This window comes from Candidatus Krumholzibacteriia bacterium (assembly GCA_029865265.1).
In the GTDB taxonomy this organism is placed as follows: domain Bacteria; phylum Krumholzibacteriota; class Krumholzibacteriia; order WVZY01; family JAKEHA01; genus JAKEHA01.
This window is the reverse complement of record JAOUHG010000005.1, coordinates 57,672-115,342: the sequence shown is the minus strand read 5'-3', so window position 1 is coordinate 115,342 and position 57,671 is coordinate 57,672. Positions and strand designations below refer to the sequence as shown.

At 66.3% G+C, this 57,671-nt stretch carries 51 protein-coding genes, 4 tRNA genes and 1 other RNA gene (2 of these 56 cut by a window edge); 15 read left to right on the top strand and 41 right to left on the bottom strand.

All coding sequences use genetic code 11. The annotated features are described in order from the left end of the window. The 17 genes from xseA to OEX18_04070 all read right to left on the bottom strand — a co-directional run. On the bottom strand, window positions 1-371 hold the beginning of the coding sequence (gene xseA / locus OEX18_04150; GenBank protein ID MDH4336450.1) for an exodeoxyribonuclease VII large subunit. 850 nt of this gene lie to the left of the window's left edge; 371 of the gene's 1,221 nt are visible here — the first part of the coding sequence; its start codon is at window positions 369-371; its stop codon lies beyond the left edge, outside the window. A 1-nt stretch (window position 372) separates the two neighbouring features. After that, the gene (gene folD / locus OEX18_04145) at window positions 373-1,245 is read right to left on the bottom strand and encodes a bifunctional methylenetetrahydrofolate dehydrogenase/methenyltetrahydrofolate cyclohydrolase FolD (GenBank protein MDH4336449.1); all 873 of its coding nucleotides are present in this window, start codon (window positions 1,243-1,245) and stop codon (window positions 373-375) included. 3 nt (window positions 1,246-1,248) lie between these two features. Then, complete coding sequence (locus tag OEX18_04140; GenBank protein ID MDH4336448.1) at window positions 1,249-2,031, bottom strand: YmdB family metallophosphoesterase; 783 nt, start codon at window positions 2,029-2,031, stop codon at window positions 1,249-1,251. 115 nt (window positions 2,032-2,146) lie between these two features. After that, window positions 2,147-2,326: non-coding RNA, 6S RNA (gene ssrS, locus OEX18_04135), on the bottom strand. Window positions 2,327-2,401: 75 nt separating this feature from the next. Continuing rightward, complete coding sequence (locus tag OEX18_04130) at window positions 2,402-2,701, bottom strand: cell division protein ZapA (GenBank protein ID MDH4336447.1); 300 nt, start codon at window positions 2,699-2,701, stop codon at window positions 2,402-2,404. Window positions 2,702-2,711: 10 nt separating this feature from the next. Beyond that, window positions 2,712-2,996 (bottom strand): hypothetical protein, encoded by a 285-nt coding sequence (locus tag OEX18_04125; protein ID MDH4336446.1) that lies wholly within the window; start codon window positions 2,994-2,996, stop codon window positions 2,712-2,714. 21 nt (window positions 2,997-3,017) lie between these two features. Continuing rightward, window positions 3,018-5,414, bottom strand: a complete 2,397-nt coding sequence (gene pheT, locus OEX18_04120; protein ID MDH4336445.1) for a phenylalanine--tRNA ligase subunit beta — start codon at window positions 5,412-5,414, stop codon at window positions 3,018-3,020. Next, complete coding sequence (pheS, locus tag OEX18_04115; GenBank protein ID MDH4336444.1) at window positions 5,411-6,436, bottom strand: phenylalanine--tRNA ligase subunit alpha; 1,026 nt, start codon at window positions 6,434-6,436, stop codon at window positions 5,411-5,413. The genes pheT and pheS overlap by 4 nt, the downstream gene beginning before the upstream one ends. Before the next feature lie 16 nt (window positions 6,437-6,452). Further along, a complete protein-coding gene (gene rplT, locus OEX18_04110) occupies window positions 6,453-6,821 on the bottom strand; it encodes a 50S ribosomal protein L20 (GenBank protein ID MDH4336443.1) in 369 nt (122 codons plus the stop codon). 85 nt (window positions 6,822-6,906) lie between these two features. Then, complete coding sequence (gene rpmI, locus OEX18_04105; protein MDH4336442.1) at window positions 6,907-7,101, bottom strand: 50S ribosomal protein L35; 195 nt, start codon at window positions 7,099-7,101, stop codon at window positions 6,907-6,909. Continuing rightward, the gene (gene infC, locus OEX18_04100; GenBank protein MDH4336441.1) at window positions 7,055-7,690 is read right to left on the bottom strand and encodes a translation initiation factor IF-3; all 636 of its coding nucleotides are present in this window, start codon (window positions 7,688-7,690) and stop codon (window positions 7,055-7,057) included. The genes rpmI and infC overlap by 47 nt, the downstream gene beginning before the upstream one ends. 211 nt (window positions 7,691-7,901) lie before the next feature. After that, window positions 7,902-9,824 (bottom strand): threonine--tRNA ligase, encoded by a 1,923-nt coding sequence (thrS, locus tag OEX18_04095; protein ID MDH4336440.1) that lies wholly within the window; start codon window positions 9,822-9,824, stop codon window positions 7,902-7,904. 63 nt (window positions 9,825-9,887) lie between these two features. After that, window positions 9,888-9,964: transfer RNA gene (locus tag OEX18_04090), tRNA-Val, on the bottom strand. Between the two features lie 115 nt (window positions 9,965-10,079). Continuing rightward, window positions 10,080-12,008, bottom strand: coding sequence for a molecular chaperone DnaK (gene dnaK / locus OEX18_04085; protein MDH4336439.1), 1,929 nt, complete (start codon window positions 12,006-12,008; stop codon window positions 10,080-10,082). A 206-nt stretch (window positions 12,009-12,214) separates the two neighbouring features. Next, window positions 12,215-12,535: a hypothetical protein gene (locus OEX18_04080; protein MDH4336438.1), complete on the bottom strand. Its 321-nt coding sequence runs from the start codon at window positions 12,533-12,535 to the stop codon at window positions 12,215-12,217. Window positions 12,536-12,748: 213 nt separating this feature from the next. Beyond that, the gene (locus tag OEX18_04075) at window positions 12,749-14,125 is read right to left on the bottom strand and encodes an HD domain-containing protein (protein ID MDH4336437.1); all 1,377 of its coding nucleotides are present in this window, start codon (window positions 14,123-14,125) and stop codon (window positions 12,749-12,751) included. Next, the gene (locus OEX18_04070; protein ID MDH4336436.1) at window positions 14,122-15,111 is read right to left on the bottom strand and encodes a flippase-like domain-containing protein; all 990 of its coding nucleotides are present in this window, start codon (window positions 15,109-15,111) and stop codon (window positions 14,122-14,124) included. The genes OEX18_04075 and OEX18_04070 overlap by 4 nt, the downstream gene beginning before the upstream one ends. Before the next feature lie 89 nt (window positions 15,112-15,200). On the opposite strand from OEX18_04070, the gene OEX18_04065 reads away from it, so the two are divergent. From OEX18_04065 to OEX18_04025, 9 genes are read left to right on the top strand one after another with little or no spacing between them, the layout of a single operon-like run. Continuing rightward, window positions 15,201-15,419, top strand: a complete 219-nt coding sequence (locus OEX18_04065) for a ribbon-helix-helix domain-containing protein (protein ID MDH4336435.1) — start codon at window positions 15,201-15,203, stop codon at window positions 15,417-15,419. Window positions 15,420-15,470: 51 nt separating this feature from the next. Then, the gene (gene sat / locus OEX18_04060) at window positions 15,471-16,631 is read left to right on the top strand and encodes a sulfate adenylyltransferase (GenBank protein MDH4336434.1); all 1,161 of its coding nucleotides are present in this window, start codon (window positions 15,471-15,473) and stop codon (window positions 16,629-16,631) included. Between the two features lie 2 nt (window positions 16,632-16,633). Continuing rightward, the gene (locus tag OEX18_04055; protein MDH4336433.1) at window positions 16,634-18,013 is read left to right on the top strand and encodes an alkaline phosphatase family protein; all 1,380 of its coding nucleotides are present in this window, start codon (window positions 16,634-16,636) and stop codon (window positions 18,011-18,013) included. Window positions 18,014-18,034: 21 nt separating this feature from the next. Next, window positions 18,035-18,634 carry an adenylyl-sulfate kinase gene (cysC, locus tag OEX18_04050; GenBank protein ID MDH4336432.1) on the top strand — a complete coding sequence of 200 codons (600 nt, stop codon included), beginning with the start codon at window positions 18,035-18,037 and terminating at the stop codon, window positions 18,632-18,634. A 13-nt stretch (window positions 18,635-18,647) separates the two neighbouring features. Beyond that, window positions 18,648-19,973, top strand: a complete 1,326-nt coding sequence (locus OEX18_04045) for an alkaline phosphatase family protein (GenBank protein MDH4336431.1) — start codon at window positions 18,648-18,650, stop codon at window positions 19,971-19,973. After that, complete coding sequence (locus OEX18_04040; GenBank protein MDH4336430.1) at window positions 19,966-22,047, top strand: alkaline phosphatase family protein; 2,082 nt, start codon at window positions 19,966-19,968, stop codon at window positions 22,045-22,047. Before OEX18_04045 ends, OEX18_04040 begins: the two co-directional genes overlap by 8 nt. Beyond that, window positions 22,044-24,011 (top strand): alkaline phosphatase family protein, encoded by a 1,968-nt coding sequence (locus OEX18_04035; protein MDH4336429.1) that lies wholly within the window; start codon window positions 22,044-22,046, stop codon window positions 24,009-24,011. Before OEX18_04040 ends, OEX18_04035 begins: the two co-directional genes overlap by 4 nt. 15 nt (window positions 24,012-24,026) lie before the next feature. Then, window positions 24,027-24,224 carry a hypothetical protein gene (locus OEX18_04030; GenBank protein ID MDH4336428.1) on the top strand — a complete coding sequence of 66 codons (198 nt, stop codon included), beginning with the start codon at window positions 24,027-24,029 and terminating at the stop codon, window positions 24,222-24,224. A 5-nt stretch (window positions 24,225-24,229) separates the two neighbouring features. Further along, complete coding sequence (locus OEX18_04025; GenBank protein ID MDH4336427.1) at window positions 24,230-25,051, top strand: hypothetical protein; 822 nt, start codon at window positions 24,230-24,232, stop codon at window positions 25,049-25,051. Between the two features lie 12 nt (window positions 25,052-25,063). On the opposite strand, the gene OEX18_04020 is transcribed toward OEX18_04025, so the two are convergent. The 4 genes from OEX18_04020 to OEX18_04005 all read right to left on the bottom strand — a co-directional run bounded on the left by OEX18_04020 (window position 25,064) and on the right by OEX18_04005 (window position 29,206). Then, window positions 25,064-25,152 (bottom strand) — tRNA-Leu (locus OEX18_04020). A 76-nt stretch (window positions 25,153-25,228) separates the two neighbouring features. After that, window positions 25,229-27,376, bottom strand: coding sequence for a YCF48-related protein (locus tag OEX18_04015; protein ID MDH4336426.1), 2,148 nt, complete (start codon window positions 27,374-27,376; stop codon window positions 25,229-25,231). A gap of 87 nt (window positions 27,377-27,463) precedes the next feature. After that, the gene (locus OEX18_04010; protein ID MDH4336425.1) at window positions 27,464-27,919 is read right to left on the bottom strand and encodes a hypothetical protein; all 456 of its coding nucleotides are present in this window, start codon (window positions 27,917-27,919) and stop codon (window positions 27,464-27,466) included. Window positions 27,920-28,045: 126 nt separating this feature from the next. Further along, the gene (locus OEX18_04005) at window positions 28,046-29,206 is read right to left on the bottom strand and encodes a right-handed parallel beta-helix repeat-containing protein (protein ID MDH4336424.1); all 1,161 of its coding nucleotides are present in this window, start codon (window positions 29,204-29,206) and stop codon (window positions 28,046-28,048) included. A 137-nt stretch (window positions 29,207-29,343) separates the two neighbouring features. On the opposite strand from OEX18_04005, the gene OEX18_04000 reads away from it, so the two are divergent. After that, window positions 29,344-31,095, top strand: coding sequence for a M14 family metallopeptidase (locus OEX18_04000; GenBank protein MDH4336423.1), 1,752 nt, complete (start codon window positions 29,344-29,346; stop codon window positions 31,093-31,095). Here OEX18_04000 and OEX18_03995 read toward each other — a convergent pair. From OEX18_03995 to OEX18_03985, 3 genes are all read right to left on the bottom strand, one after another. Continuing rightward, complete coding sequence (locus OEX18_03995; GenBank protein MDH4336422.1) at window positions 31,092-32,771, bottom strand: amidohydrolase; 1,680 nt, start codon at window positions 32,769-32,771, stop codon at window positions 31,092-31,094. The two genes, OEX18_04000 and OEX18_03995, sit on opposite strands and share 4 nt — an antisense overlap. Continuing rightward, window positions 32,768-35,656 (bottom strand): protein kinase, encoded by a 2,889-nt coding sequence (locus OEX18_03990; protein MDH4336421.1) that lies wholly within the window; start codon window positions 35,654-35,656, stop codon window positions 32,768-32,770. Before OEX18_03990 ends, OEX18_03995 begins: the two co-directional genes overlap by 4 nt. 120 nt (window positions 35,657-35,776) lie before the next feature. Further along, window positions 35,777-37,108: a SpoIIE family protein phosphatase gene (locus OEX18_03985; GenBank protein ID MDH4336420.1), complete on the bottom strand. Its 1,332-nt coding sequence runs from the start codon at window positions 37,106-37,108 to the stop codon at window positions 35,777-35,779. Window positions 37,109-37,251: 143 nt separating this feature from the next. Here OEX18_03985 and OEX18_03980 point away from each other — a divergent pair, with 143 nt between their 5' ends. The 5 genes from OEX18_03980 to OEX18_03960 all read left to right on the top strand — a co-directional run bounded on the left by OEX18_03980 (window position 37,252) and on the right by OEX18_03960 (window position 41,967). Next, the gene (locus OEX18_03980; protein ID MDH4336419.1) at window positions 37,252-37,677 is read left to right on the top strand and encodes a YjbQ family protein; all 426 of its coding nucleotides are present in this window, start codon (window positions 37,252-37,254) and stop codon (window positions 37,675-37,677) included. A 166-nt stretch (window positions 37,678-37,843) separates the two neighbouring features. Then, complete coding sequence (locus OEX18_03975; GenBank protein ID MDH4336418.1) at window positions 37,844-39,889, top strand: hypothetical protein; 2,046 nt, start codon at window positions 37,844-37,846, stop codon at window positions 39,887-39,889. A gap of 42 nt (window positions 39,890-39,931) precedes the next feature. Next, on the top strand, window positions 39,932-40,621 hold the full coding sequence (locus tag OEX18_03970) for a glycosyltransferase family 2 protein (protein ID MDH4336417.1): 690 nt from the start codon (window positions 39,932-39,934) through the stop codon (window positions 40,619-40,621). Continuing rightward, window positions 40,618-40,977: a DUF2304 domain-containing protein gene (locus OEX18_03965; GenBank protein ID MDH4336416.1), complete on the top strand. Its 360-nt coding sequence runs from the start codon at window positions 40,618-40,620 to the stop codon at window positions 40,975-40,977. Before OEX18_03970 ends, OEX18_03965 begins: the two co-directional genes overlap by 4 nt. Before the next feature lie 15 nt (window positions 40,978-40,992). Further along, window positions 40,993-41,967: a flippase-like domain-containing protein gene (locus tag OEX18_03960; protein ID MDH4336415.1), complete on the top strand. Its 975-nt coding sequence runs from the start codon at window positions 40,993-40,995 to the stop codon at window positions 41,965-41,967. 47 nt (window positions 41,968-42,014) lie between these two features. Here the strand turns inward: OEX18_03960 and OEX18_03955 are convergent, their stop codons facing one another. The 17 genes from OEX18_03955 to OEX18_03875 form a co-directional block, all read right to left on the bottom strand. Further along, complete coding sequence (locus tag OEX18_03955; protein MDH4336414.1) at window positions 42,015-42,782, bottom strand: creatininase family protein; 768 nt, start codon at window positions 42,780-42,782, stop codon at window positions 42,015-42,017. Beyond that, window positions 42,779-44,440 carry a benzoate-CoA ligase family protein gene (locus OEX18_03950; protein ID MDH4336413.1) on the bottom strand — a complete coding sequence of 554 codons (1,662 nt, stop codon included), beginning with the start codon at window positions 44,438-44,440 and terminating at the stop codon, window positions 42,779-42,781. Before OEX18_03950 ends, OEX18_03955 begins: the two co-directional genes overlap by 4 nt. Continuing rightward, window positions 44,437-44,847: a RidA family protein gene (locus OEX18_03945; protein ID MDH4336412.1), complete on the bottom strand. Its 411-nt coding sequence runs from the start codon at window positions 44,845-44,847 to the stop codon at window positions 44,437-44,439. The genes OEX18_03950 and OEX18_03945 overlap by 4 nt, the downstream gene beginning before the upstream one ends. After that, window positions 44,844-46,007 (bottom strand): acyl-CoA dehydrogenase family protein, encoded by a 1,164-nt coding sequence (locus OEX18_03940; GenBank protein ID MDH4336411.1) that lies wholly within the window; start codon window positions 46,005-46,007, stop codon window positions 44,844-44,846. The genes OEX18_03945 and OEX18_03940 overlap by 4 nt, the downstream gene beginning before the upstream one ends. Beyond that, window positions 46,008-46,817, bottom strand: coding sequence for an enoyl-CoA hydratase family protein (locus OEX18_03935; protein MDH4336410.1), 810 nt, complete (start codon window positions 46,815-46,817; stop codon window positions 46,008-46,010). 12 nt (window positions 46,818-46,829) lie between these two features. Continuing rightward, window positions 46,830-47,627, bottom strand: a complete 798-nt coding sequence (locus OEX18_03930) for an SDR family oxidoreductase (GenBank protein ID MDH4336409.1) — start codon at window positions 47,625-47,627, stop codon at window positions 46,830-46,832. A gap of 23 nt (window positions 47,628-47,650) precedes the next feature. Further along, the gene (locus OEX18_03925; GenBank protein ID MDH4336408.1) at window positions 47,651-49,945 is read right to left on the bottom strand and encodes a bifunctional salicylyl-CoA 5-hydroxylase/oxidoreductase; all 2,295 of its coding nucleotides are present in this window, start codon (window positions 49,943-49,945) and stop codon (window positions 47,651-47,653) included. Between the two features lie 57 nt (window positions 49,946-50,002). Beyond that, window positions 50,003-51,370 carry an alkaline phosphatase family protein gene (locus OEX18_03920; protein ID MDH4336407.1) on the bottom strand — a complete coding sequence of 456 codons (1,368 nt, stop codon included), beginning with the start codon at window positions 51,368-51,370 and terminating at the stop codon, window positions 50,003-50,005. 23 nt (window positions 51,371-51,393) lie between these two features. Further along, a tRNA-Cys gene (locus tag OEX18_03915) sits at window positions 51,394-51,468 on the bottom strand. A 55-nt stretch (window positions 51,469-51,523) separates the two neighbouring features. Further along, window positions 51,524-51,598 (bottom strand) — tRNA-Gly (locus OEX18_03910). A gap of 86 nt (window positions 51,599-51,684) precedes the next feature. Further along, complete coding sequence (locus tag OEX18_03905) at window positions 51,685-52,215, bottom strand: SPOR domain-containing protein (protein MDH4336406.1); 531 nt, start codon at window positions 52,213-52,215, stop codon at window positions 51,685-51,687. 52 nt (window positions 52,216-52,267) lie between these two features. Next, the gene (locus OEX18_03900; protein MDH4336405.1) at window positions 52,268-53,413 is read right to left on the bottom strand and encodes a glycosyltransferase family 4 protein; all 1,146 of its coding nucleotides are present in this window, start codon (window positions 53,411-53,413) and stop codon (window positions 52,268-52,270) included. 86 nt (window positions 53,414-53,499) lie between these two features. Next, entirely contained in the window at window positions 53,500-54,519 is a 1,020-nt protein-coding gene (locus OEX18_03895; GenBank protein ID MDH4336404.1) for a radical SAM protein, read from the bottom strand. Between the two features lies 1 nt (window position 54,520). Further along, a complete protein-coding gene (locus OEX18_03890; GenBank protein MDH4336403.1) occupies window positions 54,521-55,651 on the bottom strand; it encodes a glycosyltransferase in 1,131 nt (376 codons plus the stop codon). 11 nt (window positions 55,652-55,662) lie between these two features. Further along, the gene (locus OEX18_03885) at window positions 55,663-56,709 is read right to left on the bottom strand and encodes a Gfo/Idh/MocA family oxidoreductase (protein MDH4336402.1); all 1,047 of its coding nucleotides are present in this window, start codon (window positions 56,707-56,709) and stop codon (window positions 55,663-55,665) included. A gap of 27 nt (window positions 56,710-56,736) precedes the next feature. Next, complete coding sequence (locus OEX18_03880) at window positions 56,737-57,483, bottom strand: sugar transferase (protein ID MDH4336401.1); 747 nt, start codon at window positions 57,481-57,483, stop codon at window positions 56,737-56,739. A gap of 32 nt (window positions 57,484-57,515) precedes the next feature. Further along, a protein-coding gene (locus OEX18_03875) for a DegT/DnrJ/EryC1/StrS family aminotransferase (GenBank protein MDH4336400.1) crosses the window boundary here: on the bottom strand, window positions 57,516-57,671 show its end. It continues 963 nt past the right edge of the window; only the last 156 of its 1,119 coding nucleotides appear in the window; the start codon falls outside the window, past its right edge; its stop codon occupies window positions 57,516-57,518.

Genomic DNA, 57,671 nt, shown 5'->3' with positions numbered 1-57,671 from the left:
CCCTCCGCGTCGAGGCGGGCCACCAGCAGGCGGTAGGCGCGCTCCAGCTCGCCCCTCCCGGCGGGTTCGATGCCGCGGGCGACCAGCTGATAGGTACCCTGCGGTTCATAGACGGTGAGGCGCCCACGCGCCAGCACCTGCACGCCATCCTGCAGTTCGAAATCGATCCCGCGCGCGTCGCCGCGAAAACACACCGCGGCCAGCTGCGCGCCCGCATCCTTGAGACGGAAGTAGACGTGCCCGGAAGCGTGCACGCGCACGTTGGAGAGTTCCCCGCTGACGATCACGTCGCGAAACTCGCCCTCGAGGAGCTCGCGAACGACGCCGTTGATCTCAGCGACGGAGAATACCGGTGGCTCCGTGCGAGCCATATCACCGGGTCCGCATGCGGTACGCGGTGAACGTATTGGACATCAGCATCGCGACCGTCATCGGTCCCACCCCGCCGGGTACCGGCGTGATGAACGAGGTGCGCGGCGCGACGGCTTCGAAGTCGACGTCGCCCACCAGGGTGTAGCCCTTCGTGGCACTGGCGTCTTCCACACGGTTGATGCCCACGTCCACAACCACCGCACCCTCGCGAACCATGTCCGCCTTGAGAAAGCGCGGCACGCCCATGGCGGCGATGATGATGTCCGCGGCGCGCGTGTGCGCCGCGATGTCGCGGGTGCGGCTGTGGCACATGGTCACGGTGGCGTCGCCGCCCGCGCCCTTGAGCGTGAGCAGCAGGCCCATCGGCTTGCCCACGATCACGCTGCGCCCCAGCACCACCACGTTCGCACCCACGGTGGACACACCGTTGCGGCGCAGGAGCTCGACGATCCCCAGCGGTGTGCAGGGGACGAAGCGCGGCGCTCCCGCCGCCAGCCGCCCCAGGCTCTCGGGGTGGAAGCCGTCGACGTCCTTCTCCGGGCTGATGGCGGCAATGGCACGGTCTGCGTCCACCTGGCGCGGCAGCGGCAGCTGCAACAGGATCCCGTCGACGGACTCGTCGCGGTTGAAGTCGCGCAGAACGCCCAGTACACGGTCTTCGGGCGCGTCCTCGGGCAGGTGCAGGCCGCGCGACTCGATGCCACACTCCTCGCACGCCCTGGCCTTGGCCGACACGTATACCCTCGATGCGGGATCCTCCCCCACGCGCACCAGTGCGATGGCCGGGCGCCGCTCACTCCCCAGTGCGCTAACGGAAGCGGCGATCTCCGACTTGATGGCGGCTGCGGCGGCCTTCCCGTCGAGCAGTTGCATTGATCAACCCTCCAGCAGTAGTTGGTGGTGCGAAAAGGCGCGCGTGCGTCCGGTTTCGTCGTCGATGTCCGCCACCACATAATCGCAGCGGACATCGGTGCCGGCCACTTCGAAACGCGTGGGCCGCATGCTCAGAAAGCGCGCGATGACCTCATCCTTGCGCACACCGAGGATGGACTCGAAGGACCCCGTCATCCCCACATCCGTGACCGCGCCGGTCCCCCCGGGCAGGATGCGCGCGTCCCGCGTGGCCACGTGCGTGTGCGTTCCAAGCACCAGTGACACACGCCCGTCGAGATAATAAGCCATGGCGATCTCCTCGCTGGTCGCCTCCGCGTGGAAATCGACGATACGGATGCGCACCGTGTCAGGAAGCTCGCCCAGCAGGCGGTCGACGGTGCGGAAGGGGCAGTCCAGCGGCGGCATGAACACGCGGCCCTGTACGTTCAACACCGCCACCCGTCCGTTGCTCCCCGGCACCAGGGCGGCGCCCCGGCCGGGCGCCGGTGCGGGATAGTTGCCGGGGCGCACCAGGTCGTCGCGCGAATCCAGCAGGGCGATGCCCTCGCGCTTGTCCCACACGTGGTTGCCGGTGGTGAAGAAGTCCACACCGGCCGCCGACATCTCTTCGATCGATGCCTGGTTGATCCCGAAGCCGCCCGCGGAGTTCTCCGCGTTGGCGATGACCAGCGTGGCGCCGTGCTCGCCGCGCACGCGCACGACGGCGGCGGCAACGGCCCGCCGGCCACTCTTGCCCACCACATCTCCCAGAAATGCAACGATCACGGGTTCTTCCTCAAGCAACTGCCGGCCGCGCTTGGCGGCGGCTCTTGTGCAGGGGGGCTCACCGCCGGGGCGGCGAACCGAATGGAGCGGCGGAACGGGAGTGCGCAGTAAATGAAAATTCCCCACGCTATGCCGTGTACAAGGGAACTCATGAACCTTTGTGGTCCACGTGGATGCCCCTACGAACCGCTTTGTCGGCCACTCGCGTGGTTACACAGCACGATCCGATCGGAACTTCCCTCAATAAGGTGTTGGCTCAAAAATTACCTTATCATCACGCGCATGGTAGGGAATTTTCTAAACTATGTGCGCAGGCCTTTGTTCGTCGTTCACGCTTCCTTGTGTGTGTCTGCCCGCGGTGGGCCGGTGCTCACGTCTCGAGCGATAGTTTCTCGTCAATGAGGGAGATCAGCCCCTCGGTCCTGCGCTCGATACTCATCATCTCGTCACTGGCCGCGCGGCGCAACTGAAACAATTCGTCCGCAATATTGATAGCGGCCAACACGGCTACCCGGTCGGGCGGCTGGCCCGCCGCTCCCCGGGAGACTTCGCGCAGCCTGGCGTCGACGAAGCGGGCCACCTCGCGCACATAGTCGCCGTCGGCGCTCCCGCGGATGCGGTACTCCCGCCCCAGAATCTCAACCGTCGTCGCGCTCTTCTCTTCCATCATGGCCCCCGCTCTAGAGTTGCAACTCGCCCAGCTTCTCCAGCACGCGATCCAGCCTCTTCTTCACTTCATCCTTGTGCAACGAACTCACGATCCGATCGTGGCTCGTCTTCAGGCTACCGATCCGCTCCGTCAGCTCCTGGTTGGCACTGCGCAGCCGGTCCATTTCACGCTCCAGCGAATCCTTCTGTTCCTGCAGCGCCTGGTACTGGTCCTTGAGGTGCGCAAAGCGCTCGGTGGTCTGTGCAATCCGCTCTTCCAGAATGTTCAGTTTCTCGAGAGCCCCGGTTCCTTGCATGCAGGCGCTACCTTTCCGCGCTCACGAGCGCAGCACGACGCCGAGTTCGGCCTCGAGCTTCCCGACAATTCGCGTCACGATGGCGTCGACGTCGGAATCTTTCAGTGTTCCTTCGCTGGAGCGAAACGACAATCGCACCCCGTACGCGGTCTGCTCCGCGTCGATACTGGCGCCGCGGAACACGTCGAACACCAGTAGGGATTCTAGCAACCGTCCGCCGACCTTCGCCACATGTTTTTCGATCTGCGACCAGCTCACACCCGCGGGCGCCACCAGCGAGAGATCCCGTCGCGAACTCGGGAACTCCGAGAACGGGCGGAAAATAGCCGTGCCGCCCTCGACCTCAAAAAGCGCACTCAGATCGATCGCCGCGTACCACGCGGGCTGTTCGATGCCGAGTTCCCGTGCCGCCGCTACGGGGATGATGCCACCCTCGGCCACCATACCACCACGGTCACTGTAGCGAAACTCGCCCCGCGACGGCGCGAAGTCGTAGGACCATGCTTCCCCGGCCGCGGGTCGCATTGCGGCCAGCAGCGTTTCCACTTCGGCCTTTATTTCGAACAGGTCGGGCGGCGACTCGTCTCCGCGCCAGAATGTCGCCCCGCGCGGGCGGGTGCGTACAAGCACCACGTGGGTCGGTTCATCGGGCAGGCCCGATTCCCGTTCCGCGCGCAGGAACACACGTCCGATGCTGAACACGCTCAACTCGCGCCGGCCGTGCGAAATGTTGTGCGCCACCGCATCCAGTACTCCCGGCAACAGGTGCGTGCGCATGTAGGCGTGATTGGTGGAAAGCGGGTTCTTCAGCGGCATGGGATGGCTGCGCGGATCAGCGTCGGGCCAGTCGAACCATCGCAGTTCACGCCCGTCGGTGAAGGCGCTGGTGACGAACTCCGTGTGCCCGCGCGCTCCCAGGTGGGCCGCCACCCGTTCCAGGAAGCGGTCGAACGCATCCGGCGCGGACGGCACCGTGACACGGTACTTCCAGCCGCGGCCGATGTTGTCGTAGCCGTACATGCGCGCCACTTCCTCCACCAGGTCGGCTTCCTCGAAGATGTCCCAGCGGAACGACGGCACCGAAACCGTTATCGCGTTCTCGTCCCCCGACACCCGGTGGAACGCAAGACGCTCCAGCAAACCCGTGACGGTCTGCACAGGGAGATCCTCGCCCAGCAGGCGGCGCACCGTCGACCGCCGGATGGTGACGTTGCGTATCTCGCGCGGGGCGGGAAACACGTCCACTTCACGGCCGGCCGTCCCGCCCGCGGTCTCCAGGATGATCTCCAGCGCGCGCCGCGAGGCGGCGGCACAGATGTCGCGATCGCTTCCCCGCTCGAAACGGTACGACGCGTCCGTGCTGATGTTGAGGGCGCGGCGCGTTGCGCGCACCACACGCGGTGCGAAGGCGGCGCACTCCAGCAGAATGTCGGTGGTTTCATCGTCGATCGCGGTCGGCATGCCGCCGATCACGCCCGCGACACCCACCGCATCGTCGGAGCACGTAATGATGAGGTGCTCCGGCCCCAGCTCGCGGGTGGTGCCGTCCAGCACTTCGAGCCGCTCGCCCCGGCGACCGCGGCGGACACCCATCGACGTCGAGCGCAGCTTCTTCAGGTCGTAGGCGTGCAGGGGCTGGCCGATTTCGAGCATCACGTAGTTGGTGGCGTCGACCACGTTGTTGATGCTGTTGACGCCCACCTTCTCCAGCGCGCCCTGCAGCCACGCTGGCGACGGACCCACCTTGACACCCCGTACCACGCGGGCCACGAAGCGAAAGCACTCTTCGGGCGACTCGATGTCGATGCTCACGCCATCGTCGCTGTCGGATGCGGACGGCGCCGGCTGCGGAACCCGCAACGGCACGTCGTACAACGCCGCCACCTCGCGCGCCACACCCACGTGGCCCAACTGGTCGGGGCGGTTGGGCGTGATCTCGAGTTCCATGGTCGCGTCCGACGCGCCCAGGACGTCGGCCAGGACCGCGCCGATCTGCGTCTCCGCGGGCAGTACGATGATGCCGCCGGACTCCGTGCCCAGTCCCAGTTCGATCTGCGAGCAGATCATGCCCTGCGACGCGACGCCGCGGATCTTGCTCTTGCGGATCTTCACACCGTTGGGGAGGCGTGCTCCCACCAGCGCCACCGGCACGCGCTGCCCCGCCGCCACGTTGGGGGCCCCGCAAACGATTTCCAGGGGCGAGGCCGCACCCACATCCACCGAACACACGTGCAGGCGGTCGGCGCCCGGATGCGGCGCGACAGAAAGGACGTGCCCCACCACCACCAGCCGCTCGGTGAGACCACTGCTGAGCAGGCGCTCGACCTTGATTCCATGCATGGTGAGGTCGTCGGCAAGCGCGCGTGCATCGACCGCGATGTCCACGTACTTGCGCAACCATGAGAGAGAAACGATCACGGTTCCCGCTCCGGAAACTGTTCGAGGAAGCGCATGTCGTTGGCCAGAAACATGCGGATGTCGGTGATACCGTGTTTGATCATGGCGATCCGGTCCACGCCGATACCAAAGGCGAAGCCGGAGTAACGATCGGGGTCGTAGCCCACCGCGCGCAGCACGTTGGGGTGCACCATGCCCGCCCCCAGAATCTCGATCCAACCGGTTTGTCCGCAGATCGTGCAGCCGTGCCCCTCACACCCGAAGCAGGTCATGTCCACGTCGACGCTCGGCTCCGTGAAGGGAAAGAAGTGCGGCTTGAAACGCACCTGCGTGGAAGCACCGAAGAGTTCGCGCAGGAAGAACAAGAGGTCGCCACGCAGGTCCGCCATGGATACGTCCGTATCAATGTAGAGGCCCTCCACCTGGTGGAACTCCGCCGCGTGCGACGGATCGATGGCCTCGTTGCGGTAGACACGCCCCGGCGCGTAGATCTTCAGCGGCGGCTGGTGCTCCTGCATGAAGCGCACCTGGATGGGCGAGGTGTGCGTGCGCAGCAGGATGTCGTCGGTGATGTAGAAGGTGTCCTGCAGGTCCCGCGAGGGGTGTTCCTCGGGAAAATTGAGCGCCTGGAAGTTGTAGTACTCGAGTTCCATTTCGGGCCCGCGCGCCAGGCGGTAGCCCATGCCCTCGAGGATGGCCTTCATGCGGCGCATGGTCTGGGGGATGACGTGGCGCCGCCCCACCTGGCCCGTGCTCGCGGGGAGTGTTCCGTCCACCGGCGGCTGGTAGAACTCGTTGCGGTCGCCACCGCCCAGTTCATCGCGGCGCGCGGCCAGCATCGAGGACACCAGTTCCTTGAGGCGGTTCGCCTCCACACCCAGGCGCGGCCGTTCCGCGGGGTCGGCGTCGCCAATGCCGCGCAGGAAGGCGGTCACCACACCCTTGCGGCCCAGGTAGCGGACGCGCACCGCTTCCAGATCATCCGGGGTGGCACACGCCGCAACGTCGGCGCGAATGCCGGACTCGATTGACTGCGGGTCCATCGGGTTCAACCCGACGCTAGCGGCTTCCGCCGGTCCACGCCGCCCTGGCGACGTCGGCCAGCTTCTTGAATCCGTCGGAGTCGTTCACCGCCATCTCGGCCAGCATCTTGCGGTCGATGTCCACCTCGGCGCGCTTGAGGCCGTTGATGAAGCGGCTGTACGACATTCCGTTGATGCGCGCGGCGGCGTTGATGCGGGAGATCCACAGCGAGCGGAAGTGACGCTTCCGCTGCTTGCGGTCGCGGTAGGCATAGACGAGGGCGCGGTCGACCGTCTCGCGTGCGGTGCGGTACAGGGTACCGCGGCCACCGCGGAAACCCTTGGCCGCCTTCAGGACCTTTTTCCTGCGCTCGCGGCCGGCGACGGTATTCTTTGTGCGTGGCATGGTGAAAACCTCCTTGGAGGCGCCGTTCTTCCTGCGGGTGGCGCCACCCCGACTGATGTTGCGGTGACTGGACGCTGCGCGGCTGCTAGATCAGCAGCATCCGCCGCACGCGCTTCATGTCCGTCGGGTGCACGAGCGTCGCCTTGCGCAGCCCGCGCTTCCGCTTGGTTGTCTTCTTGGTCAGAATGTGGCTCTTGAACGCCTTGTTGCGCCGCACCTTGCCGGTTCCGGTCTTACGAAACCGTTTCATCGCCGCGCGGTTGCTCTTCAGCTTGGGCATGCGTCTCTTCCTTTTCCGGTTTGGGCTCGGGCTTCGCCTCGGGCTTGGGCGGCGCCGGTGCGGCCGCCTTCTTCTTCTGCTGGCCCGGCTTGATCGGGTGCGGGGCCAGGTACATCACCATCAGCCGCCCTTCGAACTCGGGCTGGCGGTCGACGGTTCCCACGGGGGCAAGATCCTTCACCAGCCGATCGAGAATCTTGTAACCCATCTCGCGATGGTCCATCTCACGGCCACGGAACATCACCGTGATTTTCACCTTGAAGTGCTTCTCCAGAAACTCTTCCGCGTGCCGCCGCTTGAACTGGTAATCGTGTTCCTCGGTCTTGGGCCGGAACTTGACCTCTTTGACCTGGAACGTGTGCTGCTTCCTCTTCGACTGCTTCTGCTTCTTGCTCTGCTCGTACTTGAACTTCCCGAAGTCCATGATGCGACAAACGGGCGGACGTGACGTGGGAGAGATCTCGACCAGGTCGAGCCCCTGCTCCTGCGCCAGCTGCAACGCCTGATGGGTGGGAAGAACACCGAGCTGATTGCCTTCCGCGTCTATCACCCGGATCTCGGGCACCCGGATTTGTTCGTTGGCGCGAATTCGCGGCGCTCTCTTGCGATCGAAGCTGATTGTTCGCCTCCCGCTACAAAAAAAAACGGACGCCAGGCGTCCGCGGAATCCACCACGCAACCGCGCGGCGGACCTCTATGCGAACCTGGCCGATCATCATGATGGATGGCAGGTGAGGGACTCCCGTCCCTGCTTCCTTGCGCCGGCGGCCACGCGGCCCCCGGCTATGTGGAGACGAATACTACCGGTCCGGATTCGCCTCGTCAACGATTTCCTCAACGAAGGCCGCCAGCGCTTTCTGCCCCTGGTCCCCCCGGCCGTGGGCGCGCACCGCGACCACCCCGGCCTCCGCCTCCCGCATCCCCACCACCGCCATGTAGGGCACCTTCTGGACCTCGGCTTCGCGGATGCGGTAGCCGATCTTCTCGTCGCGGGCGTCCATGCCCGCCCGCACACCCGCCTCGCGCAGGGCGGCACGCACCTTCTCCGCGTATGGGACCGCGTCCGCGGTGATGGGCAGTACCACCACCTGCACCGGCGCCAGCCACAGCGGGAAGGCCCCCGCGTAGTGTTCGGTGAGAATGCCCATGAAACGCTCGATGGAGCCGAACAGCGCCCGGTGCACCATGAACACGAACTTGCGCTCGCCCCCGCTGGCCACATAGGTCACGTCCAGCCGGCGCGGCAGGTTGAAGTCGAACTGGATGGTGGAAAGCTGCCACGGACGCCCGATGGCGTCGATCACCTTGATGTCGATCTTTGGGCCGTAGAAGACCGCCTCCCCCTCCATGCGCTTGTAGGGCAGGCCGCGGCGCTGCACCGCCTCCTCGAGCGCCGACTCCGCCATGGCCCATTCGTCGTCGGTGCCGGCGTACTTCGATGGGTTGTTGGGGTCGCGGACGCTCAATTCGACGTTGAACCGGTCGAAGCCGAAGCGCCCCAGCACGGTAAGCGCGAAATCGATGGTCGCGTCCACCTCGCCGGGCAGCTGCTCCGGCGTGCAGAAGATGTGGCCGTCGTCCTGGGTGAAGCCTCGCACACGCAGCAGCCCGTGCAGCGCACCCGACAACTCATGCCGGTACACGGTGCCCATCTCGGCGATGCGCACCGGCAGTTCCCGGAAGCTGTGCAGCTTGCGCTTGTACACCAGGATGTGGCCCGGGCAGTTCATCGGCTTGACCACGTACTCCTGGCCGTCCACGTCCATGGTGTACATGTTCTCGCGGTAGTAGGTGAGGTGTCCGGACTTGGCCCACAGATCCGACTTGGCGATATGGGGCGTGCACACGAGATCGTATCCGCGCTTGCGGTATTCCGCCTTGAGGTACTGCTCCATGACCTCGCGCACCACCGCACCGTGCGGGTGCCAGAACACCAGCCCGCCGCCCGCCTCTTCCTTGATTTCGAACAGATCCAACGCCTTGCCCAGGCGGCGATGGTCGCGCTTCTCCGCCTCTTCGAGCTGCTTGAGGTATCCCTCCAGTTCGCTCTTCTTGAAGAAGGCGGTCGCGTAGATGCGCTGCAGCATGGTCTTGTTGGAGTCGCCGCGCCAGTAGGCACCCGCGGTGGAAAGCACCTTCACGTAACGGATGCGCTTGGTGGAGTCGATGTGTGGTCCCCCGCACAGGTCCACGAAACGGCCCACGGTATAAATGGAGACCGACTCACCGGGGATGTCGTCGATGAGTTCGAGCTTGTAGCGCTGTCCGAGTTTTCCGAAGTGTTCGCGCGCACGCGCCTTGTCCCAGTCCTCGCGGGAGATTTCAAGCTTCTCCTTGAGCAGCTCATTCATGCGTTTCTCGATGCGTTCCAGGTCCTCGGGCGTGAACGGCTTCTCCACCTCGAAGTCATAGTAGAACCCGTTGTCGATGGGAGGGCCGATGGCGAACTTCGCGTCCGGGAACAACTCCATGACGGCGTGCGCCAGCACGTGCGACGCGGTATGCCGCAACAGGTACAGGCTCTGCTCGTCGGAGTCGCGCAGTGTGCGCAGCGTCCCCTCACCAGTGATCGACTGATACATGTCGCGCAACTGGCCGCCGAACAGCACGCCCACCACACCGCCGCGCGCGCGATCGTCGAGCGTCTGCATGACGTCCGCCACCGGAACTTCGGCGGCGTCAAAGGATTGTGTCGACCCGTTGGGCAGAGTCACGCGAACCATGGTCGTTTCCTGTCGTGCGGGTTCCCGGTACCGATTCCGTGGGGCCTGGGCCCCGGCCTGAAGTGGTGGGCGATAGTGGACTCGAACCACTGACCTCCTGCGTGTCGAGCAGGCGCTCTAACCAACTGAGCTAATCGCCCGAATCGTTTGATCTTAGCGAGAGTCGGAAGAGCCTACTTCCCGGCATGGGCGCGGTCAAGCGAAAAGGCGGCCGGGGGACACCCGGCCGCCTCGTCTCCGCAATCCTCGGGCGCGTTACGCGTTCTTGTCGCCGTCGAGCACCTCGTACTCCGCGTCCGCCACACCGTCGGGTCCCTGAGCGTCCGAGGACGGCTCCCCGCCGCCCGCTTCGGCCCCGGCACCCGCTGCACCCGCCTGGGTGGCGGAGGCCTGCTGGTACATCTTCTGCGCCACCTCCTGCCAGGTGGCGTTGAGCCGCTCGGTCGCCGACTTGATGTCGGCGGTGTTGGTGCCCTTGAGCGCAACCCGCACCGACTCCAGATCGCCTTCCAGTCGGCTCGCGTCCGCCGCGTCGATCTTGTCCTTGTACTCCTTCACCTGCTTCTCGGTCTGGTAGACCAGGGCGTCGGCGGAGTTGCGGACGTCGATCTCCTCGCGCTTGCGCTTGTCGTCGTCCTTGAACCGGTCCGCGTCCTTCACCATGCGTTCGATCTCGGACTCGCTCAGCCCGCTCGACGCCTTGATGACGATCTTCTGCTCCTTGCCGGTGGCCTTGTCCCTGGCCGCGACGTGGAGAATGCCGTCAGCGTCGATGTCGAAGGTCACCTCGATCTGCGGCATGCCGCGCGGCGCCGGCGGGATCCCCGCCAGCTGGAAGCGTCCGATGGTCTTGTTGTCCATTGCCATCTCGCGCTCACCCTGCAGAACATGGATGTCCACCGCCGTCTGTCCGTCCGCCGCGGTCGAGAAAACCTCGCTCTTGCGCGTCGGGATGGTGGTGTTGCGGTCGATGAGGCGGGTCATGACCCCGCCCAGCGTCTCGATGCCGAGCGACAGCGGCGTCACGTCCAGCAGGAGCACGTCGCGCACGTCGCCCCCCAGCACACCGGCCTGGATGGCGGCGCCAATGGCAACCACCTCGTCGGGGTTGATTCCCTTGTGCGGCTCCCTGCCGAACAGTTCCTTCACCCGCTGTTGCACCATCGGTATGCGCGTGGAACCACCGACCAGGATGACCTCGTCGATGTCCCCGGGCTTGAGCCCGGCGTCCGCGAGCGCCTTCTTGCACGGCTCCACCGTCCGCTGCACGAGGTCTTCGATCAGCTGCTCGAGCTTGGCGCGCGTCAGCTTCACGTTCATGTGCTTGGGACCGGACGCGTCCGCGGTAATGAACGGCAGGTTGATTTCCGTCTGCATGGAACTGGACAGCTCGCACTTGGCGCGCTCCGCCGCTTCGCGCAGACGCTGCACGGCGATGGGATCCTTCGACAGATCGATCCCCTGCTCGCGCTTGAATTCCGCCACCAGCCACTCGATGATCCGGTGGTCGAAGTCGTCGCCTCCCAGGTGGGTGTCGCCGTTGGTGGCCTTCACCTCGAACACACCTTCGCCGATGTCGAGCACCGAAACGTCGAACGTGCCGCCGCCGAGGTCGTACACGACCACCGTCTCGTCCTTCTTCTTGTCGAGGCCGTAGGCCAGCGAAGCCGCCGTGGGCTCGTTGATGATGCGCTTCACGTTGAGACCGGCGATCTTACCCGCGTCCTTGGTGGCCTGGCGCTGGCTGTCGTTGAAGTACGCCGGCACGGTGATCACCGCGTCGGTAACCGGCTCGCCCAGATAGGCTTCGGCCGCATTCTTCAGGTACTGCAGGACCATTGCCGAAATCTCCGGCGGCGAGTACTTCTGCCCCCCGATCTCCACCGACACACCGCCCCCGTTGGCCTCGGTGACCTTATAAGGAATGATGCGCTTCTCGCTGCTCACCTCGCTGAACTTGCGTCCCATGAAGCGCTTGATCGAGAACACGGTGTTCTCCGGGTTGGTAACCGCCTGGCGCTTGGCCAACTGACCGACCAGGCGCTCACCATCCTTGGTGATCGCCACGACCGAAGGCGTCGTGCGAGCCCCGTCGGGGTTGGGGATGACGCGGGGCTCGTCGCCCTCGATGATGGCGACGCACGAGTTGGTCGTTCCCAGGTCGATTCCGATTGTCTTTCCCATTCTTCAGATTCCTTTCCTCATGTGATGATCATTCTCCGCGCCCCGGCAACCGCCGCCGCTTCACCCACCCTTCCCTATACAACCCCCGTGCCATTCGCGGCGGAAGTCGTAAGCCACAATAATACAGCATGTTATGGAATTTCGTCCACTCCCGCCCCAGGAGCGCAGCCCCGTTGCCACGCCATAATGGCAGCATCTCTGACGTATCAGCGGTCTTCCTTGTCGGGGTTCCTGCCGAGCATGGAGACGAGGAGTGACAGGCCCAGTGTGAAGTCGGTCTCATCCTCGCCCTCCGGCTCGGCCGAGTCCCGGTTGAGAGCGAGGGTGGGGGTACCGGCCGGTGAACGAATCTCGAGCGAGCGCCACCGCGGGTCCGCGATCGAGACCCCCCGGTCGACACACTCACGCAGGAAGACGGCCCAGGCCGCCACCACCGCCGGATCGGAGGCCGAGGCGGGCCCGGACAGGTCGAGCCCGCTCTTGCGGGCGGCCCGGTTGAGAATGGCGAGGAATCGGGAGTTTTCCATGTTCAGTGACCGGTCCCGGGTCATTAACTGACACGAAACAAAAAGGTTGACAAGGTATTTCGGCGGGGGTAACTTCCTCAGTGCAGGAAGCCTAGCGTAAGGACGATTCTTGCCCCAGTACCTACTCGACCTTTTTTGTTGGTAAGAGGTTCATTCCTCACCACCTGCCAAAAAGGATACCCCTGACACCCCTTACGCTGGCTTTCTGCATTTTTATTTCCCCCCGTTGCCACTTCCCGGTTCGTTGGCCCCGACAGCCTTGATCTCGCCGAGCAGCCGCTCGCGCTCGTTCAGCGCCGGGTCGTCGGTCACCCGTTCCAGCAGTTCCTCCAGCACCGCGCGCACCCGCGGCCCCGGCCCGATCCCCAGAACGTGCATCACATCGTCCCCGTTCACGTCCAGGTCGCCCACGCCCAGTGTTGCCGCGGCGGCGAGTTCCGCCGCGACGCGCGCGCGCAGGTCGTCCAGTGCAGCGAGCTCATCGTCCAGCGCGCGCGATCGGCAGTCGGCCTCGCGCAGCATGAACAGATCGTCCAGGTGGGCCACGCCGACACGGCGCATGAATCGCCGCAGCGTCGACGGGTTCCAGGAGCGCGAATAGCGAAACATGTGCTCCTGGACGAGGTGACGGCACGCGTTGACCAGCGCGTGCGGGTAGCGCAACCGCGTGAGCACCGCTTCAGTCAGCCGCGCGCTCACGTCCTCGTGGCCGTAGAACACCACCCGCTCTCCGTCCTCGTCACGCACCACCTGGCGTGCATCCACCTTGCCGGTGTCGTGCAGGAGCGCCGCCCAGCGCACCAGCAGATCGGGCGCCGCCGCATCCAGCGTCTTGAGCGAATGCCAGTACACATCGTCCGGATGATACTGGTTCTGCGTCACCCCCACGCAGCGCTCGAGTTCCGGCAGCAGCCGGGCCAGCGCGCCGGTGGTGCGCAACAGCTCGAAGGCGGCGGCAGGACGCTCGCACTGCGTGAGCGTCTTGCTGAACTCGTCCTGCACACGCTCCGGACTCACCGTGTCGACCAGCGGCGCCGCGCGCCGCATCAAGTCGAGCGTCCCGGCGTCCACGCGCAGGGCGAAGCGCGCCAGAAAACGGGCGCCGCGCAGGATGCGCAACGGGTCCTCCTCGAAGGCACGCGGAAAGATGGCGCGCAGCACGCCGTCGCGAAGGTCGCGCTCACCGCCGCACGGATCGAAACGCGTTCCCTCGGGAACGCGCTCGGCGATGGCGTTGATGGTGAAATCGCGGCGCCCGAGGTCGTCCTCCACCGGAAGATTCCAGTCCCAGCGCACCTCGAAGTCGCGGTGCCCCACACCGGTGGAGGTTTCCAGTCGCGGATAGGCGATGTCGATGGTCCACGGCGAGCCGGCGGGAGAGAACTTGTAGACGCCGAACGCCTTGCCCACCAGCACCACGCGGCCGTGGCGGGACAGCAGAGCCTCCAGTTCCGCGGGGGGAAGGCCACGCACGAGAAAGTCGGTCTCGTGTGTATCCGGGAGCCCCAGCAGCTTGTCACGCACCGAGCCCCCGACGCGGTATAGCTCCCCGCGCTGGATGATTTCATCCTGCCAGCTGGCAGGGGTCACGAGGCACCGCCTGCCGGCTCACCGGCCTGTTGCCAGCGGATCGGCGAGCGAAGCCAGAGGGCGAACCCGGTCAGCGCGGTCAGATACGTGCCGAGCAACACGTACGAGATGGAAAAGCCAACCGCCTCCGCGCTGCCGATACCCACCGCCGAGAAGAAGTACATCACGGTCGCGTCGCGCGTCCCCAGTCCCGAAACCGAGAACGGGATCAGTTCCACCAGCGTTACGATGGGCATGATCAATACGATGTAGGCGGGATCCACCGGAATGCGCAGCAGGCACGCCACGTAGACACCCAGGAGGAAGATCAGCGTCCAGCCCAGCAGTGTCAGCCCGGCCATGGCGAGCGCGCGCCGCCGGTCGGACCCGTAGACGCGCAACGCGTCATAGAAGGTGTGGAAGTTCGCGGAGAGCCCCTCGCGTTGGCGCTCGGGAACCAGCAACGCGAACAGGGGCTTGAGAACCGCGCGCACCACGTTGCGCCGCGTCATGACGATCGCCGCCACAGCGATCAGCACCACGCCCGCCAGCAGAAGCGGCGCCGACGGGATCGCGATGTACCGCCGGGAGAAGATGACCGCGCTCACGATGCCGGCCATCAGGATGAATCCGAGATCCCACAGCCGGTCCACGAAGACGGTCAGGAGGGCCTCGCCCATGCTGCGGCCGGTGTCGTTGCGCACATAGACGGCCCGGATGGCGTCCCCCGCCTTGGCAGGTGTCACCGCCGAACCGAAGAAGCCGATCATCCATACCGCCGTGCTGCGCCGGATACCGTAGTCGATCCCCACGCAGCGCATCACGTACCACCAGCGCAGGCCACGCGCCACCGCGATGGACGCGATGAGGAGCGGGGCCCAGACCAGCATCCCCCGGTCCATGGCGGCGAGTATGGCAAGAATGCGGTCGGGCCCGGTGCGGAGCACGATCCAGGCAAAGATCGAGAGGCCGACCAGGGGCATCAGGATGCTGAGGGCTTTCTTCATGACTCTGCGGCGTTCCAGGCCGTGGGGGCTTGACGGGCCCGGCCGGACACCCCTATAATACTCCAATCATAGTATTTTTGGAGCCCAATTTGAAGCACGACAAAGTCACCATCAAGATCCCCCGCCCGCTGTATACCAAGGTTCAGCAGCTCATCGATGAGTCGGGTTTCAACTCGCCCACCGATTTCATCGTGTATGTTCTGCGCGATGTCCTGAGCCAGCACGAAGCGGACCGGGCCGATCGATTCACGCCCGAGGAACTCACGGCCATCAAGCAGAAACTGCGCCGCCTCGGCTATCTCGACTGATCGAGCCGGCCGGACAGCCCCGGCCGGACTCGCTTGGCAGGAGGACACCCGATGATTCTTCCGCATGGCGGGACGCTTGTCTCGCGCATTGCCACCGCGGGCGAGCGCGACGCGCTCCGCGCCGCCGCCCACACCCTTCCCGTCGTCGAAATGAACGCCCGCGAGGCGTCCGACCTGCTCCTGATCGCCATCGGCGCCATGAGCCCGCTCACCGGGTTCATGCGCAGTGACGCGTACGACGCCGTCCTGGAGCGTATGCGCCTGCCCTCGGGGCTGGCCTGGTCGCTCCCGGTCACGCTGTCCGCGCCGCGCGAGTCCGTCGCCGGCATGAAGGCCCCCTTCCGGGCCGCGCTTCGTTCCCCCCAGGGCAGCATCGTCGGCGTCATGGATGTGGAGGAAGTCTACTTCCCCGACAAGGAGCGCGAGGCCCAGCAGGCGCTGGGCACCACCGACGAGAAACACCCCGGCGTGCAGTACCTGCGCACCACGGGTGAGGCCTACCTGGGCGGCCCGGTGTGGATGCTCGAGCGTCTCAAGAACGGCGAGTTCGGCGACCACGAGCTCGATCCGGCCGAGACACGCGCCCTGTTTGCCAGCAGGAAATGGGAGCGCGTATGCGCCTTCCAGACCCGCAACCCCATCCACCGTGCGCACGAGTATCTCATCAAGTGCGCCCTCGAGACCATGGATGGTTTCCTCATCCACCCGGCCATGGGCGAGACCAAATCCGACGACGTCCCCGCCAGCGCGCGCATGGAGTGTTACCTGGCGCTGATGGCGAACTACTTCTCGGCCGACCATATCGCGCTGTCGACGTTTCCCTACGCCATGCGCTACGCGGGGCCGCGCGAGGCCATCCTGCACGCCATCATCCGCAAGAACTACGGCTGCAGCCACTTCATCGTGGGGCGCGACCATGCCGGTGTGGGCAACTACTACGGCACCTACGACGCGCAGAAGATCTTCTCCACCTTCGAGGACGGCGAACTGGCCATCACCCCCATGTTCTTCGAGCATTCCTTCTACTGCACGCGCTGCGGCGGCATGGCGTCGCAGAAGACCTGCCCGCACGGGCCCGAGGACCGCGTCGCGTTGAGCGGCACCCGGGTTCGCGACCTGCTCACCCAGGGCAGCGACCTGCCGGCCGAATTCACGCGCCACGAGGTGGCCGAGATTCTCCACCGCCACTACGCCGCCGCCAAGGAGAGCTAGCCATGTCTCCCCGCCTGGTGGTCATCGGGCTCGACTGCGTAACGCCCGAGCTCTTCTTCGGCCCCTGGCTCGACGAGATGCCCAACGTGCGCCGGCTCATGCAGGGCGGCATCCACGGCCACCTCGTATCCACGGTTCCGCCGATTACCGTCCCCGCGTGGATGGCGATGATGACCTCACAGGATCCGGGTCAGCTGGGCATCTACGGCTTCCGCAACCGCGGATCGCACGTCTACGAGGACATCTTCACCGTGAACTCGACGCACGTGCAGGCCAAGACGGTGTGGAACGTGCTGTCGAGGAACCGGCTGCGTTCCATTGTAATGGGTGTTCCGCTCACCTATCCGCCCAAACCGCTCAACGGGCTGATGGTCGGTTGCTTCCTCACTCCCGACAAGAGCGCCACCTACACGCACCCGCCGGAGCTCGCGGGACGTCTCGACGAACTCGCCGGCGGCGAGTACATCATCGACGTGAAAGACTTCCGCAACGAGCGCAAGCAGGAGACGCTGGACCAGATCAAGGTCATGACCGAGCGTCGTTTCCGCGCCTTCCGGGGCCTCCTCACGCAGGAGGACTGGGACTTCGCCATGATGGTGGAGATGGGACCGGACCGGCTGCACCATGCCTTCTGGCGCTACTTCGACACGGGACACCGGCTCTACGAGCGCGGCAACCCGTTCGAGGATGTCGTGCATCGGTACTACCTCGAGATGGACCGCGAAATCGGCCGCACCCTCGAGGTGGTCCCTGCCGACGCGTCCGTCATCGTCGTGTCCGACCACGGCGCCAAGCGCATGACGGGGGCCGTGTGCATCAACGAGTTCCTCATGCGCGAGGGTTACCTGACCCTCAAGGAGAAGCCCGCCAAGCCCACCCGCCTCAAACCCGAGATGGTGGACTGGAGCCGCACCACGGCGTGGGGCGATGGCGGCTACTACGCGCGCATCTTCCTGAACATCGCCGGCCGCGAGCCGGCGGGTACCATCGCGCCCGCCGACGTGGAGCGCTTCAGCCGCGAACTCGCGGGCAAGATCGAGGCACTGGGCGACGACAGGGGGAACCCCATCGGCACCAAGGTGTACTTCCCGGACGACATCTACCGCGAACGCCGCGGCGTGTCCCCGGACATGGTGGTCTACCTCGGCGACCTCGAATGGCGCAGCGCGGGAACGGTGGGCACCGGCAGCGTGCACATCTTCGAGAACGACACCGGACCCGATGACGCCAACCACGCCCAGGAGGGTATCTTCCTGTGGCACAACCGCGGACGCGCGCCCTCGGCGCCGGTGGAGAAGGTCTCCATCTACGATGTGGCGCCTTCTATTCTCGACTACTTCTCAATTAAACCGCCGCCCGAGATGATCGGGCGCATCATCTGACAGAAACGGCCTGGAGGACGCATGAAAGGATTCACCCTGTGGTTTACCGGACTTCCCTCTTCGGGAAAGTCGACCCTCGCCCGGCAGGTCGAGGAGATTCTCCTCGAGCGGGGCATGAACGTCGAGGTGCTCGACGGTGACGAGGTTCGTGAGAACCTGAGCAAGGGGCTCGGCTTCTCCAAGGAAGACCGCGACACCAATATTCGCCGCATCGGTTTCGTGGCCAAGGTACTCTCGCGCAACGGCGCGGTGGCCGTCACCGCCGCCATCTCCCCCTACCGCGAGGTGCGCGACGAGATGCGCCGCGCGATCGGTCGCTTCGTCGAGGTGTACGTGCGCTGCCCCATCGAGGTACTGACCGAGCGCGACGTCAAAGGTCTGTACAAGAAGGCGCTGGCCGGCGAGATCAAGCACTTCACCGGTGTCGACGATCCATATGAGGAACCGCTCAAGCCGGAAATCCTGATCGACAGCGACAAGGAAACCGTCGAGGAGAGCGTGTCGAAGATCATCCGCACGCTGGAAGTGCTCGAATTCGTGCCGCGTGCTGTCGGCGCGGAGTACTCCGCGGCCGAAGAGGAAACCATCAAGAAGCGTCTGTCGGACCTGGGCTACATCTAGGCGCGTAATTCCCATGGCACTGAAGTGGTTCCAACAGCCGACCCGGCGCGTTTGCGTGGTCGGTCTCGACGGTGTACCGTGTTCCATGATCCGCCGCTTCGTCGAGGCTGGTGTGATGCCACGCCTGGGCGAGATCGCGGCGGCGGGCGCACTGCGGGACATGACGGTGTCGCTGCCGGAGATTTCCTCGGTGAGCTGGTCGACCTTCATGACCGGGCGCAATCCCGGCGAACACGGCATCTTCGGTTTCACCGACCTGCACGCCGGCACCTACACGCAGAGCTTCCCCAGTTTCCGTGACCTGAAGACCGATACCATCTGGGACCGCCTCGGTGAGCGCAAGATGCGCAGCGTGGTCATCAACCAGCCCGCCACCTACCCGGCGCGGCCCGTGCACGGCGCCCTGGTGTCGGGTTTCGTATCGGTGCACCTGGACAAGTCGGTGTTCCCCGCGCGCTATCTGCGCACGCTGCGCGACCTCGACTACGAGGTGGACCTGGACGCGTCCGCCCTGCGCGACGATCCCCCCGCCCTGTTCAAGAAGCTGCATCAGATGCTGCGCGTGCGCGAGCAGTTGATGAACATGCTGTGGGAAGAGGAGAAGTGGAACCTGATGGAAGTGGTGATCACCGGCACCGACCGGCTGCACCATTTCCTCTTCGACGCCTACGAGGATGCCAGCCATCCCCACCACGCCGACTTCCTGGACTACTACCGTGCCATCGACGCCTTCGTGGGGCGCGTGCATGACCGCTTTCAGGCCGACAAGGAAGCGGCTGGTTTCTTCGTTCTCTCCGACCACGGGTTCTGCCAGACCCGGCACGAGGTGAACGTGAACCGCGTTCTCGCCGAGCACGGGTTCCTGGTTCTCAACGACCCGGGCGCGCGCGACATCGACGCCATCTCGGAGCATGCCACCGCCTTCGCGCTCGACCCGTCGCGCATCTATGTTCATCACCGCGGGCGCTTCCCGCGCGGCAGCGTGGGCCCCGAACGGGTGGAGGGACTCCTGCAGGAAATCAGCGCGGTGTTCGATCGCCTCGAGCACGACGGCGAGAAGGTGATCCGCCGGGTGGTGCGCGGCAGCGACGTGTACAGCGGACCCGAGAGCGGGCGCGCGCCGGACCTCGTCCTCATAACCAGCAACGGCTTCGACCTCAAGGGGCGGGTGCAGGCCGACGCCGTGGTCACACCGCGGCGCCTGCAGGGCATGCACACCTGGGACGACGCCTTCCTCGCCACCTCGCGGCCCGACCTCATTCCCGGCGATCACGACTTGACGCTGGTGGATGTGCCGGGCATGATCATGCATTGCCTCGGTGCCGACAAAGATGAGTAGTTCCCGCGCACGGCATGCCGCGCATGCCTTCGTTCTCGTCGCCCTGCTCGCGCTTCCCGCGAGCGCGCACGCGTACATCGGCCCCGGCGCCGGCTTCGCGCTCATTTCTTCGTTCGTCACGCTTGCGGTGGCGTTCGCGGCCGCCTTCTTCGCCGCGTTCACGCTCCCGGTCCGCGCCGCCATCCGCGGCTGGAAGCGGCGCCGCTCGCTGCGCCGGGCCCGCGCACGCCGCGTCATCGTCCTCGGCCTGGACGGCCTCGACCCTCGCATCTGCGACGAGCTCATGGCGCGTGGCGAGCTTCCCAACCTGAGCAAGCTGCGCGACGAGGGCGCCTACCGCCGCCTGGAGACGTCGATGCCCGCGCTTTCTCCGGTGGCGTGGTCCACCTTCGCCACGTCGACCGACTGCTCCGGTCACGGGATCTACGACTTCATCGCGCGCGACCCGCGCAGCTACGCACCGCAGCTCTCCTCCAGCGAAGTCTACGGCAGCACGCGCGTGATCCGGCTGGGGCCGATTCGCATTCCGATTTCGCGCGGGGGCGTGCGCGGCCTGCGCCGCAGCCGAACCTTCTGGAGCGTCCTCAGCGACCACGGCGTGTTCAGCAGCGTGCTGCGCGTGCCCATCACCTTCCCGGTCGAGAAGATCGACGGCGTGATGGTAGCGGGCATGTGCGTGCCGGACCTGCGGGGAACGCAGGGGTCCTTCACGCTGCTGAGCAGCGAAGCGCCGGCGCGGGAGATCGGCGGCGTGCGCGTGTCCATCCCGGCCGAGGGCGGCACCGTCGAGATCCCCGGCCCGCCCAGCCCGCTCGACGGCGGCGTGGTTACCACCGCGGTCACCATCCGCCGCGCGCGCAACAAGCGCGGCGAGGAGCGCTTCGAGCTCGTCGCCGGCAGCGAGGTCATTGCGCTCGACGTGGGACGCTACACGCCCTGGGTACGGCTGCCCTTCCGCGCGGGACGGGGTGTGACCATGCACGGCATCGCGCGCTTCCTGCCGGTGTCGCTCAACGGTTCCATCGCGGTCTACATGACACCCATTCACATCGATCCGGAGAAGCCGGCGCTTCCCATCTCGCACCCGTCGGTGTTTTCGGTGTATCTCGCCAAGCTGCAGGGGGCCTTCGCAACCCTGGGCCTCGCCGAGGACACGGGTGCGCTCAACGACGACGTCATCGACGAGCAGGGGTTCCTCGACCAGGCGTACGGCATCCACGACGAACGGCGCGCCATGTGGTTCCACACCCTCGATCGCCTGCGCAACGGACTGGCCGTGTGCGTGTTCGACGTGAGCGACCGCCTGCAGCACATGTTCTACCGCTATCTCGACCCCACCCACCCCGCCAACGCGGGCCGCGACACCACGCGCCACGCCGACGCGCTGCACGACATGTACCGGCGCATGGATGTACTGGTGGGTGAGACCATGCGCTATGTCGACAAGAAGACGGCCGTGTTCGTGATTTCCGACCACGGCTTCTCCAACTTCCGCCGCGGGGTCAATCTGAACGCCTGGCTCGAGCGCGAGGGATTGCTCGCGGTCAGGGAAGGCGCGGCGCCGGGCGAGTACCTGAGCGCGGTGGACTGGTCGCGCACGCAGGCCTACGCACTCGGCCTGGGCGGCATCTACGTCAACCGCAAGGGCCGCGAGCGCCAGGGCATCGTCGAGGAGCGCGACGTGGCCGCGGTCAAGAAGCGCATCGAAGACGGACTGGTTGCGTTGCGCGACGGCGACGCCCGGCCCATCCGCCGCATGGTCGATGTCGAGCGCGACATGAAGGGCCCCTACCGCAGCGTGGGCCCGGACCTGCTGCCGGGCTACGAAGCCGGTTACCGTGTTTCGTGGGATTGCGCCAAGGGCTGCGTGCGCCCCGAACTCTTCGAGGACAATACCAGGCGCTGGAGCGGTGACCACTGCGTGGACTCGCACATCGTTCCCGGCGTGATGTTCACCAACGTGCCGCTCTCCAAGTCCGACTCGCGTCTCATCGACATGGGCCCGACCGTGCTGGATATCTTCGGCGTGCCCGTTCCCGGATACATGGCGGGAAGGAGCATGCTGCAGCGATGATGCGCCTGTTCCCGGCCCTGCTGCTGCTGTCCATGACGTCCGCCGCCGCGCCGGCGCGGGCGAGCGACAGCCCGCACGTGGTCGTCATTGGTATCGACGGCATGGATCCCGACATGCTCACCCGCTTCATGGACGCGGGCCGCATGCCGAACTTCCGCGCGCTGATCAGCGAAGGACAGCTGCTGCCGCTGGGGACCTCCATTCCCCCGCAGAGCCCGGTGGCGTGGTCCAACTTCATTACCGGGACCGACCCGGGATCGCACGGGATCTTCGACTTCATCCACCGCGATCCCGCCACGTACACCCCCATCTTTTCGGCCGCGGAGATCAAGCAACCCGAGAAGACCCTCTCGCTGGGCGACTGGATCCTGCCGCTCTCGAAGGGTGGCACGGTTCTGCTGCGCCGCGGCGAGGCATTCTGGGAGACTCTGGAACGCGCCGGTGTCCCGTGCACGGTCATCCGCGTACCGGCCAACTACCCGCCCTCCCCCACCGCGCAGAAGACGCTGTCGGGCATGGGAACGCCCGACCTGCTGGGTTCCTACGGATCCTTCACCCTCTTCACCGACGATCCCGAGTGGGAAGGTGCCATGGCCAGTGGCGGGCGCATTCGCCTGGTGAAGGCGAGCGACGGACGCGTCACCACCACCATTGAAGGGCCGCGCAATTCCCTGCGCCGCAGCCAGCCGGTGCTCGAGTGTCCTCTCACCATCGACGTCGACCCGGGGAGCGATGCGGTGCGTGTCACGGTGTCCTCGGAAGAAGCGTTCCTGCGCAGCGGCGAGTGGAGCGGCTGGCTGCCGGTTGAATTCGACCTGGTGGGACCGTTCAAGAAGCTGCACGGCATGTGCCGCTTCTATCTCAAGTCCACCGCCCCGTTGCACCTGTACGCGTCGCCCATCAACATCGACCCGCGTCGCCCGGCGCTCCCCATTTCCACGCCGGAGGATCTTGCCAGCGATCTCGCGGAGCGAACCGGCCCCTACTACACGCAGGGTATCGCTGAAGACACCAAGGCGCTGGAAGCGGGCGTCTTCGACGACGCCCAGTTCGTGACCCAGACCGACACCATCATGGCGGAGCGCGAACGCATGCACGACGTTCTGCTGCATGACTACAAGGATGGACTGCTCTTCTTCTACGTATCGACCGTCGACCAGTCCTGTCACGCCCTGTGGCGGGATACCGACCCCGCGCACCCCGCGCACGTCGAGGGCAACGGGTTTGAAGACCGCTTCGGCGAGTTGTACGAGGAGATGGACCGCATGCTGGGCGAGGTGCGTGCCCGCATCCCCGCCGACGCCACCATCATCATTCTCTCCGACCACGGCTTCGCGCCGTTCTACAAGAAGGTCAACATCAATACCTGGCTGTACCAGAACGGGTATCTCGCCCTGATACGCCCGGAGGAGATCGGACGGCACCCGCTCTTCGGCAACGTGTTCTGGCGGCGCACACGTGCCTACGCGGCGGGTCTCAACGGCCTGTACGTCAACCTGGCCGGCCGCGAGGGCAAGGGTATCGTGCCGACGGGCCCACAGTATGACGCACTGCTCGACGAACTGCGCGCGAAGCTTCTGGAACTGCGCGACCCCGATACCGGCGAGCAGATCATCACCACCGTCTACAAGGCCAGCGAGGTCTACCACGGCGACGAGGTACGCAACGCGCCCGACCTCATCGTGGGCTACAACCGCGGTTATCGTTCCAGCGACGACTCCGCGCTGGGCACGGTGTCGCCCGACCTGATCACCCTGAATTTCAACAAGTGGACGGGCGATCACTGCATCGATCACCGCTGGGTTCCCGGTGTGCTCATTTCCAACCGGCATTTCGCGGTGGCGGATCCCTCACTGATCGACGTGCCGACCACGATCATCCGCCTCTTCGGCGTCGATCCACCCGCGGCCATGAAGGGCCGCAACCTGTTCGCGGCGGGATCCACAACCGCCGCCGCGCACTGACAAGGAGGAAGAGCCATGTTTGGGAAGAACAAGGTCACCCTGGAGAAGTCGCTGTACGGGCGCGTCAAGGCCGCGTCCGAGAAGGCCGGATATGCGTCGGTGGAAGAGTTCGTCACGCACGTCCTGGAGCGCGAACTGGCCCGCGGTGAAGACGGCGGGCGCAGCGAAGCCGACGTGAAGAAGCAACTCGAAGGCCTGGGCTACATCTCCTGAACCCGGTGCACGTCTTCTCGCGCATCATCACGCTCGTGTTCGACGGGCTCCTGCTGCCGTTCGGCACCCACCGGCTGGCGGGCCTGCTGGTCGTCTCCGCCCTGTCCGGGGCAATCCTGGCCCTGCTCTTCCGCGCCACCTCGGACCAGGCGCGCATTCGCCACGCACGCGATATCTTCAAGGCGCGCGTGCTCGAGATGCGCATCTACCCGGACGACATCGTGCTCATCACACGCGCCCTGCTGGGCGCGCTCGCCGCACAGCTCACCTACCTGCGTGTCGCGCTCAAGCCCATCCTGGTGGTGCTGGTGGTCGCCATACCCATGTTTCTGCAATTGGAGGCGCGCTTCGCGGCGGCACCGTTGCGGCCCGGTGATCGCACGCTCGTTACCGCGACCCTCAAGGAAGGGCTGGACGCGCGCACCGTTCCCGCCGACCTGCAGTCCGAAGGCGGCATGCGGGTGGACCCGTCGCCGCTGCGCGTGCCCGCCACGCGCGAGATCGTGTGGCGTACCGCGCTGGCCGAATCCGGCGACGCCGCACTCACCCTCACGCTCTACGACCGTCCCTATCACTTCGACGTGCACGCGTCCAACGGCACCGGTGTCATCGGGCGCAGCCGCACCGCGCACGGATTCGCCGACCCGCTGTTGCATCCCGGTCTGCCTTCCATCCCGGCGGATTCACCCGTCGCGGCGCTGCGCGTCACCTACCCGGACGATTCCTACCACCTCTTCGGGCGCCGCATGGGCTGGTTGAGCGTATTCCTCATCGGCTCCTTCGTGGGCGCGGTGCTGCCCGCGTGGCTCCTGCGGATTCAGCTGTAGGCTGGGTAGGGTTGGTGCCGGAGCCCGGATTCGAACCGGGACGGAGCTTTCGCTCCAGCGGATTTTAAGTCCCCTGCGTCTACCAGTTTCGCCACTCCGGCATCGGTCGCGACGCGAATAGCGTAGGCCGCGGCTCCCGTGACCGCAAGACGGAACTCCGGGATCGCAAATGGCTGGTCAGCGGAGTAATAGAATGCGGACGGTCTGCGTGGCGCCGGCCGCTGAGATCCGGACGAAGTAGATTCCGGTGCGCAGGTCGATGTCGGACCGGTTTGCGTCCAGGCGATAGGATTGCCATCCCGCCCCCATCCCGGGGACGCTGTCGGCGAAGATGCGCCGGCCCGCGACGTCGAATACCTCGAGATCCACGTCGGACGTCCGCGGCAGACCGAAGCGTATGTCGGTCTCGTCGCGGAACGGGTTGGGGGCGTTGGCCAGCATGGTCAGAACGGACGGGGCCGCCGGCGTGATGCCGGGCACGAAGTTCGCCGTCTGGATCACCGGGCCGTTGATGGAGATGTTGCGCGGATTCTGCGTTCCGCTGTAGGCGCCGCTCCCGCTTCCGCTCCACGACTGGAACGAGTAGCCGGAGTCCGGCACGGCGGTCACGGTGACGATGCTGCCGGCGTCGTACCAGCCGCCCGCGGGGGCCACCGATCCCCCGCTTCCGGCCACGGTGACGAGCGTGTACTGCGCGCGGAATGTCGTGGTCAGGTTCGTGTTGGAAACGAGTGCGACGGTATGACTGGCCGCACCGCCGTCGCTCCAGCTGGAAAACAGGTAACGCGTGTCGGCCGTGACTCCCTGGGGCGAGGTGGCGTCGACGGTGTGCGAACTCCCCGGCGTCCACGTAAACTGCTGCGAGCCGCTGTACGTCGTTCCGTCCACCACGAAGGAGCGGCCGGCGGGCACGCAACTGACCACGACCGTCACCTCGGTTCCGAACGCGGCCACCTGGGTGACCGGCGCATTCATCCTCACCGTTGCGGGGTTTGCCCATCCGCTGTACGAACCGCTCCCGCTTCCCGTCCAGCCGTTGAAGGCAAAGCCCGGGGCCGGCGTGGCGGTGATCACCACGTCCGCGCCGGCGGGATACCAGGCGTCGGCGGGCGTCACCGTCCCGTTTGCCCCCGCCTGCGTGTCGAGCGCGTACTCGGTCTGAAACGACGCCGTGTACGCCGCGTCGTCCACCGGGCTCACGGTATGGCTTATCGCACCGCCATCGCTCCATCCCTGCCAGAGGTGGCGGGTACCCGCCCCCTGGGTCTGGGTGGGCGTGGTTGCGATGGTGTGCGGCGACCCGGCCTCCCAGAGAAAGGTCTGCGTGCTGGTGTAGCCAACGCCATCCACGGTGAAACTCCGCCCGGGCGGATCGGTGCCGACGGTCACGCTTGCGCCCGACGGCACGCTCGCAAAGAACACCCCGTTGAGTGCGACCGCGGCCGGGTTGGAGACGATCCACGTTTCGCCGCCATCGCTGGTTCGCAGCAGCGCACCCCCCACGCCGGCCGCCCAGCCGAAGCGATCATCGATGAAGTAGATGCTGCGCAGCTCGGTCGCCACGGGGCGCTGTTCGGACCAGTTGGTGCCACCGTCGAGCGTGCGCAGCACGCTGCCCGACAGGCCGGCGGCCCACCCGGTCTGGGCGTCGACGAAACACACCGCGTTCAGACCGCTCGTGGTCGGGTTCGAAGACGCCCATGAACTCCCGCCGTTGGCTGTCCTGAGAACGACGCCGTTTCCACCCACCACCCAGCCGTTGGAAGCATCGGTGAACCACACGTCCTTCAGTGTGGCCGTGGTTGGTGATGCGGCAATCCAGCTCACACCGCCATTCACGGTGCGCAGTACGGTGCCATTGCCGACCGCCCAGCCCGTGTCTTGATCCAGGAAGAACACGCCGCGCAGCGCGGCACTGGTCGGTGTCGAGGTTGTCCACGTCGCCCCGCCGTCAGCGGTACGCAGCACCTTTCCGCCGTCCCCGACGATCCACCCGGTGTCGACATCGACAAAATGTACATCGTTGAGATTGAGCAGCCCCGGGCTGCTCTGAAGCCAGTTCTGGCCGCCATCCACCGTGCGGATCAGCACGCCAGCGTTGCCGACGGCCCAGCCGTGGGTGTCCGATACGAAATGAACGCCGTTGAGCGTCACCGCGGCCGGATTGGAAGACGACCAGTTCTCACCATGATCGAGCGACCGGATGACCAGTCCATTGCCACCCACCGCAAAACCGCTGGCGTGGGCGTGCGGAACGCCAAGTGCCTGCAGGAAAAGAAGAAACCCCGCCGCGCAGGACGGCCCTATGAGAACTCTGGAGGACATTGCAGGGAGGGGACTGCACGCAACGTGCCGGTGGGGCCCCGGCGGGGTCCCAACCTGAGGTGTTTCTCCGGCAGCGGCGCCGTGCCGCTAGTTCTGCGGAACGGTCTTCCCGCCCACGTCGGTCGTCGTGGGCTGCGGCACCGCCGGAGACTTGTCGGCCACCCGCACCATGCCCGTGGTGAGTCGCGTGCTGTTCCAATCCTCGAGCACACCGTCACGAAACGCGAGCACGTACGTCCTGGTATCCCCCGAGGACTCGTCGATATCGACGTAGGTCCACGTCTCGTAGAGCATTCCCTCGCGCGTTCGCTTTTCGGGATATCCCCACGAGGCAAGCACCCCGAAGCGGTCCATTCCCTTCACCACCTGACCACTGTTGATACGGTCGGCGTAGGGACTGGCGGGATTCTCACTCTGGTATTGTGCGCGCAACTCGGACAGGTACGCGGGCGGCTTCTCCTGGGACAGTCGCAGCGTCGTCGAGCAGCCTGAGAGCAGGAAGACTACAGAAACCGACAAGAGCCAATGTGGGGCCCGGCGCATGACGGCCTCCTTCCCGCGAAAGACGACCGGCGATGGCCACGAGGTCCATCGCCGACGGACTTCGCTTTACACCTACAAGTATCGTCCCGCTTCTGGAGGGTGTCAACGGCACGGATTTGCCGGCCGCTACCTGGCGCCGCGGTATATGTCCTTAAGTTGGCCCCAGGTAATGGGTTTCACACTTACGCCCCCGCACACCGGTGCCAACGCGCCAATCAGCCCGCAGCCCGCGCCATCCGGATGCAAACCCGGCGCGCACGGCGAGCCACCCGAGATGGAGAACACGCCGGATCCCACCGCCCCGCAGAACTGGGGATCGGCGGAGAAATTCCCGCCCGCATCCAGCACACCGGCCGGGAACGAGTCCGGACTGTTGCCGTAGACGTCGCTGCACGAGATCGACAACACGCTGCCGTTGATCGCGGTGAATGTCGGCGACCCCGACCCGCGGGCGACAATCGAGCGGCTCACTTGCACCGAGGGGCAGGCGTTCAGGAAGATCGCCGTTGCTTCTCCGGCCATGTTCTCCGCGATCGTGCACGAGGTCACCGAACTCGGCCACACGTTGCGCGCAAAAATCGCACCCCCCTGGGACTCCGCTGAATTGAAGGCAATCAGGCACTGTTCGAGATTGAAGCCGTTGTGCACCGCGTAGAGCGCTCCCCCGCTGCCCGTGGCCCGGTTGCGGGTGAACGTGCAATTGCGAAATGTCGGTGTTTCCGAACTGTTGACCAGAAAGACCGCGCCGCCGTTGATGGCCTGGTTGTTGAAGAACTCGCAATCCACCAGTTGCGGCGAACTCACACCACCACACCAGATGGCCCCGCCGTAGTTGGCAATGTTGTCTCGGAACACGCACTCCCGGTAGATGTCGTGAGAGAGGTGCGTGGCGAGCCCCCCACCGGTCCAGTCGCCATACGCGGGCGCCATGCCCCGCCGGATGGTAAATCCCTCCACCACGATGTCGTTCCAGCCGGCCACGAACATAACGCGACCCCGGTACTCGCCGTCGAGCACCGTAGACTGGGCACCGCCCTCACCACGCAGCACGAATCCGTTCTGCCCGCGCTGAATGTAGATCATGCCGTAGTCGTTGCCGGTTCCCTGCGCGGTCCAGCCGTAGGTCCCGGCGGCGACGAGCACCGTGTCGCCGACGGCCGCGCTGTCGATACCGGCCTGGATGGTGGGAGCGTCGCCGCTATGGTCCGCCTTGACGTACCAGGTGCGAGCGACGGCCGCGGGTGCCATGGCGGCCAGAAGGAGAAACGCCGTCAGGGTGCGTCTCATGTGTGTCTCCATGGGAAGAGGGCGTGGGGTTTTTCTACGATAAGGCCGTCCACCACCTCGCGCAATGAGGAAATTTGCTGCGCCAGCGCCGGCGCTGTGTATACTCCCCGACCATGATTCACGCGTTGATATTGGCCATGGTCCTCATGGCGTCGCCCGGGACCTCCCCCATCCTGACCAGCGAATTCGATCGATCCGGCGGCACCCGCACCGGAAGCTATGACGAGGCCATCGAGATGTGCCGGCAACTGGACCGCGCCTCGTCACGGGTCCGCTTCGAGAGCTTCGGAAGCAGCGGGGAGGACCGCGCACTCCCCGTGCTCATCGTAGACGCCGACGGGCACCACGACCCGGCGCGCGTACGCCGCGACGGCAAGCTGGTGGTGATGATCCAGGCCGGGATCCACGCCGGTGAGATCGACGGCAAGGACGCTGGTTTCAGGCTCATGCAGGAGATTGCCATCGACGGCAGCCGCCGGGACCTGCTCGATCACGCCACCATCGTTTTCATTCCCATACTGAATGTCGACGGGCACGAGCGCACCAGCCCGTACAACCGCGCCAACCAGAACGGCCCCGAGAACATGGGGTTTCGCACCAACGCCACCAACCTCAACCTGAACCGGGACTACCTCAAGGCGGACACGCCGGAGATACGCGCGTGGCTGGCACTGTTCAACCGATGGCAGCCGGACCTGTTCATCGATTGCCACGTCACCGACGGCGCGGACTACCAGTACGTCGTGACGTACGCCATCGAGACGTTGCAGAGCGCGGACACCGAAGTCAGCGAGTGGATTCGCACGCGGCTGGAGCCCGGCCTGGAGGCGCGCATGGCCGCCGCCGGCTACCCGCTCGCACCCTACTGCCTCTTCCGGGTGTGGCACGATCCCGGGAGCGGTCTTCAGAAACTCGTCGCGCCGCCGCGCTTCTCCACCGGGTACGCCGCCCTGCGCAACCGCGTGGCCATCCTCATCGAGACCCACATGCTGAAGGACTACGCCACGCGTGTGCGCGGCACCCACCGGATGCTCATCGAGACTCTCGAGATCGCCAACCAGGAGGCCCGGGTCCTGCGCGACGCCGTCACCCGCGCGGATGCGCTGGTTTCCGGCGAGACGTTTCGCCGCGTTCCCCTTCCGTTGGACTGGGCGGCGTCTTTTGAGGAGAGCACGATGATCGATTTCCTGGGCTACGCCTATTCGGTCGAGAAGAGCTCCGTGACCGGCGGCGACTGGTACCGTTACAGCAAGGAACCCGTGACCGTAGGCGTGGCTTATTTTGACCGCCCCCGGGTCACCGCCGAGGCCCGCCTGCCGGAGGCATACGTGGTGCCGCCGCAATGGGTGGTGGCGATCCAGCGGGTGAGCGACCACGGGCTCGCGTCCTTCATACTCCGGGAACCGGTGACCACGCAGGTCTCGACGGTCCGCTTCCGCGACGTCACCTGGGCCGCGACTCCCTACGAGGGGCACCACCCGCTCGAGTACAAATTCGACGAAGTGCTGGAGGAGAGAACGCTCGCGCCGGGGACGGTGATCATCGATCTCGCGCAGCCGGGCGCGCGCGTTGCGGCGCACCTGTTCGAACCCGCCGGCCCCGATGCGCTCGTGCGCTGGGACTACTTCGACGCGTCCTTCGAGCAGAAGGAATACATCGAGAGCTATGTGATCGAGGAAATGGCGCACGACATGCTGGCCCGGGATGCAGCGCTGGTGCGTGAGTTCGAGGAGATGAAACAGGACTCGACTTTCGCGGGCAACCCGGACCGGATCCGCGACTGGTTCTACCGCCGCACGCCCTACTTCGATACGCGCCAGAACCTCTACCCGGTGGGCCGCATCCTCGACCGCGACACCGTCGAGCGGCTGCGCCGCATGTCCCGCTAGTCGGTCGCCTCATGGACGACTTCGCCGTGCACCACCGTCATCACGGCACGCGCGCCGAGAATGGCGGCGGGTTCGCAGGTGAGGAGGTTGGTGTCGACGACCGTGAGATCGGCGCGCATACCAACCGCGATGATTCCGGCTCGCGACTCTTCGAAGGCCGCGTACGCCGCTCCCGAGGTGAAAGCGCGCAACGACTCGTCCATTGTGACTTTCTCACCCGGCCGCCATCCCCCGGGGGGATTTCCCGCGTGATCCTGCCTGGTTACCGCTGCGTAGATTCCCCACAAGGGATCCACCGACTCCACCGGCGCGTCGGAACCGAACGCCATGTGCGCGCCCGAGTCGAGCAGCGACCGCCACGCGTACGCACCGGCCAGGCGCGCCTCGCCCACGCGCACCGCGGCCCACGGCATGTCTGAGGTGGCATGCGTGGGTTGCATCGAAGCAACCACACCCATCGGCGCGAAACGGGACAGATCATTCACGTCGATAATCTGGCAGTGCTCGACGCGCGGACGCGCGTCCTGCGGCCGCGCCTGCGCGGCCGCCCGCTCGTACACGTCGAGGATGAGTCGGTTACCCCGGTCCCCGATGGCGTGCGTCGCCGGCTGGAAACCGCTCTCGAACGCGGCCAGGGTGAGGGCGTACAGCGTTGATTCCGGCTGCACGTTGAGACCGATGTTCCCGGCATCGTCGTCGTAGGGGGCAAGCAGCGCGGCGCCACGCGATCCCAGCGCGCCATCCGCACGCAGCTTGACGCATCGTATGACCAGCCGCCCGCCGAACTCCTCGCTTGGTCCGGCATCGAAGGAACCCTCCAGCAGCGACGGATACTCCGAATCCAGCATTGCATAGACGTTCAGGGTCAGACCGCCGGCAGCGCCGATCCTGCGCAGCGACGCGAGCACATCGGGCGTGGTGCCCGCGTCATGAAAGCCCACCAGCCCGAGGTGGTTACACTCCCGGATGGCGCGGCGCAGGCGTGCATCGACTTCCTCTGGCGCCGGCTCCGGCACATGCGCAAGAACGAGATTCTCGGCGTTATCGACCAGAACTCCGGTGGGTTCTCCATCGGTGTCGCGGATGATCCGCCCGCCCGCCGGGTCCGGCGTGTCACGCGTGATGCCGCACGCATCCAGTGCCGTGCGGTTCAACCACAGCGCGTGTCCGTCGACGCGCCCCAGATACACCGGGCTTGCCTCGGTGCCGGCAAGATCCCTCCAGGTCGGGAATTCGGTGACGCTCCAGTCGTTCTGATCCCAGCCACGGCCGTGGAGCCATGACCCCGGGACGGCCTGCTGCTGCTTCTGGCGGACGCGTTCCGCGACCTCCGCCGCCGAACGCGTTCCCTCCAGCGCGACTTCGCCGAGCGCACGCCCGAGACCGTGCAGGTGCGCGTGCGCGTCCACCAGACCGGGCAGAAGCAGGCGCCCCTCCAGATCGACCACGCGGGTGCGCGCGGAGCGGAAATCCCCTCCGCCCGCGTCGTTCCCCACATAGACGATGCGGTCACCGGCCACCGCCACGCACGTAACGCCATTCGCGGACGTGCCGGTCCAGACAACACCGTTTTCAAAGAGAATGTCCGCGGTCTGCGCGGACACGATGACGGGCAGGAAGGGCAGAAAGAGACCCAGCGGCACCAGCCGCGCGCGCGCGCGGAAGCGGCGCCTCACATGGTCCCCGCCGCGGTAAGACGATCCACGTTCTCACGCGCCTCGCGCACACTGACCAGGTCGGGGTCGCCATCCTTCAACATCGCGAGCACCTTCCGGTAGCAGGACAGGGCATCAGTGACATTACCCTTCTTCTCATACGCGTTGCCCAGCCGCAACCATGCCATTCCGTAGATGGTGGCGGTGTCTGCGCTGACCAGAGGCTCGTCGACGATCTTGCGCAGGCGTGCGATGGCGGAAGCGGCGTCCCCGCTGTTGAGTTCGCACACGGCCACGCAGTACTGCAACGTGGGCATCGAACCGCTCATATAACCCTTGAGCGAGGGCAGTTCGCGCAGGATGGCGGCGGCCCGCGTGCAGTCGCCCGCGTGCACCGCCTCGAACACATCGAAGCTGCGCACATGCGCGGGGGTCATCTTCTCCTTGTGCTCTTGCATGATGGCCCGCGCCCGCGACTCGTCGCCGCTGAGCATGGCAAAGAGCGCCATCGAGCGCCGGTAGTCCTTCCCCTTGTGGTCCGCGCCGGCCACATCGAACGCATCCAGCAATGCCAGCGAGCGCCGCGGGTCCTGGTAGGCCCAGTACTCGAGCCCGGCGCGGGACAGCAACAGGCCGGTGACGTACGTCGAATCGTCCAGCGTCTGCGCCAGCAGGGTCTTGCCGTTGTCGAGTTCCGCGAACGCGTCCCGGTAGCGGCCCAGGTACGGGAAGATCACCATCGCGCGCTGCGCACCGATCTCATACAGGGTGGGAAACTGCTCGTGCTCCAGGGCCAGCTCCCCGGCCAGGTCCAGCGCCTTGAGCGCGTCGTGGGGCTTGCCGAGCGCGAACTGCACCTGGGCCATGCGCAGCGGAATCCGCGGCGACTCCGGGTAGCGCTTGCGCACCGCGTCCAGGATCTGCCCCGCGCGGGCCACGTCGTCGCGCATGAAATGAGCCGTGGCCAGGTACTCGTAGGCCTCGGCCGAGGGTGCGGCCTGCACCCAGCTTTCCGCCGTCTTGAGGGCGTCGTCCTTGCGCTCCAGGCGCATGTAGGTCCACGTCAGGTGCTGCAGCGCCCGGTCCATATTGGGATCCACCGCCAGTGCCGACGCAAAATGGACCGCCGCGGAATCGTATTGCGCGGAATGGAACTCCGCGTCACCCAGGCAGAACAGCATCTCCTTGTCGTCCGGATAGAGCCCCCGCATCTCCTTGAGGATGGGCAACTGCGCCTCGAAGCCCTTGTCCAGCGACACCTGGATGGACCGCACCAGGTAGCGTTCCTTGAGCGGGAGCCGGTCGAGATGTTCGATGGCATAGCCGATGTGCCGCTTCGTCTCCTCCGGGTGGCCGCGCGTCCACCACTCCACGTATCCCAGGCGGTAGTGCGCCAGCGCGAAGGTCGAATCGTTCTCGATGGCCCGCGCAAAGGCCTCGGCGGCGCCCGCGAAATCGAGGTCGTTGAGCAGGGTCTCCCCTTCGAAGTACGCCTGGTAGGCGTCGAGATTCGTGGTCGTCACGTCACCCACCGCCGCACTGCTCGCCACCGCCTCGCTGGTGTCGCGCAGGTCGATGCGGATGTCGCGCGCGATCTCGTCGATCATGCCGGGGATGCTCTCCTGGCCCCGCCCCTCTTTGCGCGTCGTGTAGATGTACTTGTGGGTGCGGGTGTTCATGATCTTCAGATCGATGGTGTACAGGTCGCCGAAGCGCCGGATGGTCGGAATCACCAGCGCGCCGACCCCCCCCGCGTCGCAGATGCGCTGCCCCGCCGACTCATCGATGCGCGCCACCTCGTCCCGCCCCAGCGACTCCAGGATGTCCAGCATGCGCGCGCGCGTCATCACCGAAAGCCGCCGCGATTGCTCGAGCGCGGTGATCAGCATCCCGGAGAGACCGTCTAGCGCCGCCTCGTCGGTATCGTTGTCAAAGTCGATCACCGCAATGGGGACGCGGTCTTGTCCGCCAGCCACGCGTCCGCGCAGAAAGTCGTAGCCCAGAAACCCGGCGATGATGGTGACGATCGCCGCGGTTGCAATTCCCACCAGGCTCAAGCGGCTGGGATGCCGGGCCACGCGCCCCACGCCGGTCATGCTGTCGAGCACCCGGCGCAGGGCGGCGATCAACTCGTCGAGCGACTGGTAACGGTCGGCGGGATCCTTGACCAGGCAGCGGTCCACGATCTTCAGCACCGCGGCCGGCAGGCCGGGTCGGAAGTCCGCCAGCGGGCGGTGGGACTCGTTCAGTATGGAGTACAGGACGGCCTGCTCGTAGTCCCCCCGGAAGGGCAACTGCCCGGCGAGCATCTCGTAGAGCACCACCCCCAGCGACCAGATGTCGGTGCGCTGGTCAACCGCCTCCCCACGCGCCTGCTCCGGCGACATGTACGCGGACGTGCCGCGCGACGTGAAACGCTCGTCGGTCTTGCCCTGCCCCACCGGGCGCGCGAGTCCGAAATCCATGATCACCGCGCGTCCCGTCGGCGTGATCATGATGTTGGAACTCTTCATGTCGCGGTGAACGATGTTCTTCTCGTGGGCCTGCTTGAGCCCGTCCGCGATCTGAATGAGGTAGCGCAGCGCGTCAACCGCTTCGATGCGCCCGGAGAGCACCCGGTCGCGCAGCGTGGAGCCCTCGACGAACTGCATGGCGATGAACGTCTGGCCATCGATCTCGTTGATCTCGAAGATGGTGCAGATATTCGGGTGGCCCAGCCCGGCCGCGGCGCGCGCCTCGGCCACCAGGCGCTGCTGGTCCTCGGGGCGAGCGACGATGGCCGGGTGCAGGAACTTGAGGGCAACCGTCCGGTTGAGGCGGGTATCCTCCGCGCGATACACGACACCCATGCCGCCCTCGCCGAGCTTCTCGGTGATCTGGTAGTGATGGATCTTTCGGCCGATCATCGATTCCTCATTCCGGCGGCGGCCCGGCGGACAAACGTATATGCCATGTCGAAGGCGGCGCGCCTGTCCTATCTACGCCGGAAACGGCCTCCGGTTGCAGCCGTTTCGGCCGGCCCGGCTTCACTGGGTACGTTTGACCACGATGATGGTCAGGTCGTCGATTCGCTCGGCGCCCTGCTCGTGCTCGCGGACAGCGGCCACGACGCGGCGGAGGATTTCCCCCGCCGGTTCCGCCGCGCTCTCCCGCAGGCAGGCAATCAGCCGTTCCTCCCCGAAGGGGTGCTCGAATTCGTTGACCGCATCGGGAATCCCGTCCGAATAGATCACCATGATGTCCCCGGCCTCCATTCGGGCCTCGCCCGCCTCGTAGGGGAAATCCTCCAGCACGCCGAGGGCCATACCACCCGTCGGCAGGCGGTCGACGCTGCCATCCGCGCGCAACAGGATGGGGTTTTCGTGGCCGGCGTTGCAGTAGCTCAGGTCGTGGGTCGCCGAGTCCAGCAGCGCGATGAATAGTGTCGCAAACTTCTCGGGATCGGTACTCTCGTAGATGAGGCGGTTGGATCGCGAAATCGTCTCCCCGACCGGTGAGTCCAGAGCCGTCTGTCCGCGCAGCGTTGCCTGCAGGTTGGCCATCAACAGGGACGCCGGCAGCCCCTTGCCGGACACGTCTCCCAGGCATACCGCCCAGCGATCATGGGGCACGTGGATGAAGTCGAAGTAGTCACCGCCGACCATCTGTGCGGCGTCGCTGCTGGCCGCAAGCTCGTAACCGGGCAGCTGTGGCGGATTCTTGGGCAGGAGATCCTGCTGGATCTGCGCGGCGAGCTTGATCTGCTCCTTCATACCCGCCAGCGCCTTCTCCTCCTCGTACAGGCGCGCGTTCTCGATGATCTGTGCGGACTGGCCGGCGATGATCGCGAGCAGGCGCTGGTCCTCCTCGGTGAAGCCGTCCTGGGTCTTCTTGTTGTAGCTCGTCACCACGCCGATGAGCTCGGACTTCACCATCAGCGGCACGCACAGGATGGAGTTGATGGACGCGTCCCACTTGAGCCCGCGGAAGCGGTCGTCGGAGGTGGGGTCATTGGTGCACAGGGGCTTCTTGTAGAGGTGCATCCACCCGATGAGGTTTTCATTGATATGGAAGTGGGGATGATCGGCCGAGGAGGTCATCGCCCGTACCAGGGTCTTCATCGACTGCCTCGCGTCCCGGTCGACGAGTGTCACCACCGTCTGCTCGGCCTGCACGGCACGCATGGACCGGTCCACGATCTTGTGGATGATGTCCTCGGAATCCACCGAGGCCCCGATGGCCCGGGCCAGGTCGTTGAGGATCGACAACTCCTCGACCGCGCGCCTCAGCTGGTGGTTTTCCTCTCGAAGCGCCCCGACCTCGTCGGCGGTCCCTTCGTCCTGGCGCCCGAACGGGAGGCGAAAACCCTTTTTCGTCATGCCGGCCTCTCTGGTAAGGTACGCGCAACGCCCCCGGTAAGCGGAGGGTGGCCCCAGTATCCGACGGTTCAACCGTCTATTGCAACACCCCTTTCGCCCCAGGCGCAGGCCCGCGGAGGAGGTCTCCGGCCGGAAAGACCGCCATGAAGATCGAGACGGCACGCCTTCAGTTCAACACCGACGACGGTGCGTCCCTCTCGGACGTCACCGCCGAAGTGAATGCGTTCGTGCGCGACTCCGCCTTCCAGGCCGGACTGTGCATTCTAACCGTGGCGGGCGATGGCTGCTGCCTGACGCTGGCACCCGACCTCGACGATGACATGGACGACCTGCTGCGGATCGTGCGCACCCACCTCGCCACCCCGGCGCCGTCCGCACCCACCGACGAAAACCGTGACCGCCTCGACGTGGATGACTCGGGATACCCGGCGGCCGGGGTGGTAGCCGACTCGATCACGCTGACCATTCGGGACGGCGGGATGAACCTGGGAAGCTGGGACGGCGTCATTCTTCTGGACGCGCGCGGACCGCGCCCATGCCCGGTGGACGTGACCCTGATGGGCGCATGACAATCAGAATCAACTTGAAGACAGCGCCCTATCTCATTTAAACTTATGTGTATTAGCGGATTCTCCAGATGTACCGGGACCGCTTGAACCTGCATCATCCCAGGCGATCTTGAATTACCGCGCCGTTACACCCTCTCCACGACCAGGCACGGCCGCAGCCCTTCTCGTGGCCGCCGCCACCGCGTCCCTGGCACTGGTGCCGTTCGCCCACGGGGCCCCGGCGGGACTGCCGGGCGCCGTCTACCGGCTCTCGACCTGGTTCTGGCTGATGCTCGCGCCCGGCCTGCTGATGGCCCGTCTGGCGAGCGGCGGACGCCCCCGCTTCGCCCTGCTGTCCGCGCTGGTCGCCTCTCCCGCAATCCTGTCCGTCCTTGCCGTCCTGGTCATGCTGGCCGGTTTCTCCCCGCGTGCGGCGGGAAGCACCATGCTGCTGGCGACGGCCGTTGTGGCGCTCGCCGCATGGATGCGCAGCCGTGGCGGCGCGGGTGCCTCCCGGCGTGGCGACCGGCGCGAATTGCTGATCCTCGCCGGCCTCACGCTCGTGGTGGTGGTGCTGGTCGCGTGGCTGCCAATGACGCGCGAATGGTGGCGCGTGCGCTCCGACGCGTGGTTCCACGCCGCCGTCACCGCCCAGTTGCGCGACTACGGACTCCCCCCGGAGGATCCGTACTTCCTGGGGATGCCGCTCCAGTACATGTGGGTGTACCACGCGGTGGTTCTAACGCTGTCCTGGTGCATGCAACTGGATCCGTTCCGGGTCATGGCCCTGTTCAACGCGCAGGCGCTGGCCGGGCTCACCGTCGCCGCGTGGTCGCTGGCAGGGGTGTTTCGCAAGTCGATCCCACATCGCCTGGCCGGCGCGTCGACGCTGCTGTTCGCGTTCAACGCCGCGTTCTGGGTGTTGCTCCCCGTAAAGGGGGTGCGCGCATTCATCGGCGATGTCCGCGGGTGGGACGAACTCGCGCGCACATTCACGCTCTCCCCGTTCACCTACGACACCGCGCGCGGTTTGATGGACATCTACTTCAACCAGGCCTTCTTCCTGGACAAGTTCATGGTGGCTACCGCTTTCGGTTTTGCGCTCACGTGCTACACCACCGCCTGGTTTGCAGCCACCGATTATCTCGCAACGCGCCGTCGCGGCGCGCTGGCCATCCTGGCCGCCGCCCTCATCGGCATGCTCGGCTTCCACACGCTGGTTGGGTTCGTGGCCCTGGTCGGTATCTTCGGCGGTGTCCTGCTGATGCTGCTCTTTCGCCGGCAGGTGGATCCGTTTTCCACCCGCGAGCTGCTGCTTCTGCTGGGTGTATCGCTGGCGTGCTTTCTCGCCAGCACGCCCTACCTGTACCAGGTGATGCACCTCAAGGAACGCGAGCAGATGATTCCCATCAGCTTCTCGCTGCGCAAGACGGCGAGCATCCTCATCCCGTCGTTGTTCGTCCTGGTCATGGCGGTGCGCCGGCGTGTGCTCTTCGCGGATCGCTCTCCGGCCGCGCGGACGTTTCTTTTTGGTGTGGCCGCAGTCACCGCATTCTGTCTTGCGATCCGGCTGCCCGGGCCCAACACCTACGACAAGCCGGGGTTCTTTGTTTTCATCCCGCTATCCATACTTGCCGGGTTCGCCGTCGCCGACTCCGTGCTGGCCCGGCGCGGCCGCGCCCGCATTGCCGCTGCCGCCGGGTGGTTGCTGCTCTTCTTCCTGCCGGTGAACGCGATCGCGCTCGCGGCCTGCTTCAACACCCCGCCCGAGGAGGTCGTAACTCCGGCGGAAACGCACCTCTCGGAGTGGGTTCGCGACAACACGCCGCGTTCCGCCGTCTTCATCGACGACCACGACCGCGTCTTCCTGCTGGTCACCGGCCCGCGCCGCTACTACTGGGGACGCTGGGCGTACGCCCAGCAGTGGGGTTATCCCCGTCTCGACATGGCCCGCCGATACCACGTGCGCCGCTGCCTCTACACCAGCGCACCACTCGACGCCGACGCCCTTGCATCGCTCGGCGGCATCAGCGAGGAACTCTACGTCGTCGTCCGGCCCGAACACCGCGCGTCGGGTGCCTCGGTCACCCGCCCGTCCGCACTCTTCTCGCTGGTCTTCGACGACGGGGAAATCGCCCTCTACCGGGTGGATACGGCCACGTGCCGGGACGCCGCCGGGGTCGCCCCGCCGGGCCCTTCTTCCCAGGAGTTGATCCGTGACTCGGGCCTGTAGCCGCAACGACGCGTGTGCGGACGCGAGCCGTCGGGGGGCCGCGTGACGTCCAACCGCGACGTGTACGTCGTCATTGCCGCGCACAACGAGGGGCGCGTGATTCGTACCACGGTGATCCCGCTCGTCGAACGCGGCTACTCGGTGGTGGTAGTCGACGACGCTTCCAGCGACGACACCGAGCGCCAGCTCGAGGGGCTGCCGGTCAGCGTCCTGCGCCACGGCATCAATCTCGGCCAGGGTGCGGCGTTGCAGAGCGGAATGCAGTTCGCGCTCCGCCGGGGAGCACGCTACATCGTGCATTTCGACGCCGACGGACAGCATCGCGTGAGCGACATCGACGCACTTCTCGCTCCGCTCCGCTCCGGCCAGGCCGACGTGGCGCTCGGATCACGCTTTCTTCGCGCGGAAGACCGCGCCGCGGTGCCCGCGCGCCGGCGGCTGCTGCTGCGCGGCGGCGTGGTCGTCAACGGCCTGTTGACCGGGCTGTGGTTGTCCGACGCGCACAACGGATTGCGCGCACTCACCGCGCAGGCGGCCTCCCGCATCGAGTTGCGCGAGAACCGCTTTGCACACGCATCCGAAATCCTGAACCAGATTCGACGGGCCCGCTTGCGCCATGTCGAGGTACCGACGGCCATCGTCTACACCGCCTACTCCATGGAAAAGGGCCAGTCGTCGCTGAACGCGGTCAAGATCGTCATCGACCTGTTGCTGAGGAGGATCTTTCGATGAGACCGGTACAGTTTGTACTCATTCTGCTGCTTCTCGGCGTGCTGATGCTCTACTTTAGCCGGCTCCGCTCGGGGCTGCTCGACCGGGTCGTCGTCCTGCTGTTTGGACTGCTCGGCATCGCGATGGTGGTTGCGCCGGACTGGACCAACGGCGTCGCCCACCTGGTCGGCGTGGGCCGGGGCGTGGATCTCTTCTTCTATTTGGCCATCGTTGGCTTCGCCTTTGCCGGGCTGGTGCTGTACTCGAAAGTCCGCGATCTGGAGTTGCAGATCACCAAGCTGGTACGCATCGTCGCAATCGACCGCGCACGCCAGCCGGACGCGATCCAGGTACCCGAAGAGCGGGACGGGCCCTGATTCCGGGCACGAGCGATGAAACGGCGGCTGTTCCTTGGCGTGATCATCAGCGCCGCCTTCCTGTGGATGGCGGCGCGCGGCATCGACTGGGCGCAGTTCCGCGCCTCGCTGGCGCGCGCGCAGTGGATATACCTCGTCCCGGCCATCGTGCTCACCATGCTGGGACACTTCAGCCGCGCTCTACGCTGGAAGATCATGATGAACCCCATCAAGCGGTGCGGAATCGGACCGCTGTGGTCCGCCACCGCCATCGCCTTCATGGTGAACAACCTGTTGCCGGCGCGGGTCGGAGAGTTCGTGCGCGCATTCGCCATCGGACGTTCCGAGAAGGTAAGCCGCTCCGCGGCCTTCGCCACCATCGTCTACGAGCGCGTGGTGGACGTCTTCGTGCTCATCCTCCTGCTGTGGTACTGCATGGTGACCATCTCCGGCCCGGAATGGCTCGGGCGCAGCGCCGGTATCCTCATCGTGTTCAACGTGGCCCTGCTCGCGCTGCTCTTCGCAATGGTGCGCTGGCGTGCGCGCTTTCGCGCCATCCTGGCCGGCGCCTTCCGCGCCCTGCCGGACCGCGCCCGCGGGCGCCTGGATACCTCCGCGGACTCGTTCATCGACGGCCTGGGCGTGGTCACACAGCCGCGATCCTTGATCCCGATAGCGCTGCTCTCCGTGGTGGTGTGGGGATGCGCCGTACTCGGCGTCTACTTCTGCGTGCTCGCGTTCGGGTTCGAGATTCCATTCCTCGCCAGCGTGTTCCTCATCGTGATCATTTCCATCGGATCCATGATCCCCTCCGCACCCGCGTTCCTGGGCACGATGCAGTACGCCTGCGTCATCGGCCTGGCAGCCTTCGCAGTGCAACGCGCCGACGCGCTGGCCTACTCGACCATCTACCACGCCACCCAGTTCTTCCCCATAACGATCGTGGGGCTGTACTACGCCTGGCGCTCGCAGCTGCATTTCTCGGATTTGTCTGGGAAACAGATGAACTGAGCGCGCCGGACCCGCTTCGTGGGCGTCCGGCAATGCCACCCGGTGGGTCAGTCGCGCAGAGCGATGGCCTCGCGGACGGTGGTGGCGATCATCTCCGCGAGGCGGTCGAGCATGTCCTCGCCGTGCGCGGACGACGCACGGGCCGGTGCGCCCGCATAGGCGCGCTCGAGCCCCATCTCGCTGAAGCGTTCGACACCCCGCGCGAGGTTTTCTGAAAGACTGATGTCGACTTCGGGCAGTTCCCGGCGCAACGCGTCGCGCACCGCACCGGGTGCGGCGGCCATCACGATCGACGTCTCGTACTCACCCGCGTGGCATGCGCCCCGCTTGAACTCGTCGGATAGGGTGCGCGCGAAGCGCCGTTCCAGCGGGGTGGCGGCGCTTGCCCGCCCCGCCTCGAAACCAGCGGCCGCGGCACGCACCGCCGCATCGTTCGCGGGCTCGAGGTGGTTGTTCACCAGGCACACGTGGGCGGCGCCGGCGCGCAACCACCCGGACACGACCCCACGCAGGTAATTCTCAACATCGCTTGCCGGGACGCCCACCGCGCCGGCAAAGTCGCGCGCGCACTCCGTGACCCCGTAGGGGGCATCCGGGGCGACCAGCGCCGGGACACCCTCCATCCGCAACAAGGCGGCTGCTCGCACCGCGGCAGCGCGGGAGATGATCAAGTCCGTGTCGAGCGGCAGGTGCGGCCCATGGGGTTCGATGGCACCCACCGGCAGCAGAATGCACAGCCGGCCACCGCCCGCCGCCGCGGCGAACTCCTCCGACGTCAGCCCCGCCGCGAAGATTCTTTCGGCGCCGTCGCTCATGAATTCTCTCCCCTGCGCTCGCGCTCGACGAGCACCCTGCGATCGATCTTGCCCCGGTCGTTGCGCGGCAGGTCATCCACGAACACCACCCAGCGCGGGTACTTGTGCTTGGAGAGGCGCTCCTTGACGTGCTCCTGCAGTTCGCGCTGCAACGTGTTCCCCGCTGCGACCGTGCCCTCGCGCAGCACCACGAACGCTTTGGGCTTGGTGAGACCCGCGTCCTCGGCCGGGATGACCGCCGCCAGCGACACCGCGCCGTGCGTCATCAGGCACTCCTCGATCTCCAGCGGTGCGACGAACACGCCCCCCACCTTGAACAGGCTGTCCGCGCGTCCCGAGAACCACAGGTAGCCATCCGCGTCCATGCGGAACAGGTCGCCGGTGCGGCACCAGGGTCCATAGAAGGTGCTCCAGCTCTTGTCGCGGTCGCCGTGATACTCAAAGGCCACGCTCTCCCCGCGCACCCACAGCACGCCGGTCTCGCCACGCGGCAACTCGGGCGCCCCGGGGGCGCCAGCGTCGGTGGCAAGCACGCGTAGCTCGTAGCCCTCCACCGCGCGCCCCAGCGAACCCGGCCGAATGTCGCCGGGACGGTTGGAGGCGTAGATGTGAAACATCTCCGCCGAGCCGATACCGTCGTACACATCGTTGCCAAAGCGCCCCATGAACCGTTCCAGCAGCGGCGGCGGCAGCGCCTCGCCGGCGGAGAGGTGGAATCGAATGGATGAGAAGTCGAGCGGCGTTTCGCCGGCCTCGCGCCGCGCCGCATCGTACTCGAGCAGTTTCGACATCATGGTGGGCACGTTGGTGACGACGGTGGGGCGATACATGTCGACGGCACCCGCGAGCACTTCGGGCGTTGGACGCTCCGCGAACAGGCACGAAGTGGCACCCACCGCGAACGGGAACATGAGGTTGGTGCCGGTGGCGTATCCGAAAAACAGTCCGGGCACACTGACAGTGACGTCTTCCCGCCGGTAACCCACCGTGCGCTTCGCGTAGACCTCCGTGTTGTACGCGAAGTCGCGCTGCGCGTGCACGGCGGCCTTGGGACGGCCGGTCGAACCCGAGGTGAACAGCCAGATGGCGGGATCGTCGCGGCGGATCTCCCGGCGCGGCGTGTGCATGACGCGGCCGGCCGCGACTGCGTCGCGCAGCGCCAGCACCTCGCAGGCGGTCAGTGCCGGGAGTTCACATTCGCCTTCGGGATCTTCCCCGGTGGCCACGTCCGGCACCACCAGCACCGTCTTGAGCTGCGTCGCACTGGCGAGCGCCGGTGCGAGATCACGCACGACCGCCGGCACGGTTATAAGCGCGGACGCACGCACGTAGTCGATCACGTATGCCAGGTCGTCGCGTGGCGCCACCGGATTCCCCATGGCCACCACCGAACCATTGGCCAGCGCGCCGAAGAACGCCCACGCAAAGGGCGGCGTGTCGGGCAGAACGACGTACACGCGCTGCTCGCGCTCCACCCCGCGAGCGCCGAGGAAGCGCGCCACCGCCAGGCTGCGCGCCGCCACATCCCCGTAGCTGTATGCGCGCGGGCCGAAGCGCAACGCGGTCTTCTCCCCCAGGCCCTCCTGCAGTCGGTCGAAGAGGAAGTAGTCGGCCAGCGAGAACGTCTCCGGAAAGGTCACCCGCGCGGCGTGCGTCACCGGGATACATCCCCCCGCACCACCACGGCGGTGGCCTCGATCTCCACGCGCGCCTGGCGCTCGACCAGCGCCGTCACCGCCACCAGGGTCATGGGCGGATAGTGCGCGCCCATGACCTTGCGGTAGGCATCGCCCAGCTCACGCTGCGAACGCCTGTATTCTTCGATATCCGTGACGAACCAGGTCATGCGCACGATGTCATCGGTGTTCGCGCCCGCGGTGGCGAGAACGGCGGCAATGTTCTCCAGCGCGCGGCCCGTCTGCGTGACCAGGTCCGTGCCGACGAACCGGCCCGCCTCGTCCGTGCCGATCTGGCCGGAAACGAACACCAGTCGTCCCTCCGCCTCGACACCGTAGCTGTAACCCTTCGGCCGCACCCAGCCCTCGGGATGGAGTGTCCGCTTCATGGCGTTCCTTCCTTTCCGTTCCGGTCGAGCAACGCGCGCGCGATGACCAGTTTCTGGATCTCGGTGGTGCCCTCGTAGATGCGCAGCGGACGGATCTCGCGGTACAACTCTTCCACCGGCGATCCCGCACACACGCCCAGCGCTCCCAGGATCTGCACGGCCTCGTCGATGACGCGTTGCGCGGACTCCGTGGCGAAGGCCTTGGCCATGCCCGCCTCCAGCGTCACCCGCTCCGCGCGCGTGTCCCGCGTCCACGCGGCCCGGTACACGAGCAGCGCGCTGGCGTCGATGGCGGTGGCCATGTCGGCCAGCTTGGCGCGGATCAATTGATAGTCGGACAGGGGGGCGCCGAACTGGTGCCGCGTGGTGGCGTGCGCCAGCGCTTCCGCCAGTGCGTGGCGCGCCAACCCCACCGCCGCCGCACCCACCGTGGCCCGGAACGTATCCAGCGTTCCCAGCGCCACCGCGATGCCGCGGCCGGCGTCACCCACCAGGTTGCTCACCGGAACGCGGCAACCGTCGAAGCGGAGGTTCGCCATCGGGTGCGGTGCGATCACCTCGACGCGGTCGCTCGTGTCGAGCCCGGCCGTGCCCGCGTCCACCACGATGGCGGAGAGCCCCTTCGTTGCCGGGCCTTCGCCGGTGCGCACAAAAACCACGTAGAAGTCCGCGATGCCGCCGTTGGATATCCAGCGCTTCTCTCCGTCGAGCACGTAGTGGCCGCCATCGCGCCGCGCGGTGGTGGCAATGGCCCCCACGTCCGATCCCGCCCCCGCCTCGCTCAGCGCAAACGCCGCGACGGCCTCTCCGCCGGCCACCCGGGGCAGGTACTTCTCGCGCTGCGCCTCGCTCCCGAACAGGGCGATCGGTGCGCTGCCCAGCCCCTGCATGGCGAAGGCAAAATCGGCGAGCCCCCAGGCCGCCGCCAGTGTCTCGCGCAACACGCACAGCGCTCGCACGTCCAGGCGTCCGCCGACCCCGGCCGCGTAGGCGAGCAGGCCCGCCCCACCCAGCGAGCGAACCAGCGCACGCGTGGCGCGCTCCGCGTCGGGTTCAGCGCGCAGAGCCGCGAGCTCGGCGGTCCACGCCGACGCCCGCGCTGCCAATGCACGGTGCGTGTCATCGAGAAACGGCCACTGCAGGTGCGGCTGCGCGTCCATTCAGTCTCCCTCGAAGCGGGGTGCTTCCTTGCGTGTGAATGCCTCGTAGGCGCGACGGAAGTCCTTGCTCTGCATCAGGAGCGCCTGCTCGCGGGCTTCGGCCACCACCGCGGGCACGACGTCCATGGCCCATTCCTCGAGCAACATGCGCTTGGTGACGCGGTGCGCCATCATGGGGCCATCGGCGATCTCGCGCGCAAACGCAGCCGCCTCGGCCGCAAGTGCATCGGCGGCGGGCAGGCGGTTGAAGAAACCGTTCGCGTGCGCCTCCGCGCCGTCCATCATACGTCCCGTGTACAGCAGTTCGGCCGCGCGCCCGTGCCCGATGATCCGCGGCAGCATCGCGCACGCCCCCATGTCGCACCCGGCCAGCCCCACGCGCACGAACAGGAATCCCACACGGCTCTGCGGCGTGCCGAAACGGATGTCCGATGCCATGGCGATGGCCGCACCCGCGCCCACGCACACACCGTCAATTGCGGCCACGATGATCTGGCGGCAGGTGAGCATGGCGATGACCAGATCACCGGTCATGCGCGTGAAGGCCGCCAGTTCCCGGGGCGGCATGGCCACCAGCGGGCCGATGATCTCGTGCACGTCGCCGCCGGAGCAGAAGTTGCCGCCCGCACCGCGCACGACCACCGCGCGCACGGTATCGGCGTCACGCAAGGCGCGAAAGGTGTCGCGCAACTCGGCGTAGGACTCGAACGTGAGCGCGTTGCGACGCTCCGGCCGGTTCAGTGTAACGGTGGCGACACCGTTATCGAACTCCCATGCGAAATGCTGCGGCTGGAATGATGCCGGATCCATGTGCCCTCCGGGTTAGAGAATGCTCCCGCCGTCGACAACGAGGGTCTGTCCGGTAATGGACTTCTGGTCCGGCTCGCACAGCCACGCCACCGCACCGGCAACCTCGCCGGGCTCGATGAGGCGGCCCTGCGGGTTGGACCGCTCGTAGACGGCACGAATCTCGTCCGCGCTCCTGCCGGTACGCGCGGATGCCCGCTCCACCGATTCGGCCAGCAGTTCCGTGTCGGTATAGCCAGGACACACCGCGTTCACGGTGACTCCGTCGCGCGCGGTTTCCATGGCCAGCGCACGGGTAAATCCCACCAGTGCGTGCTTGGCGGCGACGTAGGCACTCACGTACCGGTAGCCGGTGAGGCCCGCCGTGCTGGCCACGTTGACGATCCGCCCCGTGCCCTTAGCAAGCATGGCGGGCAGTACCCCGCGCGTGCAGAATACCGCCGCCATCAGGTTGACGTCGAGCATGCCCCGCCACACCGTGGTGGCGGTGTCCAGGAACGCACCCGATTCGGCCGCGCCCGCGTTGTTGACCAGTCCATAGGGTTCACCCAGCGCCGCGCGCGCGGACTCGATGGCCGCAGCAGCGCCCCTCTCCACCGTCAGGTCCGCGATCACCGTCGCGTGGCGCCCCCCCGCCGCCGGCGCGGGCAGCGTTTCCGCCACCGCCCGCAGGCGCGATTCGTCGCGACCGATGAGCGTCAGCGCGGCACCACGCTGCGCGAGCGCCTGTGCCACCGCGGCACCGATACCACGCGAGCCACCGGTCACCACCAGGTGACGTCCCGCCAGCGGTAGATCGATGTTGTGCGTCATGGTCTCCCTGCCTCCGCCACGCTTCAGATAGGTTCGGCGGGCGCCTCGCGCGCACGCCGCATGAGTGTTTCCAGCTGACGCCGGCCCGTGTCGTATTGCTCGGGCCAACGCACGTCTTCATAGCCCGTCTGCGCCGCCGCGCGCAACGTCCACATGGGATCCCACAGATGGGGCCGCGCCAGCAGGCACAGGTCCGCGCGCCCCGCCGCGATGATGCTGTTGGCGTGATCCGGCTCGTAGATGTTGCCCACCGCCAGCGTCGCCATCCCCGTCTCGAGGCGGATTCGCTCCGCGAACGGAACCTGGAACATGCGGCCGTAGACCGGCTTCTGGTCCGGCGTCACCTGCCCCGCCGACACGTCGATGAAATCCGCACCGCGCGCGCGCACCATGCGCGCGATGGCAACGCTGTCCTCGATGCCGATGCCCCCCTCCACCCAGTCCGTCGCCGATACGCGCACCCCCAGCGGCCGCTCCCGCGGCCACACCGCCCGCACCGCGGCCAGGACTTCCAGCGGAAAGCGCATGCGGTTCTCCAGCGAACCGCCGTAGGCATCCGCGCGCCGGTTCGTCAGCGGCGAAATGAAACTCGACAGCAGATAGCCGTGCGCGCAGTGCAGCTCCAGCGCGTCGAAGCCGGCACCGATCGCGCGCTGCGTGGCCGCCACGAAATCCCTGACCACGTTGTCCATGTCGTCGCGGGTCATCTCGCGCGGCACCGCGTGCGCCGCCGTCCACGGAATAGCGGACGGCGCCATGATGGGCCAGTTCCCCGACGCGAGCGGGATCTCCCCGCCCTCCCACGGCACGCGCGTGGACGCCTTGCGCCCGGCGTGGCCCAGCTGCAGCGCGACGCGCGCGTCGCTCCGGCGGTGGATGAAATCCACGATGCGCCGGTACGCGTCGGCATGGGCCTGCGCGTACATGCCCGCGCACCCGGGGGTGATGCGTCCTTCCGGCGAGACACACGTCATCTCGGTGAAGATGAGCCCCGCGCCTCCCAACGCGCGTGAACCGAGGTGCACCAGGTGAAAATCGTTCACGGTGCCATCGATCGCGCTGTACATGGCCATGGGCGAACACGCGATGCGGTTGACCAGTTCCATCTCCCCCACCCGGAACGGGAGGAACATGGGCGGGACCGCCTGCGAGCGCCGGCCATCGGTCGCCCTCGCGCAGAGCCAGGACTCGAATGCGGCAAGGTAGCCGGGGTCGCGCGCGCGCAGGCTCTCGTGGCTCACGCGCTGGCTGCGCGTGATGAGGCTGTAGGCGAACTGCTCGGGTTCCAGGTTGGCCTTCAGTCCCACCTCCTCGAACCACTCGGTGCTGTTGCGCGCCGCGTTCTGGAGCCGCAGCACTTCCACGCGTCGTTCCGACTCGTACGCTTCCAGTGCCTCCCGCTGATTGCCATCCGCCTTGACGTGCTCCGCCAGCGAGATCGCGCTCTCCATGGCGAGCTTGGTGCCGGACCCTACCGAGAAGTGGGCCGTGGCCGCGGAGTCCCCCAGCAGGACGATGTTGCCGTGGTGCCACTTCTCGCAACTGACGCGGGAGAAGTTGAGCCACACCGCCGACCCGCGCAGGTGCGCGGCGTTCGAAACCAGGCGCTCTTCGCCGAGATGGCTCGCGAACAGGCGCTCGCAGAAGGCGATCCCCTCCTGGGTCGACATGCGGTCGAGACCGTCCGCGCGCCAGGTCTCCTCCGTGCACTCCACGATGAACGTGCTCAATCCCTCTCCGAATGGGTAGCAGTGCGCCTGGTACCACCCGGCAGGCGTTTCCTCGAAGTAGAAGGTGAACGCATCGAATGCCTTGCGCGTCCCCAGCCACACGTACTTGCAGCGCCGGACGTCTACGTCGGGCTTGAAGTGCGCCGCGTATTCCGCTCGTATTGCGCTATTTACGCCATCGGCCGCAACCACGAGGCCGGCCTCGGGGATGCCGGAGGGGCGGATTTCCTCACCAAAGCGGACGTCCACGCCGAGCGCCTCGGCCCGCTCCACCAGGATGTCCAGCAGCGCCTGGCGCGAGATGCCACAGAAGCCGTGTCCGCCCGAGCGGATCACGCGGCCGCGGTAGAAGACGTCGATATCATCCCAGTGCACGAAGCGGTCGGTGATGCTGCGGTAGGTGTCCGCATCCGCCTCGCGGAAGCGGCCCAGTGTGCCGTCGGAGAACACCACCCCCCAGCCGAAGGTGCTGCCACGCGGATTGCGCTCCAGCACCCTGACCGGGCGCTGCGGGTCGCGCAGCTTCATCTGGATGGAGAAATACAGGCCGGCGGGACCGCCGCCGATGACGAGGATGGGAGACGACATGGTGGGTGATTCTCGCAAATCCCGGCCGCGGCGCAAACCCCCAGTTTCACGGCCGGGTCAATTGATGTAGCCGAGTGACTTGAGCTGCTCCAGGCGCTCCGCCTGGTCGGCGGCTTCCTTCATCCGGTCCCTGCGCGCCGCCTCCCATGCACGATCGTCATGCGTCTTCACGCTGCGGATGGGAAACTGCTCCAGGAACGCGGGCGAAATCACGACCTGCATCGCCTGTCCGTCGAAGTCCTCCCCCACCGGGATACCCTTGAGCGCGAGCAGTGTGGGTAAAACGTCGTAGGCGCGGCCAATGGGACGCAGGGGATCGAGTGGCGGTGGCGTCGCCGCACGGGTGATGTTGGCGCCGGCCGCGACGAAGACCCCGGGCGGCGCGTCGAGGTGGTTGCCCGAGAGGCGAAAGCCCGGCTCGTCGTCCGGATCGAACTCGCGGTCGGGATTGACCACGTGCATGCCGTGGTCGGATATCACGAACACCGTCACATCGGCCGGGACGCGGGAGAGCACCTCGCCGATCACCCGGTCGACGTGAACATAATAGTCGTCCAGCACGCTGCCGAACGCCTCCACCTCTTCCGCCATCGGCGGGTGCCAGAATTCCTCCGGGTGCGCGTAACGCCAGAAGCGATGCCCCGCGACATCCGGCCCGCTGAGGTAGAGCGCGAACACGTCCGGCGGCGGCGCGTCCTCGAGCAGGCGCACGGCGATGCGCGTGTATACCGCGTCGGCACGAAACGCCCACAGCGACTGATCCCACACCAGTTTCGTGAACTCGGTCCGGGCCTGCGGGACACCCCCGAATATGGCGGTGACCACCGAATCCATGGAGCGGTCCGTCGCTGCCAGCAGTCCCATGACTTCGGGCGTGAGGTCGGGCGGATACACCTGGTCGTCCACCCCCTCGAGCAGCGTTCCCTTCCACAGTGCATTCTCCGAGTGCTCCATGGCCCCGGTGGTGTTCGTCTGCGCGACGATCACCCCGTTCACCGCCTCGGCCGGATAGGTCATCCACCACCCGATAACGTCGACGGTCTTGCCGTACTCGGAGAGGATGTTCCAGAACGCCTTCGTCTTGCGATGCCCGCTGGTGTACGAGCGATAGTCGTCGGCACCGGGGCCCACACGATAGACAAAGTGCGGAATGCCGTGCTTGTCCGGGTTCTTGCCGGTGGCGATGGAGGTCCAGATGGCGGGCGAATACGTGGGCACCATCGACTCGAGATAACCGTAGGTGCCCCGCTGCATGAGCCCGGCGATCGCGGGCATGCGCCCGGCGTCGATGAGCGGTTTCATAAGGCCCCACTCCAGGCCGTCGATGGCGAAGAGCAGGATGGGGGGTGTTGGGGGGGGCGGCTTCCTGTCACCGCCGCCCGCGCAGGCGAGCGCCAGCGCGGCGGCCACGGCCAGCACGCGCATCGGTAGTCTCGCCTGGGTGTGCATGGAGGCGGCACCCGGATTCGAACCGGGGATAACGGTTTTGCAGACCGTCGCCTTAGCCACTTGGCTATGCCGCCCCCGAAAGAGAAGCCGGCCTGAGAGCGGCCGGACATTCACGGTTGGAAAGAAAAATGGAGCGGGAAACGGGATTCGAACCCGCGACATCCACCTTGGCAAGGTGGAGCTCTACCACTGAGCTATTCCCGCTCCGTAAGTCGTTTGCGTCCAGCCATTATAGCCACGAATCGCGCCTTGTCAACTCCCCGCCGGAAGCGGCTCCCGCGGGCCGCGTGTCAGGGGGTGCGGGGAACGCGCACCCGGGCCGGAACGATCCACGCATCCGGATAATAGTGACTGCGGAAGGTCTTCAGGGCCGCCTCGGCGGCCGGCCGCCCCTGGTAGTCACCCACGCGGACCTTGTACATCCCCGCCTCCAGGTCGGTATAGGCGGAGAGCCCGAGCCGCTGCTCCGCCACGCTCGCCGCGTTCTCCGCCACCTCCCGGTCCGCGGATGCGAACACCTGGATGCGGAATCCGTCGGTGGTACTGTCAGCCGGCGCGACCGCCATCAGAGTGTCCGGCGGGGGTGGCACCTCCGCCTCGCTGACCTCGATCGCGTCCCCCGACAGGGGCATCTCCTCGACATCCGCTTCCACCGGGGCGGCATCGGCGCCCGCCGGCGGAACGGTTCCCTCGGTGCGGAAGTCGTACGGCTTCGACGCAGTGGCCCGCTCCGGCGTCGCGGACTTGTGACGGGGCTGCGACGCGCAGGCGCAGAGCACCGCTGCCACCATCACAAGCTGCAGACCGATTCTCGATCTCATGCGCGTCACCATATCACCGCGCGCGCGTCTCCGGAAAGAGAAACCGCCCGGCTCAGCCCCTGCCCTCCATGAGACGGTAGTAATAGGCCTCGACCTGATCCGCCACCAGATCCCAGTTGTAGACGCTCTGACAGCGCCGCCGGGCATCGGCGGAGAGCGCCGCACGGCCGGGGTCGTCCGCCACCAGGTCCTCGATGGTCTGCAGGAGCGCATTTACGTCCCCGCAGCGGAAATATCGCGCCGCCTCCCCACCCACCTCCACGTTCTCCGGGATGTCGCTCAAGATGAGCGGACGGGCGTGCGCCATGGCCTCGCACACCGTGATCGGCAGACCTTCCACCCGCGACGCAAGACAGTAGATGAGGCAATGCGCGTAGAGTTCCTCCAGTTCCTCCCCGAAGACGTCCCCGGTGAACAGCACGCGGTCGCTGGCCAGGTTCTCGAGCATCCGGCCGTACGCGGTCTTCGGCGTTTCCGAGCCCACGATCACCAGGTGCTTGGGCCGGTGCGACTGCGTGAAGGCCTCGATGAGCGTATGCAGGTCGCGGTCGGGGATGATCCTCCCCACGGTGAGCAGGTAGCCCCCGGGGGTGAGACCGCGCCGTTCGAGCGCGCCGGTGCCGGGCGTTCGCACGGGCATGGTTGCACCGTTGGGGATCCAGGTGGCTTCCACGCCGTGCTCGCTCTGGATGTAGCGCTGCATCAGGCGCGAAACCGCGATCACGCCGTCGCTGTGCCGGGCTCCGATATGCTCCCCGCGCTTGAGGAATGCTTTGGCACGCGTGCCCCACTTGAGTTGGCGCCAGTCGAGGGCATGAAAGGTTGACACCACCCGCCGCCCGCCCAGCCCGGCCACCGGCGCGAAGGCCGACGGACCGATGCCGTGCAGGTGGACAATGTCGGAGGAATGCACGAACGCAGACTCCGCCGCACACAGGAACGTGTGCGAGGCGGCGTCGAGGTGCTTGCTGTTGATGCTGGGGCGGAAGGCGAGTTCCACGCCTCGGTAGGAGCCGCCGGCGGTGCCGTCGCGCGGCCGCAGGCGTGAGCGGCAATAGGCGCGCACGCGGTGCCCGCGCGCCGCCAGGCGCACGGCCACGTTCTCCACGTGCGTCTCCACGCCGCCGTAGCGCGCGGGGAGGCCCTTCTGCCCGATCATCGCGATGCGAAGCGGACGCATGCCGGTGCGCCTTGTCATGCGACGAACCCGGCGGGGGGCGCCGGAAACGAGAATCTGCCAGTGTCGAGTACTGCCACGGACGACCGGCCGGTACTGCGCCGGCCCTACCGCGACACGTGGGAGCGGAACTTCTCGCGCATGATCCAGCCCGCGGCGCGCGGAAGGTTCTTCTTGAGCGACGAGCGCGCCGTGCAGATCATCCAGCACTGCTCGCAACCGTCGATCTCATGGCGCACCACATCGGCCTGTCCCGATTCCCACACGTCTTCGAACGATCGCCCCTTGAGGTCGCCCATTGGCGACGGAATCGTCAGGCACGGATACACGATGCCTTCCGGGGCGAGATAGAAGAAATCGATACCCGCGCGGCACTCCAGAATGCGCCGCTTCTCCTGGTTGAACACCAGGGTTCCGTTCTCGAAGTAGGCGCGCAGCCAGCGCTTGGGGTGATAGCTGCGCAGCTCCTCCTTCATCACGTAACCCAGCGCGTCATACAGCGTCTGCGAGGAAACGTCCTGGTTGACCTGGGTTGAGAAGTAGATATCCGAATTCTGCGCGACAGCGGTCGTGAACTGCACACCCATCTCGTTCGCAAAATCGTACACGCGGCGCATCTCGTGGATGTTCTCGTTCATGGCGGTAAAGCCGATGCGGATGTTCTCGAAACCCCGCTCCCTCAACTGGCGCAGCGTGGCGGTGGCGTTCTCCCACGCGTGGGCGACGCCGCGGATGCGGTTGTGCGTGTCACCGAAACCGTCCAGGGAAACACCGATGCCGATATTGGGAATGGTGCGGCGCAGTTCCTCCATGGCGGAGACGATCATCTCGGTACGGAATCCGTTGGTGGAGATGACGATGCGCGGGTCGCCACACTTCTCGTGGATCACCTTGACGATGTCCACCACGTCCTTGCGCATAAACGCCTCCCCGCCCGAGACGTTGATGTCCTTGAGCGACGAGGGGATCTTGGCGTAGTCGTCGATGGAGAGGAACTCCTGCGGCTTGAGCTGCCAGATGTTGCACATCTCGCAGCGTGCGTCGCAGCGGTAGGTGAGCGCAATGATGGCGTCGGTCGGATAGCCGACCGCGCCGTTTCCGTTGGAATGAATGGATTCCCGACTCATCTCAGCGTCTCACCAGATCCTCGAACAGTGTTTCATAACCCAATGCGGTGCGCTCTATCGCGAAGCGCCTGCGCACCCATTCACGTCCCCGCGCCCCCATTTCCCGGGCCCGCGCCGGGTTCTCCAGAATATGCTTCAGCCGTTCGGCCAGCGCCATCTCATCCGCGGGCGGAATCAGATGACCGCTGTCGCCGTCCCGCACCAGTTCGGCAACCGAACCGACATCGCTTGCCACCACCGGGATTCCCACCGCCATCGCCTCGATGACCGCCAGCGGCAGGGTCTCAACCACGCCCCGCGAGGGCAGCACCGCCACGTCCGCGGCATGCAGCAATCGCGCCACGTCCGTGCGCAGCCCCAGGAAGCGAACCGAATCCTGGATTCCCAGCAAGTTCGCCGCGTCCTCCAGGGCATCGCGTCGCTCGCCGTCACCAGCGAGCATCACGGTGGTCTCGACGCCGTCGTCGCGCAGCCGCCTCGTCGCCGCCAGCAACGCCTCGTGCGCCTTCTCGGGTCGCATGGCCGCAACCATGAGCACCACCCGCTCTTCGTCACCCAGCCCCAGCCCCGCGCGCGCCTCTGCGCGCCTGGCTCCGTCCACCGGCGGGTACGCGTCCAGATCGATTCCGTTCTCGATCACGCGGACAATGGAAAAAGGCAGGCCCTCGCGCAGTTGCAGGTAGCGCGCGTGGGTGCGGGACACCGCCACCACCCGGCCGGTGAAATCCATCAGCATCCGGTCCACCGGCCCGAACACACCGCGCTTCCCGACCAGCCCGGTCGCGTGCGACGCGACGACCATCGCCTTCGCGCCACTCGCCAGCCCGGCGAGCCGTCCGAGGGTCATGGCGTTGTGGTGGTCGAGGCAGAACACCACGTCGGGGCGATAGCGCCGAAACAGGCGCGCGAGGCGGATGAGCGCCATCGGCTCTCCGCTGCGGTCCAGCAGGCGCTCGATGGCGACGAAACCGTCGCCGATGAGCTCGCGGCCCACCACGCCGGCCTCGCGAAGAAAGAACAGCTCGCTCCCGAAGCGGGCCGGATCGAGGCGCCGCAGCACGTCGGCGGTCACCCGTTCCGCGCCCCCGACCCCGAGGGTCGAGGCCACCAGCGCCACACGGATGCGCCCCACCTCCACCGCGGTCAGGATGGGTCTTTCCCCGGGACGGCGCCAGCGACGGGTTCCACGTCGATCATGCGCCCGTTGTCGCGCAACGACGCCATGGCGGCGTCGAGCACGCGTACCACTTCCAGCCCGTGCAGACCGGAACTCCGCGCCGTTTTCGAAGCCTGCACGCAGTCCACGAAGTGCTGGCACGCCACCTTGAGCGGCTCGGCGTCGTCCAGCTTGGGAATCAGAATGTCGCCGTAGCGGTACGAGAGATGAAACTCGCCAAACGTGTCGTAATGTGGCGTCACCGTCACGCCCTTATCGTAGATACGTATCTTCTCGAGTGCGCTCACATCGTCGTAAACCAGCATCTTGCGGCTGCCCACAACAGTGGTAGAGCGCAGCTTGTTGGGGTTGAGCCAGCTCACGTGAACGTGCGCCAGCACCCGGTTCGGGTAGCGCAGGGTAAGAAACGCCACGTCTTCGACGTTGCGGCGGATGTACGAACCCGCCTGGGTCGACACCGACTCGGGCATACCCCCCAGCACATAATTCAATATCGACACGTCGTGCGGCGCCAGATCCCAGATGACATTGATATTCTCCTGGAAGATACCAAGGTTCACGCGCGTGGTGCTGATATAGAGGATGTCCCCCAGCTCACCCGAATCAATCACTTCTTTGATCTTGTTGACGGCGGCGGTGTAGACGAAGGTGTGTCCCACCAACAGCACCCGCTTTTGCCGCGCCGCCTCCTCCACCATGGACGCGCCCTCGGCCGGTGAGATGGCGAGCGGCTTCTCCACGAAGACATGCTTGCCCGCCCGCAGGGCCTCCAGGCTTATCGGACAGTGGGTTTCCGGCGGTGTGGCAACCACCACCGCGTCTATGTCACCGCGCGTGACCACCTGCCGGTAGTCGAGGGTTGTCTCGATCCCGGGGTAGAGCGTGCGCATGTGGGCGAGACGTTTCTCGTCCAGATCAGCGCACACCACGACCTGGGTGTCTTTCAGGTGGGAAAAATTCCGAATGAGGTTGGGGCCCCAATAGCCGCAACCGATAACACCAATGCGTAGCAAAGCGGTACTCCTCTTGCTGAAGCTGAGCTAGTAGCCACCGAACCCGAATACCATGACGGGCACGGTGCGCAGGATGATCTTGAGATCGAGCGCAAGAGACCAGTTCTCTATGTAATACAGGTCGAGCATGACCATTTCATCGAACGGCACCGTACTGCGGCCGCTTACCTGCCACAGCCCGGTGAGACCCGGTTTCACGGCGAGGCGGCCGCGGTGCCACTCCTTGTAGTGCGCCAGTTCGTAGGCAAGCGGAGGGCGGGGGCCCACCAGCGTCATGTCGCCCTTGAACACGTTGATGAACTGGGGAAGTTCGTCGAGGCTCGACTTGCGCAAAAAACGGCCGATCGGCGTCACGCGGGGATCGTTCTGAAGCTTGAACACCGGCTTGCGGGCCTCATCCTCGTGCATGAGGCGCCCCTTGATGAATTCGGCCGCGAAGCTGCGATGCGCAGCGTCGCTGTTGTCAACCAGCATGGTTCGGAACTTGTAGAACTTGAACGGGCGGCCGTCCTTTCCCACACGGTCCTGTACGAAGAGCACGGGACCTTCCGAGGTGGCCTTGATGAGGAGCGCAATGAGGCCATAAAAAGGCAGGCCCAGGATCATGACCCCCAGAGCAAACACCACGTCGATGGCACGTTTGCATGCCATCTCGAAGGGGCGGGCAAGGGCGGGGGTCGCCGCGTCGACATACGAACCACGGACGGCTTCCGAGGCGTACAGCGGCACGACTTTCTGATCGGAGTACCGAAACGCTGCAAGGTTCTTCTTCACGGCTGCTGACCTTCCGGATCTGGTGGTGCAAATCAAACGGATACTTCGACCCTGCTGAGTACTTCGATGACGCGATCGACCTGCTCATCGGTCAGTTCCGGAAAGACCGGAAGCGAGATGAGCTCGGCTGCCAGTGTATCGGCCACCTGTAACGAGTCTCCCGAGCGAACGAGGTGCTGGTAACCCGG

What these genes read in the sequence shown, in the direction of transcription:
- folD (MDH4336449.1), bottom strand. Translation starts at nt 1,245, where the DNA reads ATGCAACTGCTCGACGGGAAGGCCGCCGCAGCCGCCATCAAGTCGGAG.
- OEX18_04130 (MDH4336447.1), bottom strand. Translation starts at nt 2,701, where the DNA reads ATGATGGAAGAGAAGAGCGCGACGACGGTTGAGATTCTGGGGCGGGAG.
- OEX18_04125 (MDH4336446.1), bottom strand. Translation starts at nt 2,996, where the DNA reads ATGCAAGGAACCGGGGCTCTCGAGAAACTGAACATTCTGGAAGAGCGG.
- pheS (MDH4336444.1), bottom strand. Translation starts at nt 6,436, where the DNA reads ATGGACCCGCAGTCAATCGAGTCCGGCATTCGCGCCGACGTTGCGGCG.
- rplT (MDH4336443.1), bottom strand. Translation starts at nt 6,821, where the DNA reads ATGCCACGCACAAAGAATACCGTCGCCGGCCGCGAGCGCAGGAAAAAG.
- rpmI (MDH4336442.1), bottom strand. Translation starts at nt 7,101, where the DNA reads ATGCCCAAGCTGAAGAGCAACCGCGCGGCGATGAAACGGTTTCGTAAG.
- thrS (MDH4336440.1), bottom strand. Translation starts at nt 9,824, where the DNA reads ATGGTTCGCGTGACTCTGCCCAACGGGTCGACACAATCCTTTGACGCC.
- dnaK (MDH4336439.1), bottom strand. Translation starts at nt 12,008, where the DNA reads ATGGGAAAGACAATCGGAATCGACCTGGGAACGACCAACTCGTGCGTC.
- OEX18_04080 (MDH4336438.1), bottom strand. Translation starts at nt 12,535, where the DNA reads ATGGAAAACTCCCGATTCCTCGCCATTCTCAACCGGGCCGCCCGCAAG.
- OEX18_04070 (MDH4336436.1), bottom strand. Translation starts at nt 15,111, where the DNA reads ATGAAGAAAGCCCTCAGCATCCTGATGCCCCTGGTCGGCCTCTCGATC.
- sat (MDH4336434.1), top strand. Translation starts at nt 15,471, where the DNA reads ATGATTCTTCCGCATGGCGGGACGCTTGTCTCGCGCATTGCCACCGCG.
- OEX18_04055 (MDH4336433.1), top strand. Translation starts at nt 16,634, where the DNA reads ATGTCTCCCCGCCTGGTGGTCATCGGGCTCGACTGCGTAACGCCCGAG.
- cysC (MDH4336432.1), top strand. Translation starts at nt 18,035, where the DNA reads ATGAAAGGATTCACCCTGTGGTTTACCGGACTTCCCTCTTCGGGAAAG.
- OEX18_04045 (MDH4336431.1), top strand. Translation starts at nt 18,648, where the DNA reads ATGGCACTGAAGTGGTTCCAACAGCCGACCCGGCGCGTTTGCGTGGTC.
- OEX18_04040 (MDH4336430.1), top strand. Translation starts at nt 19,966, where the DNA reads ATGAGTAGTTCCCGCGCACGGCATGCCGCGCATGCCTTCGTTCTCGTC.
- OEX18_04035 (MDH4336429.1), top strand. Translation starts at nt 22,044, where the DNA reads ATGATGCGCCTGTTCCCGGCCCTGCTGCTGCTGTCCATGACGTCCGCC.
- OEX18_04030 (MDH4336428.1), top strand. Translation starts at nt 24,027, where the DNA reads ATGTTTGGGAAGAACAAGGTCACCCTGGAGAAGTCGCTGTACGGGCGC.
- OEX18_04015 (MDH4336426.1), bottom strand. Translation starts at nt 27,376, where the DNA reads ATGTCCTCCAGAGTTCTCATAGGGCCGTCCTGCGCGGCGGGGTTTCTT.
- OEX18_04010 (MDH4336425.1), bottom strand. Translation starts at nt 27,919, where the DNA reads ATGCGCCGGGCCCCACATTGGCTCTTGTCGGTTTCTGTAGTCTTCCTG.
- OEX18_04005 (MDH4336424.1), bottom strand. Translation starts at nt 29,206, where the DNA reads ATGAGACGCACCCTGACGGCGTTTCTCCTTCTGGCCGCCATGGCACCC.
- OEX18_04000 (MDH4336423.1), top strand. Translation starts at nt 29,344, where the DNA reads ATGGTCCTCATGGCGTCGCCCGGGACCTCCCCCATCCTGACCAGCGAA.
- OEX18_03990 (MDH4336421.1), bottom strand. Translation starts at nt 35,656, where the DNA reads ATGATCGGCCGAAAGATCCATCACTACCAGATCACCGAGAAGCTCGGC.
- OEX18_03985 (MDH4336420.1), bottom strand. Translation starts at nt 37,108, where the DNA reads ATGACGAAAAAGGGTTTTCGCCTCCCGTTCGGGCGCCAGGACGAAGGG.
- OEX18_03980 (MDH4336419.1), top strand. Translation starts at nt 37,252, where the DNA reads ATGAAGATCGAGACGGCACGCCTTCAGTTCAACACCGACGACGGTGCG.
- OEX18_03965 (MDH4336416.1), top strand. Translation starts at nt 40,618, where the DNA reads ATGAGACCGGTACAGTTTGTACTCATTCTGCTGCTTCTCGGCGTGCTG.
- OEX18_03960 (MDH4336415.1), top strand. Translation starts at nt 40,993, where the DNA reads ATGAAACGGCGGCTGTTCCTTGGCGTGATCATCAGCGCCGCCTTCCTG.
- OEX18_03955 (MDH4336414.1), bottom strand. Translation starts at nt 42,782, where the DNA reads ATGAGCGACGGCGCCGAAAGAATCTTCGCGGCGGGGCTGACGTCGGAG.
- OEX18_03945 (MDH4336412.1), bottom strand. Translation starts at nt 44,847, where the DNA reads ATGAAGCGGACACTCCATCCCGAGGGCTGGGTGCGGCCGAAGGGTTAC.
- OEX18_03940 (MDH4336411.1), bottom strand. Translation starts at nt 46,007, where the DNA reads ATGGACGCGCAGCCGCACCTGCAGTGGCCGTTTCTCGATGACACGCAC.
- OEX18_03935 (MDH4336410.1), bottom strand. Translation starts at nt 46,817, where the DNA reads ATGGATCCGGCATCATTCCAGCCGCAGCATTTCGCATGGGAGTTCGAT.
- OEX18_03930 (MDH4336409.1), bottom strand. Translation starts at nt 47,627, where the DNA reads ATGACGCACAACATCGATCTACCGCTGGCGGGACGTCACCTGGTGGTG.
- OEX18_03925 (MDH4336408.1), bottom strand. Translation starts at nt 49,945, where the DNA reads ATGTCGTCTCCCATCCTCGTCATCGGCGGCGGTCCCGCCGGCCTGTAT.
- OEX18_03920 (MDH4336407.1), bottom strand. Translation starts at nt 51,370, where the DNA reads ATGCGCGTGCTGGCCGTGGCCGCCGCGCTGGCGCTCGCCTGCGCGGGC.
- OEX18_03905 (MDH4336406.1), bottom strand. Translation starts at nt 52,215, where the DNA reads ATGAGATCGAGAATCGGTCTGCAGCTTGTGATGGTGGCAGCGGTGCTC.
- OEX18_03900 (MDH4336405.1), bottom strand. Translation starts at nt 53,413, where the DNA reads ATGACAAGGCGCACCGGCATGCGTCCGCTTCGCATCGCGATGATCGGG.
- OEX18_03895 (MDH4336404.1), bottom strand. Translation starts at nt 54,519, where the DNA reads ATGAGTCGGGAATCCATTCATTCCAACGGAAACGGCGCGGTCGGCTAT.